Below are 54,860 nucleotides of genomic sequence, written 5' to 3' on the forward strand. Positions count from 1 at the left end.
TCCGCCTTGGTGCATGGTTTGAGACAGGTGGAACGGTAGTGGTGCCCACACTGAAACCCCGTCGGACCAACAAGGCGGACCAGTTAATGGCACAGGGTTGACTGGCCCGAAACAGATGTAGGAGCGGCCTTGCGTCGCGATGCGCCGCGCGGGCGGCGCTCGATCTGGTAGGCGCTGCAAGGGGCGCGGCGGATACCTGGTGGCCCTCACTCGGTCAATCGCTCTCGCTCCCAAACACCTTGAAAATGCAGGCATCCTGGCAAAAGCCCCTTAGTTCGCGCCACGGGGCTTTTTGCATCAAACAGCAGGGCTATTCGTTACCGCATGAGAGACATCTTGCGACAGTGCTTTGGCCATGCCTGTTCTCCTTGTTGTCAGGGCGCGATCAATGCCTTGCCTGTACACGGCTCAGGGCCATTTCGACCAAGCTGCGTGCGCTGTCGATTTCGTGCACGGCGGTCAGGGCCATGACGTGGCCCGGCGGCTTGCTGTGGATCATTGCGGCGTGCTGGGCGGCGGTGAGGGCGCAGACGAGGTACTCGGCGATTTGGACGAGCAGATCCTCGAGGGTATGAGGCGAGTCGGATGCTTGTAGCGGAGGGTCGGGGACAATTTTTATCATGGTAGTAACCTGAGCAATTTGGGGCGTCCACCACAAGCTGTCAAACCAATGGAGGCAGCTGTACGTAGGTTGACAGACCGAGGCTCAGGTTCCCGGCGCACACGAATGTGCCCCACGCACAACTGCCATGAAGCAGCCATTGCGTTCTGAGCTTCGGCCTGTCAAAGCCGGTCGTTGAGTTGGCAACGACGGGTCGAGACTAGGCCGCGAACAGAGCAGCTGCAATGGCTTGAATGGGGAAAAAGTGTGCTTGGGAAATGGACTACAGGGAATCAGGAAAGTCTGATGAAAATCTGTAGGAAGCTGAAAGAAATTGCCAGCAAGTTGGTCTGTGCACCTTTTGGAGCAATGTCTTTCAAGGTTTTTGCGATTCTTGGGTATGAGCGCTCCAGTTCAAGATCGCCGGGGTCGCTTTGCGACCCTTTCGCGGCGCAAGGCCGCTCCTACAGGGGGCGCGTTAGCCTGTAGGAAGGGGCGATCTGTGCGAACCACGCCAACCTGTAACGTTTTAGCAAGTAGATAAATACGCTTAGTTGCCGTGTCGACAACTTGTTAGTTGACCCTCGTCAACTAGTGCAACTGTACTAACGCCTTTCGCTCACACCCCCTTTTCCCGTATGATCCGCGCGCCATCAGTTTGATGGTGGATCATGGACTAAAGGATTTTTATGAAAAAGCTGATCAAAGCTACTGTCGCTGTTGCTGTCGTTTCGGGCGTTGCCCTGCTGTCCGGCTGCACCGGCCAGGTCTACAACCAGCCTAAGAACTGCTCGTACGACTACCTGTTCCACCCATCGGTTTCCATCTCCAAGATCATCGGCGGCTGCGGCCCGATCGATAAACTGCCTCAGCAGCAGTAATCTTGGAAATACCCTGATCGGGTCGTTCACGGCCTGATCCAAGACCCCCGGCCATGGATGTGGCCGGGGGTTTTTGTTTTCCGGGGCGTGGTGGCTTGTCGCGTGGCAACCTGTCGTCTTGACGCCCTGGCGCGCGTTTGTTTGTGCTGGCAATTCGGTTACAATCCGTAAATCGTTTCAGCCTTGTCGGTCAATCCGACCAAAGGCTGGCGCGTCCAATGTCTCTCTGGCTGCTGAACAATGATCACAACAAGCCTGCGCTGAAGAACATGGAATACCTGGGCCAGCCACAGGCCCACCCTCCGTTCTACTGACTGGAATCGATCAATGTTCAAGAAAGCTGGCAAGACCTTGCTGGGTCTGGCAGTCGCGGCGAGCTTCATGCAAGCGCACGCCGAAGACACCAAGAAAGTCGACGTGCTGCTGGTTGGCGGCGGCATCATGAGTTCCACCCTGGCGGTCTGGCTCAACGAGCTGGAACCGAGCTGGTCGATGGAAATGGTCGAGCGCATGGACGGCGTCGCCGAAGAAAGCTCCAACGGCTGGAACAACGCCGGTACCGGCCACTCCGCGCTGGCCGAGCTGAACTACACCCCGATGGACAAAGATGGCAAGGTCAACATCACCAAGGCCATCGAGATCAACGAGTCGTTCCAGATCTCCCGCCAGTTCTGGTCCTGGCAGGTACGCCAGGGCGTGCTGAAGAACCCGCACTCGTTCATCAACACCACCCCGCACATGAGCTTCGTCTGGGGCGATGACAACATCAAGTTCCTGAAGCAGCGCTACGACGCCCTGCAGGCCAGCCCGCTGTTCCGTTCGATGCAGTACTCGGAAGACCACGCGCAGATCGCCAAGTGGGTCCCGCTGATGATGGAAGGCCGCGATCCAAGCCAGAAGCTGGCCGTGACCTGGAGCCCGATCGGCACCGACGTCAACTTCGGTGAGATCACCCGTCAGTTCGTCGGTCACCTGAAGACCAAAGAGAACTTCGACCTGAAGCTGTCCAGCGAAGTGCAGGACATCACCCGCAACGAAGACGGCTCCTGGCACGTCGAGTACAAGAACCTGAAGGATGGCACCGAGCACGCCACCGACGCCAAGTTCCTGTTCATCGGTGCCGGCGGCGGCGCGCTGAAGCTGCTGCAGAAGTCGGGCATCCCGGAAGCCAAGGAATACGCAGGCTTCCCGGTGGGCGGCTCGTTCCTGGTGACCGAGAACCCGACCGTTGCCATGCAGCACATGGCCAAGGCCTACGGCATCGCCTCGACCGGCGCGCCACCCATGTCGGTTCCGCACCTGGACACCCGCGTGCTGGACGGCAAGCGCGTGATCCTGTTCGGGCCATTCGCCACCTTCTCGACCAAGTTCCTGAAGAACGGCTCGTACCTGGACCTGCTGAGCAGCACCACCACCCACAACGTCTGGCCGATGGCCCGTGTCGGCATCGATCAGTACCCGCTGGTCGAGTACCTCGCCGGCCAGCTGATGCAGTCCGACGACGACCGTTTCGCCGCCCTGCAGACCTACTTCCCGAACGCCAAGAAGGAAGACTGGAAACTGTGGCAGGCCGGTCAGCGCGTGCAGATCATCAAGCGTGATGCCGACAAGGGCGGCGTGCTGAAGCTGGGCACCGAGGTCGTGGCTTCTGAAGACCGCACCATCGCCGGCCTGCTGGGCGCCTCGCCAGGTGCCTCGACCGCCGCGCCGATCATGCTCAACGTGCTGGAAACCGTGTTCAAGGAGAAGGTCGCTACCCCTGAGTGGCAGGCCAAGATCAAGGAGATCGTCCCGAGCTACGGTACCAAGCTGAACGATTCGGCCGCCGCCACCCAGAAAGAGTGGGACTACACCGCCGAAGTCCTGCAGCTGGAGAAGCCGCCGGTGATCGACCAGAGCGTCAAGACCAGCGTGGCGCCAGCCGCACCGGTCGAGAGCAAGCCTGCGAACGACATGGCGCTGTAAGGCCAGACGGTTGCCGGACTTGCCCGGCAACACCCACCACGAGCGTCGCCACCGGCGGCCTCGTGGTTTTTTTATGCCTGAGAATCGGGCAAGGGATTGACGCCTACCCCTGTAGGAGCGGCCTTGTGCCGCGAAAGGGCTGCGAAGCGGCCCCAGCATTTCGGCGTTGAGCAACGATCGCCGGGGCCGCAATGCGGCCCTTTCGCGGCACAAGGCCGCTCCTACAGGGATTGCGCAAGGCTTGAGGTTGGCGTGGCCGGGTGCACCTCAACGCTGCTCGAGAATACTGCCCAGCAACCCCGGAAAGCGGCTTTCGAGTTCTTCGCTGCGCAGCGAGTTCATATGCGTGGTGCCGACATTGCGGGTGTGCACCAGCCCGGAATCGCGCAATACGCGAAAGTGATGGGACATGCTCGACTTGGGCCGGCCGCCGTCCAGCTCGCCGCAGCTGGCTTCGGCGACACCGGCCAGGCGACGGACGATTTCCATGCGCACAGGGTCGCTCAGGGCGTAGAGCAGGCGCTCCAGCGTCAGGTCTTCGGGGTTGGGGTGGGTATAGGCTCGCATGGACGACATGATAACGGGGGTTTCACAAATTGCCATAGTTCGAATATGATCGAACAATCGTATCCAACCCCCGTCCCTGGAGTTACCTCATGGCCGCCTTGTTCGAACCCTATACCCTCAAAGATGTCACCCTGCGCAACCGCATTGCCATTCCGCCGATGTGCCAGTACATGGCCGAGAATGGCCTGACCAATGACTGGCACCAGGTGCATTACGCGAGCTTGGCCCGTGGTGGCGCCGGCCTGGTGGTGGTCGAGGCCACCGCGGTGTCCCCGGAAGGGCGCATCACCCCCGGCTGCGCCGGCATCTGGAACGACGCCCAGGCCCAGGCCTTCGTGCCGGTGGTCAAGGCGATCAAGGCTGCCGGTTCCGTGCCAGGCATCCAGATTGCCCACGCCGGCCGCAAGGCCAGTGCCAATCGCCCCTGGGAAGGTGACGACCATATCGCCGCCGACGATGCCCGTGGCTGGGACACCATCGCCCCGTCCGCCATCGCCTTTGGCGGCCACCTGCCGAAAGTGCCCAAGGCCATGACCCTGGACGATATCGCCCGGGTCAAGCAGGACTTCGTCGATGCCGCGCGCCGTGCCCGCGATGCTGGCTTCGAGTGGATCGAACTGCACTTCGCCCATGGCTACCTGGGCCAGAGTTTCTTCTCCGAGCACTCCAACCAGCGTACCGACGCCTATGGGGGCAGCTTCGACAACCGTACGCGTTTCCTGCTGGAAACCCTCGCTGCGGTACGTGAAGTGTGGCCGGAGAACCTGCCGCTGACCGCTCGCTTTGGCGTGGTGGAATACGATGGCCGTGACGAGCAGACCCTGCAGGAGTCCGTTGAACTGGCCCGTCGCTTCAAGGCCGGCGGCCTCGATCTGCTGAGCGTCAGTGTCGGCTTCACCATTCCCCAGACCAACATCCCATGGGGCCCGGCATTCCTGGGGCCGATCGCCGAGCGGGTGCGCCGCGAGGCGAAGCTGCCGGTGACCTCGGCCTGGGGCTTTGGCACGCCGGAGCTGGCCGAGGGCGCGTTGCAGGCCAACCAGCTCGACCTGGTGTCGGTGGGGCGTGCGCACCTGGCCGACCCGCACTGGCCGTATGCTGCAGCCAAGGCCCTGGGCGTGGACAAGGCGGCGTGGACGCTGCCGGCGCCTTATGCGCATTGGTTGGAGCGTTATCGCTGATATCGCATGGGGCCGCTCTGCGGCCCTTTCGCGGCACAAGGCCGCTCCTACACGGAACGCATCCCCCTGTAGGAGCGGCCTTGTGCCGCGAAAGGGGCGCAAAGCGCCCCCCGGCAATCTCAGAACCGATCCAACCGGTATGCCTGTTCCACCTCGGCCCCCCCAGCCAACCGCCCCACCCATTCCGCCGTCACCGCCGCCTGGGTCAACCCCAGGTGCTGGTGCCCGAAAGCCAGCAGCACCTTGCCATCGGCCACCCGGTCGATCACCGGCAGCGAATCCGGCAACGAAGGTCGGAACCCCATCCACGGCGTCGCCCCCTCGGCATCCAGCTCACGCCGGAACAAGCCCTTGCTCAACCGATGCAGTTGCCACGCCCGCTGCATGCTCGGCGGCGCCTCGAGCCCGGCGAATTCCACCGTGCCGGCCAGGCGCAGGCCGTCGGCCATGGGCGTCATGATGAACTTGCGCTCCAGCGAGGTGACGGCGAACGGCAGGCGTTGATGCTCCGCCGGCAGCATCAGGTGGTAGCCACGCTCGGTATCCAACGGTACCTGCCGACCGGCCAGGGCGGCCGTGAGCCTGGCCGAATGTGCCCCGGCACTGATCAACACCTGGCGGGCCTCGAGGGTGCCCTGGTCGCTGGCGAGGCTGATGCCCTGGCCATGCACCTGGCCGCCATCGACCTCGGCGCGCAGGAAGCGCACGCCGCTGGCCCTGGCGGCGCTGAACAGTTCGCAGACCACCTGGTAGGGGTCGAGGAAGTGACCGGTGCGCGGGAAGTACAGGCCGCCGAGGATCGACGGACTCAACTGCGGGGCCGCTTCGCTCACCGCCTCAGCCGACCACAGGTCCACGGGCACGCCTTGTGCCTGCATGCGGGCGCGCAACGCCGCGAGCGCCTGGCGCGATTCGTGGCGCTCGAACACCAGCAGCGAACCGTCCTCCTTGAGCAAGTGGCTGCGCTCGATGGATGCGAGCAGCCGTTGCCAGGCGCCGAGGCTGCTTTCGTTCAGCGCACGAAGGCCCGCCACGCTGCGCTGGAATGGCGCCGGTCGCAGGTTGAGCAGCAGGCGGGTGAACCAGGGCAGGGCCCGTGGCAGGTACTTCCAGTCCAGGCGCAGCGGGCCCATCGGGTCCAGCAGCATGGCCGGCAGGCGCTTGAGAAGCGACAGGTCGGCGATGGGAAACACCTGCTCGGTAGCCAGGTGCCCGGCATTGCCAAACGAAGCGCCGTGGCCTGGCGCCTGGCGATCGATCAGCAGCACCCGGCGGCCCTGGCGGGCCAGCTGCAGGGCGCAGGCGACGCCGACAATGCCGGCGCCGACCACGGCGATATCCGTGTCAGTGGCGGTCATGGTTCAGCCTTCCCGCCGGCCATCGAGCAAGCGGCGCAGGTGCAGCGGGTTGCCCTGTTGCAGCGCATCGGGCAGCAGAGCATCGGGGAAGTCCTGGTAGCACACCGGGCGCAGGAAACGCAGGATCGCCGCGGTGCCCACCGAGGTGCCGCGGGTGTCGGAGGTGGCCGGGAACGGGCCGCCGTGGACCATCGCGTCGCACACCTCGACCCCGGTCGGCCAGCCGTTGACCAGAATCCGCCCGGTCTTGCGTTCGAGGGTAGGCAGCAGCTGGCGGGCGCAGTCGAGGTCGGCGGCGTCCAGGTGCAGGGTGGCGGTCAGCTGCCCTTCCAGGTGTTCGGCGACTTGGCGGACCTGTTCATCGCTGTCGCAAGCGACCAGCAGCGAGGCGGAGCCGAATACTTCGGCCTGCAGTGCCGGGTCGGCGAGAAACGCCTGGGCCGAGGTAACGAACAGGTGCGCCTGGCATTGGTTCGGGCCTTGATGGGGCTGACCGCTGGCGATCTGTCGGGCATTGCGGTTCTCAGCCAGTGCGGCGACGCCATTGGCATAGGCGCTGGCAATGCCGGGTGTGAGCATGGTCTGCGCCGCAGTTTGCCGGACATGCTCGGCGGCAGCATTGATGAAGCGTTCGAGGGCCGGCCCCTGACGGGCGATCAGCAGCCCGGGGTTGGTACAGAACTGGCCGGCGCCTTGGGTCAGTGAAGCGACGAAGGCTTGCGCCAGAGGTTCCGCTCGGGCTTGCAGGGCGGCTTCGAAGAGGAACACCGGGTTGATCGAGCTCATTTCGGCATAGACGGGGATTGGCTCCGGACGTGCCTGGGCGGCCTGGCACAAGGCGAGGCCGCCGCTGCGCGAGCCGGTGAAGCCGACGGCCTTGATGCGCGGGTCGCTGACCAGACCGATACCGGCCTCACGGCCGGCGCCGTACAGCAGTGAGAACACGCCTTCGGGCAGCTCGCACTGCGCGACCGCCCGAGCCACGGCCTGGCCTACCAGTTCGCTGGTGCCGGGGTGCGCGCCATGAGCCTTGACCACCACCGGACAACCGGCGGCCAGTGCCGAGGCGGTGTCGCCGCCGGCCACCGAGAAGGCCAGCGGGAAATTGCTGGCGCCGAACACCGCCACCGGGCCCAGGGCAACCTGTCGTTGGCGCAGGTCGGGGCGTGGCAGTGGCTGGCGCTCGGGCAGGGCGTTGTCCACCCGTACATCCAGCCATTCACCGGCCCGTACCACGCAAGCGAAAGTGCGCAGTTGCGCGCAGGTGCGGCCGCGCTCGCCCAGCAGTCGAGCCTTGGGCAGGCCGGTTTCGGCATTGGCGCGGTCGATCAGGGCATCGCCCAGGGCTTCGATCTGCTCGGCGATGGTGTCGAGAAAGTGGGCACGTTGTTCGAGGGTGGTTTCGCGGTAGGCATCGAAGGCTGCCCAGGCCAGGGTGCAGGCCTGGGTTACCTGCTCGGCGCTGGCGCCGGCGTAGGCGGGTTCTAGGGCCTGGTTGCTGGCCGGATCGATGGCGCGGATCGGTGCTTCGGTGCCGACCACGGAGCGTTGGCCGATTAGCAGGTTGCCGGTGAGGGGCATGAGGACATCCTTTGGAATTAAATTCAGACTCAAGGGCGTACCGCAGCCCTGCGGGAGCGGGTTTACCCGCGAAACAAGCAACTCGGTGCATGGCACCGGCCTTGCCGGTGTTCGCGGGTGAACCCGCTCCCACAGGGGGGGGCGGGCTGTCCTCGATATCAAGCCTGGTTCTGCTCGGCCGACCAGCTGGCGTACCAGGTGCGGAACAGCGCGTACTGCTGTTCGGCGTAGTGGCGCTGGGCGTCGGTGAGGGCGTCGGTTTCGTTGAAGTGCAGGCGGTACTCGGTGTCGCCGTTGAGCACCATCAGGTGCTTGTAGTACAGCACCAGGTCGCAGCCTTCATCGAACGACGACAGCACCGCCAGCGCCGATTCCAGCTCCCGGGCCTGGCGTCGGGCCTTGGCATCGCCCTTGGCGGCGCGCTTGCTCAGGCTGACCAGTTGCAGCACTTCACGGGGCAGCGCGTTGCCGATGCCGGTGATGGCGCCGGTGGCGTTGCAGTTGACGAAACCGTGCACCACTTGCGTGTCGACGCCGACCATCAGGGTCACGTCATCATCCTGGGAGGTGATGTGCTCGGCGGCGTAGCGCAGGTCGGCGGCGCCGCCGAATTCCTTGAAACCGATCAGGTTGGGGTATTCGCGGCGCAGGGCGAAGAACAGGTCGGCGCGGGTGGCGAAACCGTAGTAGGGGCTGTTGTAGATCACCGCCGGCAGCTTCGGCGCGGCGGCGAGGATCGCCGAAAAGTGATGCTGCTGGGCGGTCAGCGAGGCGCCGCGAGACAGCACCCGGGGGATGACCATCAGGCCGGCGGCGCCGACCTTGGCGGCGTGGGCGGCGTGGGACACCGCTTCACGGGTGTTCACCGCGCCGGTGCCGACGATGGTCGGGATGCCGGCGGCCACCAGGCGCGCCACGCCCTCCTGGCGCTCGGCCTCGGTCAGCAGCGGCCAGTCGCCCATCGAGCCGCAGTACACCACCGCGCTCATGCCGGCGTCGATCAGTTCGCGGCCCTTGCGCACCAGGGCGTCGAAGTCCGGCTTGCGCGCGGCGGTGCAGGGGGTCATCAGGGCGGGCATGGTGCCGGTGAAGATGTTGTCGGTCATTGTTGTCACTCCTGGCGGTATTCAGTGGGAAATGAAGGGGTCAGATGCCCCAGGCGAACGGATCCTGCTCGTCGATCAGCAGGGTGCTGTCGGCGGTCATGTGGGCGCGGCCGGTGATGAACGGGCGAATGCGTTCGCCGTCGCGCTCGTAGCGGCCGTGGAACTGGCTGCCGGTGATGCTGGCCTGGACCCAGGGCTGGCCTTCGGCGAGCTTGCCGTCGGCGGCCAGGCACGCCAGCTTGGCGCTGGTGCCGGTGCCGCAGGGCGAGCGGTCGTAGGCCTTGCCGGGGCACATGACGAAGTTGCGGCTGTCGGCGTTGGCGTCGTCGGCGAACAGCTCGACATGGTCGATCGGGGCACCGTGTTCGCCGGTGATGCCCTGGGCCTCGAGGGCCTTGAGCAGGGCCCAGGTGTAGTCGGTGAGGGCTTCGCGGTTGTCCAGTTCGATGCGCTGGCCGTGGTCGGAAACCAGGAAGAACCAGTTGCCGCCCCAGGCGATGTCGCCACGCACCAGGCCATGGCCCGGCACGTCCACCGCCACCTGCCGGCGGTAGCGGTAGGATGGTACGTTGCCGACGGTGACGGCGCCGTCGTCATGCAGGGTGGCGCTGACCTGGCCGACCGGCGTGTCGATCTTGTGCACCCCCGGTTCGATCAGGCCCAGGTGGTGCAGCGAGGCGACCAGGCCGATGGTGCCGTGGCCGCACATGCTCAGGTAGCCGGCGTTGTTGAAGAAAATCACCCCGCAGGTGGCATCCGCAGAGATTGGCGGGCAGTACAGCGCGCCCACCAGCACATCGTTGCCGCGAGGCTCCAGCAGGCAGGCGCGGCGCCAGTGGTCGTGCAGCTCGCGCAGTTCGTCACGCTGTTCGGCCATGCTGCGGCCGTGCAGGGTCGGAAAGCCTTTCATCACCAGGCGGGTCGGTTCGCCGCCGGTATGGGAGTCGATGACGTGGATCTCTTTCATAGGTCAGTTCGTTCCAAAGTGTGGGGCAATCGTGGGAGCGGGCTTGCGCCGCGATGAGGCCGCTTGCCCTGAATCGCGGGGCAAGCCCGCTCCCACGAGTTCCCGTCAGTTCTCAGGAGGCCAGTGCAGCCGGCTCGTGCCCGCGATTGGCTTCGGTACCCGCTTCGCTTTCATCCTCGCCATCGAGCCGCACCAGCCGGGCCGGCACGCCGGTGGCCGCGCCCCAGTAGTAGATGCCCAGGGCACTGGCGGCGACGATCACGGTGTCCAGCGGATGGCCGATCACACCCAGGCCGCCGAAGCTGCCCAGCCAGGACAGGAAAATGGTCACGGCGTAGAAGCCGATCAGCCAGGCCGACGAGCGCACCTGTTGGCCCAGCGACAGGTGTTCGGTGGGGACGAAGCGGCGGCACAGCAGGTACAGCACGAACATCACGATCTGCAGCGCCAGCAGCCAGGACACGGTGTTCCAGCCCGACCAGTAGACGATCAGCGCGGCGATGATGAACGACAGCGGGCCGAGCACGCCCATGCCCTTGACCCGGAACGGCCGGGACATGTCCGGGGCGTTGCGGCGCAAGGCGGCGACCGACACCGGGGCCACCGCGTAGCTCAGCACCAGGGCGGCGGACACCACGTTGATCAGCGCTTCCCAGGACGGGAACGGTAGGGTCCAGAACACCGCCAGGCCGAAGGTCAGCCACAGCGCCGGGCGCGGGATGCCGGACTGCTCGTCGATGCGGGTGAAGTACTTGAAGAAGGTGCCGGTCTGCGCCCAGCCATAGATTACCCGTGGGGTGGCATTCATATAGATGTTGCCGCAGCCGCTGGGCGAGATCACCGCGTCAGCCACCACCAGGTAGGCCAGCCAGCCGACGCCCAGGGCCAGGGCGATGTCACGGTAGGGCAGGGCCAGCTCCTTGGTCACTCCGGCCCAGCCGTTGGCAATCATCTCGGTCGGCACGCTGCCGAGGAACGCCAGTTGCAGCAGGGCATAGATCGCGGTGGACAGCAGCACCGAGAGAATCAACGCGATAGGGATGGTGCGCTGGGGGTTCTTCACCTCGCTGGCCACCGAGATGATCGGCGTGAGCCCCAGGTAGGCGAAGATGATGCCGCCGGCCGACACCGCCATTTCCACGCCGGACAGGCCGAACGGGGCGAAGCCCTGGACCTCGAAGTTCTCCGGCTTGAAGAAGGTGAACAGCACGCCGATCACCAGCAGCGGCACGATGAACTTGAACACGCTGACCAGGTTGTTGGCCTTGGCGAAGGTCTTCACGCTGCGGTAGTTGAGCAGGAAGAACAATCCGAGCAGGGCGAACTGCACCAGCCAGCCGAGCACCGTCGGGTCGCTGGAGCCGGCCTTGGTCAAGGACGGGAACCAGGCCGCGGCGTACTGGCGCGAGGCGACCACCTCGATGGCGATCAGGCTGGAGAAGGCGATCAGGGTAATGAAACCCATCAGGTAGCCCAGCAGCGGGCCGTGGGAATACACCGGGTAGCGCACCACGCCCCCGGCCCGTGGCAGGGCGGCGCCGAGCTCGCAGTAGACGATGCCCAGCAGCAGCACGGCGAAGCCGCCGAGGAACCAGGAGAGGATGCCGGCGGGGCCGGCGATGGCCGAGACATGGCTGGCGGCGAACAGCCAGCCGGAGCCGAAGATGGCGCCCAGGCCGATGAAGGTGAGGTCCAGCAGGGACAGCTGTTTCTTGAATTTGCCTGACATGGTTGCGCCTTTTTGTAGGTTTTGGATAGGCAGGTCTGATGTCACGATGCGGCGGCATGCGCCGCGTTCTAGTAGGTCATGGGGCGGCTTGCGTGGGGCATAGAGTGGACCGATCGGGGCGTCGGTTCTTGATGGTTTTCTGCAAGGTGGGTGACGAAATCGGCACAGTTGAAGAAAAGGCTGGCGAGATTGGGCGGTGGCTGGATAGGCTGGATCGTATAGCCGGCAAGGGCTGGAGAGATGCAGTGGCAATACCGGCCTCTTCGCGGGACAAGCCCGCTCCTACAGGTATTGCGCGTGCTTCGAGATCGGCGCGATTCCTGTAGGAGCGGGCTTGTCCCGCGAAGAGGCCGGCCCTGCCACCGGAGACCTGATTGAATGTCACACGACTCACTGGCAACCCTGTACCAGACCCTCGACCAGCACCGCCCCGAATCCCTCGAGGCCCTGCTCACCGGTGTGGTCTGGCTGCTGCCCATGCTCGACGTGATCGCCAATGCGGCGATCTTCATCAAGGACGACCAGGCCCGCTACGTCCTGGCCAACCGCACACTGGTCCAGCGCTGCGGCCTGAAGCACCTGCAACCGCTGCTGGGCAAGACCAGCGCCGAGGTGTTCCCGGCGCGCCTGGGCCCCGGCTACACCGAGCAGGACCGCCGGGTGCTGGAGCAGGGCCTGGTGCTGGAGGACCAGCTGGAGTTGCACCTGTACGGCAGTCGCGAACCGGGCTGGTGCCTGACCCACAAGCGTCCGCTGTACGATCCGGCGGGGACGATCATCGGCTTGGTGGGCATTTCCGTCGACCTGCAGTCAGCCGCCGACACCCACCCCGCCTACCAGCGCCTGGCGGCGGTGGATGCGCATATCCGCGCGCATTTCCACCAGCCGATCAGCATGGGCGAGCTGACCCGCATCGCCGGGATCTCGGTGGCGCAGCTGGAACGCTACTGCAAGCGGGTGTTCCACCTCACGCCCCGGCAGATGATCCACAAGGCCCGCCTGGAGCATGCGCACCAGTTGCTGCACAGCGACCTGCCGATCATCGAGGTGGCCCTGCGCTGTGGCTACACCGACCACAGCGCCTTCAGCCGGCAGTTCAGGCAACTAACCGGTTTCACGCCGCGGCAGTACCGGATGGCAACGAATTAAAGATCGATGCATAAATGCATTGATTTATTATGCTTTTATGCATATATTGGGTTTCAACGCTACTCAGTAGCGTGCATAAACTCAATCGATACAGGATGTTCACGATGACAACCGCTTACACCGCCAAGAATTCCCTGCCTTTTGCAGCGCTACCCACTACCGATGGTGTCGTTCAGTACTTTCGTGCGACCAGCACCAACGTAGCGGATGCGTCCTATGCTCCCGATGGTCTGGCAGCCGCGCCGATCTACGGCCTCGGTGGGCAGCTGTTGCAAGGCAACGAGATTGTCGCTGGCGGCAACGTGACGCTGGTTTCCTACCTCGGTCCACTGCTCAACCAGGGGGCCCTGTGCTGGATCCTGCTGAACTGCGAGGGTGGTGCCCAGCAGGTGGCCAATGCCACGCATAGCCAGCATGCCGTGACGCTTGGCCAGATCATCGGTTTCTCCGGAGCCGCGCCTGGTGACATCAAGTTCTCCGCAGCCAACGAGGCGCCAGTGGGCTGGCTGAAGGCCGATGGGGCATTGGTGTCTCGCGCCGAGCATGACGCATTGTTCGCCGCCATCGGCACCACCTATGGCGCTGGCGATGGTGTCACGACCTTCGGCCTGCCTGACCTGCGCGGTGAGTTCATCCGTGGCTTCGATGACGGCCGTGGGGTAGACCAAGGCCGGGCGTTCGGCTCCTGGCAGAAGGGCAGCCTCTACCCTTACGACACCACCCAGAACATAGCCAACGGTGTCTGGAGTGCATCTACCACGCAGAACACAGGTCCCGCTTCGCAAGTCGCGATGGGCGTGGATGCCTACTCCACCGACGAGTATTCGACCATTTCGCTGGGTGGGGTCGATGCGCGGGTCAACTATGCATTGCCAGGTCTGTTTGGTGACCGTGGTTACTCCGGGATCACCCGCCCACGCAACATGGCCATGCTCGCATTGATCAAGTGCTGATCACTCGCTGCTGAACAGGGCGCGGGCCTCGTCGAAGCACTGCTCGGCGATGGCCGAGCGCGGCTCGCTGCGGCGCAGCAGCAGGCCGACCGGGCTGTGGATGCTGGCTTCCTGTACCGGGATGATGCGCATGTGCTGGTTGAGGTCTTCCAGGCCGCAATCGAGCGGCATGACCGCGCAGCACACGCCGGTGTTGATCGCCTGGATCAGCTGGAAGGTCGAGTCGCTCTCGAGCACGGCATTGGGCGCCAGGCCCCGGCTGCGCAAGCTCAGGTCGAGGGACTGGCGGTAGTGCATGCCCTTGCTCAGCAGGCCCAGCGGCAGCTCGCCGAGGTCTTCCCAGCGCAGGCTATCGGCCTCGAACTGGAAGTGCCGGGTGTCGTGCAGCAGGCCCATGGTGGTGGTGCTCAGCTCGATCACTTCGAAGAAGCTGGTGTTGACCTGGTCGAGGTAGCAGATGCCCAGGTCGAGCTGGTTGCGGCTCAGGCCGTCGATCACCTGCTCGGAGCTCAGCGACGACAGCTGGAAGTGCAGCTCGGGGTACTTCTCGCGCAGCGGCATCAGCAGTTGCATGGGGTTGAAGCTGGCCAGCGGCACGGTGCCGAGGCGCAGGCTGCCGACCACCTGGCCGCGGCAGCTGGCGGCCTCGGCCTGCAGGCCGTCATGGGCGGCGAGCAGGGTGCGGGCCCAGGCCAGGATGCGCTCGCCGGCTTCGGTGAAACCTTCGAAGCGCTGGCCGCGCTTGACCAGCACCAGGTCCAGTTCGTCCTCGAGGTTGCGCAGGCGCATGGACAGGGTCGGCTGGGTAATGTGGCACAGCGCCGCGGCCTGGCCGAAGTGGCGGGTCTGATCGAGGGCGATGAGGAACTTGAGCTGTTTGATGTCCATGGTGCGGCCTGGGGTTGCGGGGTGGGTAGACCTTAACCAAGAGTGAAGCACCTGGCTAATCCTTGATGAACATTTCACCGACCCGGTCGCGGGGCCGATAGCGGCGATAGAAATCGTCGATCATCCGGTACGTCCTATCGATTGGACGCTGCCGGGGCTTGTCTCTACCGTGGCCGCGAAGCCAATCCTGGAGCAAAGGCCATGAGCGTGAAACCGGACGCGGTGTTCGTACCGCTGAACATCGCGGTGCTGACCGTCAGCGACACCCGCACCTACGACACCGACACTTCCGGCGAGCTGCTGGCCAGCCGCGCCGTCGGCGTGGGCCACCGCCTGGTGGCGCGGGAGCTGCTCAAGGACGACCTGTACAAGATCCGCGCCCAGGTCGCCACCTGGATTGCCGACGACCAGGTGCAGGTGGTGCTGATCACCGGCGGTACCGGCTTCACCGGGCGCGACAGCACGCCGGAGGCGGTGGACTGCCTGCTGGACAAGCGCATCGACGGGTTCGGCGAGCTGTTCCGTGCCCTGTCGATCCTCGATATCGGCACCTCGACCGTGCAGAGCCGGGCCCTGGCCGGCATGGCCAACGGCACCCTGGTGTGTTGCCTGCCGGGCTCGACCGGTGCCTGCCGCACGGCCTGGGAAGGTATCCTGGCCGAGCAGCTGGATGCGCGGCACCGGCCGTGCAACTTTGTCGCGCACCTGAAGCCGATCGCGGCCTGCGAAAGTCGCAGTTAATCTCCAGGACCTATCGCGGGGCAAGCCCGCTCCCACGCCAATACAGATCAGTGTCTTATTGGCGTGGGAGCGGGCTTGCCCCGCGATGGTTTTTCAGCTCAGTACATGATCCACCGGCACCAACGCCGGTGGCAGCGGCTCATGCCCCAGCGCCGCCAGGACATCGCGCTCGACGGTGCGCACCAGCGCATCGGTCGGCAGGTCGTTCTCGTCCCGGCCGAACGGGTCTTCCAGTTCGTTGCCGATCGCATCCAGGCCAAAGAACGTGTAACTGACAATGGTGGTGAACAACGGTGCCAGCCAGCCCAGCGGTTCTGCCAGGGCAAACGGCAGCAGCAGGCAGAAGATGTAGATGGTGCGGTGCAGCAGCAGGGTGTAGGGGAACGGCAGCGGCGTGCCCTTGATTCGCTCGCAGGTGGCCTGCACATCCGACAGGCCGGCCAGACGCTGCTCCAGGAGGGTGTAGCGGAACTCGCTGATCGCGCCGTCCTTCGCCAACCGTGAGCACTGGGCACCGATATCGCGCAGGATACCGTCGCACACGTTGTGCGCGGTGATCGGCGCGTCCTCGGCCAGCCAGGTGCGCGCCAAGGGCAGTTCGTCTTCGTTGCGCAGCCGGGCATTGAGGGCATGGGCGAACCCACACAGGCCGCGCAGTATCTGCGCGCGCAGCTGCTGGTCCTCGATCGCCACGCTTTCGCGCACGAACGAGCGCACCTCGATGATCATCCGCCCCCAGGCCTTGCGGCCCTCCCACCAGCGGTCGTAGCAGGCGTTGTTGCGAAAACTCATGAAGATCGACAGCGACAGCCCCAGCAGGGTGAAGGGCGTGGCGCTGACCGGGTAGAACAGCGCCGGGTAGTGCCGCTCGACCAGCACGATCAGCGCCGCCAGCAAGGTCACCGCCAGGCAGCGCAAGGCGATACGCTGGACAATCGAGCCCTTGAGGGTGAACAGCACGCGCAGCATGTCGGGGCGTGAGTGGACGATCAAGACGGTTCCAGAGGCGGCCGATCAGCCGCCGGTCATGTTCATGAAGCGCAGGATCTGCACCTCGCCGCCCACTTCGAAGTGGTGGCGGTAGGGCTTGAGCTGCATGGCGTCGCGCAGGGTCTTTTCCAGGCGGGCGCTGTCGCCGGGGTGTTGGCGCAGGACCTGCTTGAGGTCCACCGAGTGCTCGTTGCCCAGGCACAGCAGCAGGCGGCCTTCGACGGTCAGGCGCACGCGGTTGCAGGTGGCGCAGAAGTTGTGGCTGTGCGGCGAGATGAAGCCGACCCGGGTATCGGGGGCTTCGGCCAGGCGCCAGTAGCGCGCCGGGCCCTGGGAGGATTCGGCTGACTCGACCAGGGTGAAGTGCTCGGCCAGGCGGGCGCGCACGTCGTCGCTGGAGCAGAAGGACTCGCCGCGCTCGTGTTCGCTGATGACGCCCAGGGGCATTTCTTCGATAAAGGAGATGTCCAGCTCGCGGTCGATGGCGAAGCGCACAAGGTCGACGATTTCGTGGTCGTTGCGGCCCTTGAGCACTACCGCGTTGAGCTTGGTGCGGCGAAAGCCCGCGGCGCGCGCGGCGTCGATACCGGCGATCACCTGCTTGAGGTCGCCGGTACGGGTCAGGGCGCGAAAGCGCTCGGGGTCGAGGCTGTCGAGGCTGATGTTCAGGCGCGAGACGCCGGCATCGAACAGCGGCTGGGCCAGGCGGCCGAGCTGCGAGCCATTGCTGGTCAGGCACAGTTCGCGCAGGCCGGGCAGGGCGGCGATGCGCTCGCACAGCCCGACGATGCCCTGGCGCACCAGGGGCTCGCCACCGGTCAGGCGGATCTTGCGGGTGCCCAGGGCGACGAAGCGCTCGGCGACCAGGTACAGCTCCTCGAGGCTGAGAATCTGCTGGCGCGGCAGGAACTGCATGTCTTCGGCCATGCAATAGACGCAACGAAAATCGCAGCGGTCGGTGACCGACATCCGCAGGTAATCGACTTTGCGGTTGAAACCGTCGATCAGGGCCTGGGGGTTCTTTTCCACGTTCGCGCTCGACCTGTGCAGTGGCTGGGGGCGGCGAAAGGCCGCAGACAAGGTTCAAGCTATAACCTGCGCCCAGTGACGTCAAATTGCTTTCCCCGACCGTTCGATCAGTCTCGTCTATCACGGCTGCAGGCCACGGAGCTCAAGGGCTATACCGGGTGATCGAGACGGTTTATCACGCTGTCATTTATTTCGATTGGACGCACTGGGAGCGGCTTCTTAGGCTGGAAAAAACACCGTGCGGAGAAGCGCAGCATGAGCCAGGACGAACACATCAGGGACTACAAGGGGCCGGCCGCCGGCTGGGGCGCGCTCAAAAGCGTGACCAAGAGCTGGCTGGGCAGCGAGAACGCCTTCAAGAACCTGCGGGCCATGCTCAAGACCAACCAGAACGGCGGTTTCGACTGCCCGGGCTGTGCCTGGGGCGAGTCGCCGGAAAGTGACATGGTCAAGTTCTGCGAGAACGGCGCCAAGGCGGTCAACTGGGAGGCCACCGGCCGCTCGGTGGATCCGGCGTTCTTCGCCCGCTACAGCGTCAGCGCCCTGCTCGAGCAGACCGACTACTGGCTCGAATACCAGGGCCGCATCACCCACCCGATGCGTTACGACGCAGCCACCGACCATTACGTCGAAACCAGCTGGGACGAGGCGTTCGCCCTGATCGCCCGGCACCTCAACGGCCTCGAGTCGCCGGACCAGGCCGAGTTCTACACCTCGGGTCGGGCCAGCAACGAGGCGGCGTTCCTCTACCAGTTGTTCGTGCGCGCCTATGGCACCAACAACTTCCCCGACTGCTCGAACATGTGCCACGAGGCCAGTGGCGTCGGCATGGCCGAAACCCTCGGCGTGGGCAAGGGCACCGTGGTGTTCCATGACCTGGAGCTGGCCGATGCGATCTTCGTCATCGGCCAGAACCCTGGCACCAACCACCCGCGCATGCTCGAACCGCTGCGCGAGGCGGTCAAGCGCGGCGCCCAGGTGGTCTGCTTCAACCCGCTCAAGGAGCGGGGCCTGGAGCGCTTCCAGCACCCGCAGCACCCGTTCGAGATGCTCAGCAACGGCTCCGAACCGACCAACACCGCCTACTTCCGTCCTGCACTGGGCGGCGACATGGCGGCCATGCGCGGGATCGCCAAGTTCCTCCTGCTGTGGGAGCGCGAGGCGCAGTTGAACGATGAGCCACCCGTGTTCGATCACGCGTTCATTGCCGAGCACACCAGCGGTGTCGAGGATTATCTGACGCTGGTTGATACCACGCCGTGGGAACACATCATCGAGCAGTCGGGCCTGAGCAAGGCCGAGATCGAGCTGGCCGCGCGCATGTACCGCAAGGCCGAGCGGGTGATCATGTGCTGGGCCATGGGCGTGACCCAGCACCGCCATTCGGTGCCGACCGTGCAGGAGATCGTCAACCTGCAGCTGTTGCGCGGCAACGTCGGCAAGCCAGGTGCCGGCCTGTCGCCGGTGCGTGGTCACAGCAACGTGCAGGGCGACCGCACCATGGGTATCGACGAGAAGCCCAAGGCGGCGCTGCTCGATGCACTCGAGAAACGCTTCCAGTTCAAGGTACCTCGCGAGCATGGCCACAATGCGGTGCTGGCGATCCAGGCCATGGAGGAGCGACGGGCCAAGGTGTTCATTGCCCTGGGCGGCAACTTCGCCCAGGCCACCCCGGATACGCCGCGCACCCATGAGGCCTTGCGCAACTGCGAACTGACCGTGCAGATTTCCACCAAGCTCAACCGCTCGCACCTGGTGACTGGGCGTGATGCGTTGATCCTGCCGTGCCTGGGCCGCACCGAGATCGACATCCAGGCCGAAGGGCCGCAAGGCGTCACTGTGGAAGACACCTTCAGCATGGTGCACATCTCCCATGGCCAGCTGAAACCGCGCTCGCCGCTCCTGCGCTCGGAGCCGGCCATCGTCGCCGGCATGGCCAAGGCCACCCTGGGCAGCAAGCCGATCGACTGGGACTACGCGATTGCCGACTACGCTCGCATCCGCAGCATGATCGCCGACGTCATCCCGGGCTTCAGCGAATTCAACGAGCGCCTGCAGCATCCTGGTGGCTTCCACCTGGGCAACAACGCCGCCGACCGCAACTTCCGCACCGCCACCGGCAAGGCGCGCTTCACCCCCAGCCCGCTGCCGGAGCAACTGGTCAACACCCAGGTACTGGCCCGTGGCGACAGGCCCGACCTGATCCTGCAGACCCTGCGTTCCCACGACCAGTACAACACCACGCTGTACGGTCTGGACGACCGCTACCGTGGGGTGTTCGGCCTGCGCGAGGTGGTGTTCGTCAATGAGTCGGATATCCGTCGGCTGGGCTTCGAGCCGGGCGAGCAGGTGGACCTGGTGTCGCTCTGGGAGGATGGCCGTGAGCGGCGGGTTTCGGGGTTCCGCCTGGTGGCCTATGACGTGCCGCAAGGCCAGGCGGCGGCCTACTATCCGGAGACCAACCCGCTGGTGCCGCTGGAGAGTTATGGCGAGGGGACCTATACGCCGACCTCGAAGTTCGTGGCGATCAAGCTGGAGAAGGCCAGGGCCGGGAACCGGATCGAGGCGATCACCACGGAGGTGTAGGAGCGGCCTTGTGCCGCGAAAGGGCTGCGTAGCAGCCCCGACAATCTCACATGATGCCGAAAACCCGGGGGCGCTGCGCGCCCCTTTCGCGGCACAAGGCCGCTCCTACAGAAGAGGGGCGCGCTGTTGCACTTTCAGCGACGTACCGGATACGCCGTGGTGTACTTCATCTGCTCCATGGCAAAGCTGGAGGTGATGTTCGACAGCCCGTCGGTGCTGGTAATCAGCTTCTTGTAGAAGCGGTCGTAAGCGGCGATGTCGCCCACCACCACCCGCAGCATGTAGTCCCAGTCACCGGACATGCGGTACACCTCCATCACCTCCTCGAATGCCGTCACCGTGGCGGCGAACTGCGCCAGCCAGGCGCTGTCGTGGCGCTGGGTCTTGAGCTGGACGAACACCGTCAGGCCCAGGCCCAGGCGCTCGGGGTCGAGCAGGGCGACGCGGCCGCGGATGTAGCCTTCCTCTTCCAGGCGCTTGACCCGCTTCCAGCACGGCGTGGTAGACAGGTTGACCGCCTCGGCCAGGTCCTTGAGGGACAGCGACGCATCACGTTGGAGCAGGGTGAGGATGTGCTGGTCGAAACTGTCCATGGCGTCATCTGGCAGGTTTGAGGGAAAGTTTTCCAAGGTTAGCCGTACGAGGCGAACGTTGAAACCCTTTTGGCTGGTTCTTCGACAGCAACGTTCTGTTGGCGCCCGGGCCTTGCGGATATGAGATAGTGGCGGTTTTCCATCCTCAGTCAATGGACCCGACCATGTCCGACAAACCGCGCAATTTCGCCACCCGCACCATCCACGCCGGTGAGCAGTCCAGCGTCGCCGACAACGCCATCTTCCCGGCCATCGTCACTTCCAGCTCGTTCATCAAGCGCGGCCTGGACGACAACCCCGAATACGCCTACAGCCGTGTCAGCAACCCGACCCGGCACGCCTACGAGACCTGCGTGGCCGCACTGGAGGAGGGCGTCGGCGCGGTCGCCTGCGCCTCGGGCGTCAGCGCCACCGCCACGGTGCTCGAGCTGCTGTCCAAGGACGCCCATGTGGTGGTGATGAACGGTGTCTACGGCGGCACCTTCCGCCTGCTGGAAGACTACCGCGGACGCACCTCGGGCCTGACCACCACCTATGTCGACCTCAACGACGTCGAGGCCGTGGCCGCGGCGATCCGTCCGGACACCCAACTGATCTGGATCGAGTCGCCGACCAACCCGCTGCTGCACCTGGTGGACATCAAGGCGGTCTGCGACCTGGCCCGCGCCCGTGGGGTGATGACCTGCATCGACAACACCTTCTGCTCGCCCTGGAACCAGCAGCCGATCACCCTGGGCGTGGACCTGGTGATGCATTCGGCGAGCAAGTACATCGGCGGCCACTCCGACCTGACCGGTGGCGTGGTGGTGGCGGCCAATCACGAACTGCTGGGCCGTTTGCGCAAGATCAGCATGGCGGTCGGCGCGATCCAGGGGCCGTTCGACTGCTACCTGGCGCTGCGCGGGCTGAAGACCCTCGACGTGCGCATGGAGCGCCAGAGCGCCAACGCCCTGCGCGTGGCGCAGTTCCTCGAACAGCATCCGCAGGTCGAGCAGGTCTACTACCCGGGGCTGGAAAGCCACCCGCAGCATGAGTTGAGCAAGCGCCAGATGCGCACCGGCGGTGCGGTGGTGGCGCTGCGCATCAAGGGGGATCGGGCCGCGGTCAACCGCATGGTCGAGGCGCTGTCGATCTTTGTCCTGGCCGATTCGCTGGGTGGGGTGGAGAGCATGATCAACCACTCCTGGAGCATGTCGCACAACTCCCTGAGCCCGGAGCAGAAGGGCGTGATGGGGATCAGCGAGAACCTGGTGCGGTTGTCGATCGGGATCGAGGATTACCGGGACCTGATCGAGGACCTGGACGCGGCGCTGAAGGCTTCAGCTTCCGTGTGATGGCTGCCGGCCCATTCGCGGGTAAACCCGCTCCCACAGGTACAGTACTGATTTCAATGTGGGTGGTGGCCCGTGGGAGCGGGTTTATCCGCGAAGAGGCCGGCAAATGTTCTGGTTCAGTCAGGATTTGGGCGGATGGACGATCCGTTCGATCTCTTCCTTGATCAGAGCGCGTTCTTTTCGAAGTCGATTGAGGTTGTCATCCGTAGTGAGGCCGGTTTTCTCAACGTTCTCAATGTCATGATCCTTCTCGGTGTAGCGTTTCTTCAGCTCTGCGAGTTTGTGGTTTTCCTTCGCAAGCGCATTGAAGTCATCTTCCTTTACGCCAAGGTCTTCAAATAGATTGTGCGGAACTGGCATTTCTCCACCTCTCTCAGGGTTGGTAAGCGAACCTGAACCAAGAGGATAGTCGCCTTTGCCGCATTGCGGGACTGGGTTAGGCTGTCGCCCATCCCTGCGTAACCGGAACCTGCGCCATGCCTCACCTGAACCTGGAATACAGCGACAACCTGCGCGAGCTCAATGTCGACGTGCTGCTGCTGCGCCTGAACCACGCCCTGGTCGGCAGCGGCCAGTTTGCCGAAGAGCTGGACATCAAGAGCCGTGCCCAGGCCTTCGCCCAATACCGGGTCGGTACCGCGCCGGGCGAGCGGGCCTTCGCCCATGTACGCCTGGCGATCCTCAACGGGCGCACGCCGCAAGTGAAGCAGCAATTGTCCAACAGCCTGCTCGAGGTGCTGCGCGAGGCGATCCCCGGCCAGGCCGGCCTGGACATCCAGCTGTGCGTGGAGGTCCTGGATATCGATCGCGAGCCGTACGCCAAGCTTCGCCTGCCTGGCTGAATGGCAGCTGAATGAAAGTTGTTTAATGGATGAAAGACGTCGGCATACTAATTGTTGGCGTCTTTTTCACAAAAAATTGATGCTAGGCTTTCTAGAGTTCGGCCAACTTCCCAACCTGCCCGTCCGGGCGTGTTGGCCGCTGATGAACTCTTGTTGCGAACGCCATGCTGAAACTCAAATCCCTGCGGACCGAATGGGTCACGTTGCTGGCCAGCCTGTACCTGTTGATCGGCTTCAATAGCTTGCTTTGGCAACACCTGGAATCCATCGTGCCGCCGGGCATGGTGGGGCTGTGGCTGAGCCTGGCGTTCGCCGTGCTGATGCTGTTCGCCTTCAATCTCATACTGACCTTGCTGGCGTTTCGTTATGTCCTGAAACCGGTATTGATCGTGTTGTTCCTCAGCGGTGCAAGTGTCGCTTACTTCATGAATCAATATGGTGTGCTTATTGATGCCGGCATGTTCCGCAATGTTGCCGAAACCAATGTGGCAGAAGTACGCGATCTGCTCTCGCTGAAGTTTGCCCTGTATATCCTGCTGCTCGGTGTGCTGCCGTCGCTGCTGGTGTGGAAGGCCAGGATCGCCTATCGCCCCTGGCACCGCGAACTGCTGGGCAAGCTGGTGGTGAGTGGGGCCTGCGTCGCGGCCCTGGGCTCGGTGGCGCTGGTCAACTACCAGGGGTTGGCGTCGTTGTTTCGCAATCACCATGAACTGCGCCTGATGCTCACGCCAAGCAACATTGTCGGGGCCTCCATCGGTTATGTCAGCGAACAGGTGGGCAGCGCCACCCGGCCATTTCAGCGCTATGGCGAAGATGCCCGTCGCGATAGCGCCTGGCAGCAGCATGCGCGCAAGTCGCTGACCGTGCTGGTGGTCGGCGAGAGTGCCCGGGCGGACAACTTCGGCCTGCTCGGCTATGCCCGCGACACCACGCCACGACTGGCCAAGGAGCAGGGCCTACTGAGCTTCACCGATGTCCACTCCTGCGGCACCGAGACCGCCGTGTCGGTGCCCTGCATGTTTTCCGGCATGCCGCGCAAGGACTACGACGCCCGCGTGGCCAAGAACCGCGAGGGCCTGCTCGACATCCTCCAGCGCGCGGGCCTGGCGGTGCAGTGGCGTGACAACCAGTCCGGCTGCAAAGGCACCTGCGACCGGGTGCAGTTCATCGATGTGAGCAACCTCAAGGAGCCGGCGCTGTGCGCCAGTGGCGAATGCCATGACGAGATCCTGCTGCAGGGCCTGGCCGAGTTGCTAGACAACCTCGACCAGGACACCGTGCTGGTGCTGCACCAGATGGGCAGCCATGGCCCTGAATACTTCAAGCGCTACCCCGCGGGCAACGAACCCTTCACCCCGGTGTGCCGCAGCAACGCCCTGAACCAGTGCAGCCAGCAGGAGATCGTCAACGGCTACGACAACACCCTGGCCTACACCGACAAGGTGCTGGCCACCCTGATCGATACCTTGCGCAGCCGACAGGACAAGGTCGACACCGCGATGATCTATCTTTCAGACCATGGCGAGTCGCTGGGCGAGTACAACCTGTTCCTGCACGGCACGCCCTACATGATCGCGCCGGACCAGCAGAAGCATGTGCCGCTGCTGGCCTGGTTCTCCGACAGCTACCGCCAGGACTTCGGCCTGGACACCGAATGCCTGGGCAAGCTGCGCGATGCGCCGTTGTCCCAGGACAACCTGTTCCACTCGATGCTCGGCCTGCTGCAGGTGCGCACCGAGGTCTACCAGCGATCGCTGGACATGTTCGCCAGCTGCCGGCCGTGGCTGGCGGCCAAACGCTGAGCGGTCGACCGCCCGGCACCATGGATGGCGCGAGGTTTCACCCCCAGGGGCCGCGCCGTATATACTGCGCGCCAATGTTAGTGGGAGAGCCTCGTGGCCATCGAAATACACTGGATCCGTGACGACCAGACCCTGGCCGAACACTGCCGAAGCTGGCGCGAACAGCCCTTCGTGGCCCTCGACACCGAATTCATGCGGGTCGACACCTTCTACCCCAAGGCCGGCCTGATCCAGATCGGCGTCGGCCAGTGCGCCTATCTCATCGACCCCCTGCTGATCCGCGACTGGCAGCCGCTGGCCGGGCTGCTCGAGGACAGCGGCGTGGTCAAGGTGCTGCATGCCTGCAGCGAAGACCTGGAAGTATTGCTGCGACTGACCGGCAAGCTGCCCCAGCCGCTGTTCGACACCCAGCTGGCCGCCGGCTACCTGAACATCGGTTTCTCCATGGGCTACTCGCGCCTGGTGCAAGAGGTGCTGGGGCTCGAACTGCCCAAGGGCGAGACCCGCTCGGACTGGCTGCAACGCCCGCTGTCGGACACCCAGGTGAGCTACGCCGCCGAAGACGCCGTGCACCTGGCCGAACTGTTCGACGCCCTGCGCCCGCGCCTGTCGGATGACAAGTACGCCTGGGTGCTGGAAGACGGCGCCGAACTGGTCGCCGCGCTGCGCCGCGAAGTCGAGCCCGAAACCCTGTACCGCGACGTCAAGCTGGCCTGGAAGCTCGGTCGCCAGCAACTGGCCGTGCTGCGCGAACTGTGCGCCTGGCGCGAGCGCGAGGCCCGCAGCCGCGATGTGCCGCGCAACCGCATCCTCAAGGAACACTCGCTGTGGCCCATGGCCAGGAGCCAGCCAGACAGCCCGTCGGCGCTGGCGAAAATCGACGAGATGCACCCGCGCACCATCCGCCAGGACGGTGAGCAGCTGATCCAGCTGATCAAGCGCGCCGCCAGCCAGCCCCAGGAGCAGTGGCCCGAGCCGCTGCCCGAGCCGCTGCCGATCGAAGCCGCCGGCATTCTCAAGCGCCTGCGCGCCATCGGCCAGGCCGAAGGCGAACGGCTGGGCATCGCCCCGGAACTGATGCTGCGCAAGAAAGCCCTCGAAGCCCTGCTCAAGAGCGGCTACCCCGACGGCCCCTATCAACTGCCCGATGCGCTGCGCGGCTGGCGTCGCGAGCGCATGGGCCAGGCCCTGCTGGACGACCTGGCGGGCGCCGGAGATTCCCGATGAAACGTATCTGCTCGATCTACAAGAGCCCACGCAAGAACGAAATGTACCTCTACGTGCTCAAGGCCGAGGGGCTGGAGCGTGTGCCTGAGGCGCTGCTGCCATTCTTCGGCAAGCCGGTGCATGCCTTCGACCTGGTGCTGACGCCTGAGCGCACACTGGCCCGCGAGGACATCGCCAAGGTGCTGGAGAACCTCGACAAGCAGGGCTACCACCTGCAGATGCCGCCGCCGGATGACGACTACATCGAGCACCTGCCCGAAGAACTGCTGCGCCGCAACGACCCGGCCTGACCCAGGCGCGGTCCCCCTCTCTGACTGCGGCCCGCCTGGCGGGCCGCTTCCGTTGTTTGCCAAGGTTGTGTTTCACATGCGCGTTCTGATCGCTGAACAGGATCATGCCAACTATGCTCGCCTGCTGGGCGAGGCGGCGCCGGACCTGGAGGCCCTGACCAGCGGCGACTCCGCCGAACTGGCGCGCCTGGCCCCCGACTGTCCGGTGTGGCTGGGCCAGCCGGACCTGCTGGCCAGCCTGTTGCGCCAGGGCCACAAGCCCCGCTGGATGCAGTCGACCTGGGCTGGTATCACCCCGTTGCTGGCCGACGGCCTGCCACGCGACTACCGCCTGACCCGGGCGGTGGGCATCTTCGGCCAGGTGATGGCCGAGTACATGCTGACCTACATGCTCGGCCATGAGCGCGATGTGCTGTCGCGCCTGGTCAGCCAGGTCGAAAGGCGCTGGGATGACCGTCCTGGGCGGACCCTGGAGGGACGGCGGGTGCTGATCGTTGGTACCGGCGACATCGGCCAGCGCGTGGCGCAGTTCCTCGTGCCATTCGGTGTCATCCTGCAAGGCGTGGCCAGCAGCGCCCGCGAGCAGGCGCCCTTCGTCGAAGTGGCGGGCCTCGACCAGTTGCCGCGCCTGGTCGGCCAGGCCGACTACGTAATCAACCTGCTGCCCGATACCCCGGCCACCCACGACCTGTACGATGCGGCGCTGTTCAAGTGCTTCCGCCCCAGCGCCTTGTTCATCAATGCCGGGCGTGGCGTGGCGGTGGTCGATGCCGACCTGGTCGAGGCGCTCAAGCAGGGCCACCTGGCTGGCGCGGTGATCGATGTCTGTCGCCAGGAACCCTTGCCCCAGCGCCATCCGTTCTGGACCGCCTGGGGGCTGCTGCTGACCGGACACAGCTCGGCGCCGACCTCGCCGACGGCGATGGTGCGGTTGTTCGTCGCGAATGCGCGGGCGTATGTGGCGGAGCAGGCACTGCGGGGCGAGGTGGATTTCCAGCGAGGCTATTGACCTGAACCGGCCTCTTCGCGGGTAAACCCGCTCCCACAGGGATATCACCGCTCACAAGAGCAGTGACACACCTGTGGGAGCGGGCTTGCCCGCGAAGAGGCCGGCCCAGGCGACAGAGAATTACAGGCTGAACTCACCCTCGGCCGCCAGCTCGCTCAGCGGCCGGCGCGGGCTCGGCACTTCGCGGGCCTGCAGGCCTTCGGCCAGGGTCGCCTTGTCACCCAGCTTGCCGATCGCCACCATTGCATGCAGCGCGTAGCCCTCGGGAATTTTCAGCTCGCGGCGGGCCAGGTCCTGGTCGAAACCGGCCATGCCGTGGCTGTGCCAGCCGCTGATGCTCGCCTGCAGCGCCAGATGGCCCCAGGCCGAACCGGTATCGAAGGTGTGCCACAGTGCAGGCTTTTCCTCATCGGAGCCGGGCGCAGCGAAGGTGGTCTTGGAGATGATCAGCACCAGCGCCGAAGCGTGCTGCGCCCAGCTGCGGTTGAACTCGTTGAGGATACCCAGGTAGCGCTCCCAGCTTGGCGTATCGCGGCGGGCGTAGAGGAACCGCCACGGCTGCGAGTTGTAGGCCGAAGGCGCCCAGCGCGCGGCCTCGAGGAAGCTCAGCAGGGTTTCCTGGCTGATCGGCTCGGCGGTGAAGGCGCGGGGCGACCAGCGATTGATGAACTGCTCGTTGATGGCATAGTCGGCGATGCGTGGGGTGGCGCTCATGGGTGCTCCTGCAAGGGCGGGGGAAAATACCGCACGCTACTGCGTCCGGTGAGCACTGACAAGCGGTCTGGCGTTGCCGCCGGACTGCCTCTAGACTGGCGCCGCCGCGCGCCGCGGCTTGACGTTGACTGCAGGAAACCGTGTGATGATCGCCGATACCGCGCCCTTCTGGCGGCGCAAGACCCTCGACCAGCTCGATGACCAGGAGTGGGAGTCGCTCTGCGACGGCTGCGGCCTGTGCTGCCTGCAGAAACTCGAGGACGAGGAAGACAACAGCGTCTATTACACGAGCATCGCCTGCAAGCTGCTGGACCTGCAGACCTGCCAGTGCAGCGACTACCCCAATCGCTTCGAACACGTTCCCGACTGCATCCAACTCACCCCCGGCAAGGCCGACCAGTTCAAGTGGCTGCCGCCCACCTGCGGCTATCGCCTGGTCAGCGAAGGACAGGACCTGCCGGCCTGGCACCACCTGATCAGCGGTGATCGCCAGCAGGTGCACGAGCAGCGTATTTCCCGGTCGGGGCGCATGCTCAGCGAAAACGACGTGGATGAAGACGACTGGGAAGACCATCTGATCTTCCGCGCGGGTTGAGTGTCCGGGAAACAAGGAGTTTTTTATGCGTCGCCCGTTGTTGCTGATTGTCGGCCTGCTGGCCAGTTCGCAGGTCCTGGCGAAGAAAGTCGACCTCGATTATCAGGTGCGCCTGCTGCCGCAGAGCGGCCAGGCCGAGGTGCGCCTGACCCTGGCCGACGGCAGCGCGGTGCGCAGCCTGGACTTCGACCTGGGCAAGCCCGGTGCCTACAGCGATTTTCTCGCCGATGGCCAGTGGCAGGTGCAGAACGGGCGTGGCGTCTGGCACCCGGCGGCGGGCAAGACCAGCCTCAGTTACCGTGTGCTGCTCGACCAGCAACCCCGAGGCGCCGCCCATGAGGCACGCATCACGCCGCACTGGGCGCTGTTTCGCGGCGACCAGCTGGTGCCGCCGGCGCGCCTCGACCAGCAGGACGGCACCGAACTGGTCTCGCGGCTGACCTTCGACCTGCCGGCGGGCTGGAAAAGCGTCGAAACCGCCTGGCCACGCATCGGCCGGCAGAAATTCCGTATCGACGATGTGTCGCGGCTGTTCGACCGCCCCACCGGCTGGATGCTCGCCGGCAACCTGGGCAGCCGTCGGGCGCGCCTGGGCGACACCGAGGTGACCGTGGCCGCGCCGCAGGGCCAGGGTATGCGGCGCATGGACACGCTGACCTTGCTGACCTTCGTCTGGCCGCAGTTGCAGGCGGTGTTCCCGCGCAACCCGCCGAAGCTGCTGCTGGTCGGTGCCCGGGACGAGATGTGGCGGGGCGTGCTGGCTGGCAACAACTCGCTGTACCTGCACAGCACGCGCCCGCTGGTCAGCGAAAATGGCTCCAGCCCGGTGCTGCGCGAACTGGTGCAGTTGTTCGCCCAGATCAACGACCGCGACGGCAGCGACTGGCTGGGCGAGAGCCTGGCCGACTACTACGCCACCGAGCTGCTGCGCCGCGCTGGCGGCATGAGCGATGATCGCTACGAGGCGCTGCAGGCCCGTCAGCACAAGCTGGCGGCCAAGGTGACCCACCTGAAGGGTGCCAAGGCCGATGCCGCGCAGGTGGCCCGTGGCGTGCTGCTGCTCCAGGCGCTGGATCGCGAGATTCGCTTGCACCACCACGACAAGCGCTCGCTGGACGACGTCGCCCGCGCGCTGATGCGCCTGTCGAGCGTCAGCACCGAGGAGTTCGTGCAGATCAGCGAGAACGTGCTCGGGCGACAGTCCGAGGTGCTGCAGAGCAAGGTGCTGCGCTAGTACGCTCCGCTGTAGGAGCGGCCTTGTGCCGCGAAAGGGCTGCAAAGCAGCCCCAGGTTTTCAGCGTCAAGGCAGAAATTGCCGGGTCCGCTGCGCGGCCCTTTCGCGGCACAAGGCCGCTCCTACAGGGGGGGCGCAAGGCGCGATGGTTACTTGAACTTCGGCCCCGAACGGGTATTCAAGCCTTTGGCCATGCGATCGTACAGCACCACATTCACCGTCGCCGCCAGGTTCATGCAGCCTTCTGTCGGGATGTAGATCGTCTCTTCGCACCAGCCCCGCACGTCTTCACTCAACGAGCCATCCTCGGGCCCGAAGATGTAGATCGCCCGGTCCGGGTGGGTGTACTCAGGCAATGGCCGTGCGCCTTCCACCAGCTCCACGGCCACCGGGGTGCAGCCCAGGGGAATGATGCGCTGCAGGTCGTCGATGCCGATCAGCGGGATGTCGTAGTGCACACGCTTGGTGTCGGTGACGAAGTCGCGGGCGCGCTCATAACGCTTGCCGGTGTAGAACACCGAGTTGACGCCATAGCAGCCCGCGGCGCGCATCACCGAGCCCACGTTTTCCGCAGATTTGGGGTTGAACAGGCCGATGCAGCTGTACCGTTTGTTCGCCACGTGTCGGGGCCCTTCGCAAAAAAAGAGCGCGATTATACGGGCTTGCCGGCACGCCGGGGGCGCGAATCGACGTTCAGTCCTTCTTCATCAGCGCGGCCAGGTTGGCGAACGGGTTGTGGGTCGCCACGGCGACTTTCGGCGTGCTCAGCGAGCCTTCGCTGAAATACTGCTGGTCGGTGTAGCGGGCGTGTTCGTTGTCGTGGCAGTACAGGCACAGCAACTCCCAGTTGGAGCCGTCCTGGGGGTTGTTGTCGTGGTTGTGGTCGCGGTGGTGCACGGTCAGTTCCGACAGGCGCTTGCCGGAGAACTCGCGGGTGCAACGACCGCAGACGTGGGGATACATCTTCAGCGCCTTGTCGCGGTAGCCCATTTCCTTGTCGCGCTTGGCGTCGGCGAGGATGCGGTCGAGGCGGGCGGTGGCGTCGGAGGTGGAGCTCATGGTGTTACCTTTTTTCTGATCAGGGCAATGACGGTTATGCCTTTGAGTCTAGCGCGCCTGTGGGGCGGGCGGACAGGCAAAATCACGCCATTGGGCGTAGCCTGTAGGAAGGTTTCTGACAGGAGGCTGCACATGTTGCATGCGATCCTCGCCGCGCTGTTGCTTGGTGCTGTATCCACGGCCGACGCCGCGGGCCAGCAGCGGCCGCTCACGACGGTCCCCGGGGCACCCGGCACCGCGACGCCGACACCTTACCCGCAGATCACCCCGAGCACGCCGCCCAAGGCCGGCGCCAACCGGCCGGGCGCGCCGCTGTTGCCGCCGATGCCGCTGCCGGGCCCACCCAAGGACCAGCCGTTGCCCGGGTTGAGCCAGGACCCGCCGAAGCCGCCTGACAAGGGGCGCTAGACCTGCTGCGCCAGGCGCTGGCCATCCTGCATGCGCAGGCGTTTTGACAAGGCCACGGCGAGGGCGCGGATGATCCGTGCGGCGATGCGCGGCGCTTCGTTGAGCATCTTTTCCAGCGCGTCCTTGCCCAGGGTCAGCAGTTGGCAGTCGCTGGCCGCCACGCAGGTGGCCGAGCGGCGTTCGCTATCGAGCACGGCCATCTCGCCGAAGGCCCGGCCCTTGCGCAGGGTGGCGATCTCCACCTGGACGCCGTTGCCGTCGGTCTTGCGCACCGAGACCACGCCGCGATGGAGGATGCACATGAAAGTGCCGGCGTCGCCTTCGCTGAACAGGGTCTGGCCCTGGGCGACGGCGGTGAGGCTGAAGTAGCCGGCGGCGGCGAGGAAGTCACCGGGCTGCAGGGTGTCGAACAGGCCGCAGTCCATGAGCATGTCGCGGATCTCGGCGTTCAGGTGCTGGGTGTCGGGCATGTGTTGTTCTTCTTCGAATGTCTGGAAAGCGCCACAAACTGCTGGGTAGGTAGTGAGGCATCGTGGGAGCGGGGCAAGCCCGCTCCCACGTCAGCTTGACGCTATGACAACGAAAATCGCGTTTTACGCCACGCCCAGCTCATTGAAGACGAACGCATACTCCAGCGCCACGTCGCGCAGCCCCTGGTAGCGCCCGCTCATGCCGCCGTGGCCCGCGCCCATCTCGGTCTTGAGCAGCAGCAGGTTGTCGTCGGTCTTGCGCGTGCGCAGGCGCGCCACCCACTTGGCAGCCTCCCAGTACTGCACGCGGCTGTCGTTGTAGCCGGCGACCACCAGCAGCGCCGGGTAGGCCTGCGCCTTGGCGTTCTCGTAAGGGGCGTAGGCCTTGATCCGTTCGTACACCTCAGGCTCCTCGGGGTTGCCCCATTCGTCGTACTCGGTGACGGTCAGCGGCAGCTCGGGGTCGAGCATGGTGTTGAGCACATCGACGAACGGCACTTCGGCGATGGCACAGCGGAACAGCTCGGGGCGCAGGTTGAGCACTGCGCCCATGAGCAGGCCACCGGCACTGCCGCCGCTGATCGCCAAGCGCTCGCGGCTGGTCACGCCTTCGGCGACCAGGTGTTCGGCGCAGGCGATGAAGTCGTCGAAGCTGTTGTGCTTGTGCTCCTGCTTGCCGGCCCGGTACCAGGCCTCGCCCAGCTCGCCGCCGCCGCGCACATGGGCGATGGCGAAGGCCACGCCACGCTCCAGCAGGCTCAGGCGAGCGTGGGAGAACCACGGGTCAAGGCTCTCGCCGTAGGCGCCGTAGCCGTAGAGGTAGAGCGGCACGCACTTGCCCTCGTCGACACGGCGGCGCACCAGGCTGATCGGCACCCGCGTGCCATCCTTGGCCACCGCCCACAGGCGCTGGCTGACGTAGTCGTCGGCGTCGAAGGCGCCGAGCACCGGGGTCTGCTTGAGCACCTGCTGGTCACCCGTGGTCAGCTCCAGCTGGCGCACCTGGGCCGGGCGGTTGAGCGCTTCGTAGCGCAGGCGGATGCGCGTGCTGGCGAATTCCAGGCTGTCCTGCACGTAAAGGCTGTAGGCGGCGTCTGGCAGTTCCACGCGGTAGGCCGGCAGGCCTTGCGGGTGCACTTCGATGATCGGCAGGCCGCCTTCGCGCAGGCTCAGGGACAGCGCCGTGGCATTGAGGCTGAGCCCTTCGAGCATGACGTCGTCGCGGTGCGGTACCAGTACCTGCCACTGCGCGCGTGTCGGCACGCTGTCGGCCGGCGCGTGGTACAGGGCGAAGTTGATGCCGTCCTGGTTGCTGCGCACGAACCAGCGCCACTGGCCGTCGAGCTGGCCGTGGTCGGGGAAGTATTCATGGCCTTCGACCCGCGGCGCCAGGCAGGTGAAATCAGCCTGTGGCGTGGCGGCATCGAGCACCCAGGCCTCGCTGGTGGTCTTGCTGTTGAGCAGCAGCACCAGCTGGCGCTCGGAGCTGGCGCGGTAGCAGTGCAGGAAGAAGCGTCCGTCGGACTCCTCGAACACCGTGATGGCGCCAGCCTCGCCCAAGGTGTGGCGGCGCAGGCGCCAGGGGCGGTGGGTGTCGTCCAGTTCGGCGAAGAACAGCGTCTGGCTGTCGTTGGCCCAGGTCATGCTGCCGTCGCAGTCGTCGAAGGGCAGGGCGCTCAGCGCGCCGCTGGCCAGGTCCTTGACGTACAGGGTGTAGATCTCGTCGCCGCTGGTGTCCAGGCTGTAGGCCAGCAGGCGGTGGTCGGGGCTGACGCTGAAGGCGCCGAGGGAAAGAAAGCCGCCATTGGCCAGGGCGTTGGGGTCGAGCAGCAGCTCCTCGCAGCTTTCATCGACGGTGTTGCTGTCGTCGGCCGGGCGCGGGCAGCGGTAATGACGCGGGTATTCGTCGCCCGCGGTGGTACGGGTGTAGTAGAGGTACGGGCCCCAGGGCGAGGGCAGCGACAGGTCGGTCTCGAGGATGCGGCCCTTGATTTCTTCGAACAGCTGTTCACGCAGCGGCGCCTGGTCGGCGAGGACGGCTTGCTGGTAGGCGTTTTCCGCTTCCAGGTAGGCCAGGACCTCGGGGGTGTCGCGCTGCTGCAGCCACGCATAGGGGTCGGTGCCTTCGGCCTGGCGGGCGATGGGGGGGCGGGGGGCATTCGGCATGGGAGATCTCTTGGTTGGGGCCTCTGGCCTCTTCGCGGGTAAACCCGCTCCCACAGGTAAAGTGTTAGCCTGTGGGAGCGGGTTTACCCGCGAAGAGGCCCTGACAGGCTAGGGGCAGCCTGCGCCGGGAAAAGTGTTTATCATAGGCATCTCTTTGCCTGGCTTGCACCCACACCATGACCGAACACGACTATACCCTCGCCTGGGGCCTGTACGCCGTTGCCGCCCTGGGCTGCCTGCTGGTGGGCTTCAAGCTGACCGGCTGGATGTGGCGCTGGCTGCGCGAGCCGCTGCGGGTGATCATCGCCGTATTGCTGTTCTCGCCGACCATCGTCGACCCGGTCAAGGAAAGCTTCGCCCCGGCCATCGCCATCACCGCGCTGGACGTCGCCTTCAAGGTCGGCAACAACGCCTGGCGCGCCGCCTCCGACCTGGCCATGTACGGCATGCTCGCCTTTGCCCTGTACATCGTCTTCGTGCTGATCCGCTGGCCGCTGGAAAAGCGTGCCCGCGAGCGCCGAGCCCAGCGTGAGGCCGCCGCCCAGCGCCAGGCCAAGGAAGAAGACGAGGTCGTGGCCGAAGCGTCCCTGGCCGCCAACCGTCAAGACCGCTACCGCGACGATCCTCCGCCCGCCCCAGTACGCCGCTCCGGCCCCGGGCAGGGCCGCGTCGAACCCCGTCTGTAAACCAGGAGCCGCAACATGTGCGAACTGCTGGGCATGAGCGCCAACGTCCCCACCGACATCGTCTTCAGCTTCACCGGCCTGATGCAGCGCGGCGGGCGCACCGGCCCGCACCGCGATGGCTGGGGCATCGGTTTCTACGAAGGGCGCGGCCTGCGTCTGTTCCAGGATCCGGCGGCGAGCAGCGAGTCGGAAGTGGCCAACCTGGTGCAGCGTTACCCGATCAAGAGCGAAGTGGTCATCGGCCATATCCGCCAGGCCAACGTCGGCAAGGTCTGCCTGTCCAACACTCACCCGTTCGTGCGTGAGCTGTGGGGCCGCAACTGGTGCTTCGCGCACAACGGCCAGCTGGGCGATTTCAGCGGCCAGCGCACGTTCTACCGGCCGATCGGCGACACCGACAGCGAAGCGGCCTTCTGCGACCTGCTCAACCGTGTGCGTGAAGCCTTCCCCGAGCCGGTCGAGGTCGAGCAGTTGCTGCCGGTGCTGGTCGAAGCCTGTGCCGGTTACCGTGGCCAGGGCGTGTTCAACTGCCTGCTCAGCGATGGCGACTGGCTGTTCTGCTTCTGCTCGACCAAACTGGTGCATATCACCCGCCGCGCACCGTTCGGCGCGGCGCGGCTGAAGGATGTCGACCTGATCGTCGACTTCCACACGCAAACCACCCCCAACGACGTGGTCACGGTGATCGCCACCGAGCCGCTGACCGAGAACGAGACCTGGAACCGCTACGAGCCGGGTCAGTGGGGGCTGTGGCGGCATGGCGAGTGCATTGCCCACGGCCATAGTTAAGGAAGCTGCATGTTCAGAAGTTACCTGCGTTTGCTGTTGTTCACCTTCGGCCTGCTGGCCGGTCTCCAGGTGCCGGGGCTGGTCAAGGACTACAGCCAGCGCGTCGAGGCGCACTTGCTCGAATCGCGCCAGGCGCTAGACGGCTTCCGCCAGACCGCGCAGCGTTTCTTCAACGGCGACCTGCAGGCGCTGGTGCGGCATTACCGGGGCAGCGACGATCCTGTGTTCAACAGCGATGCCAACAGCATCGAGAGCCTGTTGATTCGCAACCAGTTGCTTGAGCATGAATGGCAGGCCCTGCAAGGCTCGTGGGTGAGCCGCACCTGGCATGTGCTGGTGCAGCCGGAGCCGGCACTGCGCGAGGAAACGCTCAAGGGCTACAGCTATCAGATTCTGCTGGTACCGGAGGCGATCGGCTGGGGGATCGGCAGCGGGTTCGTGCTGGCGTTTGTGGTCGAGAGCCTGTTGCTGGTGATTGGTTGGGTGATTCTTGGCGGGCGGCGCAAGGTGGTGAAGGAAAGCTGGCGCTAGTTTTTCCGGCCCTGCGGCAGCGTTTCTCAGATCAGCACAATCCGCTGCCCGCCCACATCCCGCGCATAGCGCTCCAGCACCTGCCGGCACACGCCCACCACCTCGTCCACCAGCGCCACACCGGTCTGCCAGGCCACCACCAGCTCCAGGCTCGGCGGTGGCTGCAAGCCTTCCAGCAACACCAGCTCGCCACGGCTTAGTTCGCCATCCACCAATGCCGGCGGCAATGCGCCAATACCGAAGCCGTCGCGCAGCAGGCGGGTGATGGCCGCCACCGAGTTCACGCAGTTCAGGCGCGGCGCCTCGGCTCCGGCGGCCTGCAGCAGGCCGAGCACTTCCTGGTGCGGCCGCGAGTTCTTCGAGAAGGTGACGATGCGCTCGCGGGCCAGCTCCGCCAGCGAGGCGTAGGTGCGGTGGTGCGGCGAGCCGGCGGCGACGATCCAGCCCATCGGGTAGCGCGCCAGGTCGTGGCTACGGATCGACTGCTCGCGCAGCAGGTCGGTCTGCAGGATCACGTCGAGAAAACCCTTCTGCAACTGCTCGCGCAGGTTCAGCGCGGTATCGGCCACCAGCTCGATCTCCACCTGCGGGTAGCGCTCGCCCAGCTCCGCCACCAGGGCGCTCATCCAGGTGTGGATGACCGTGTCCATCACCCCCAGGCGGATGCGCCCGGTCTTGGCCCGGTCGCTGTCCAGCGACTGCTTCATGGCCTTGGCGGTGTCGAGCATGCGCTCGGCGTATTCCAGCACCTTGGCGCCTTCCGGCGTCAGGCTGACCCCGCGGGAGTCGCGCAGCAGCAGTTTCACGCCCAGGTCGGCCTCCAGCGCGGCGATGCGGCTGGACACCGAGGCCTGGGTGGTGAACAGCTTCTCGGCGGTGAGGCGGAAGCTCCTGAGCCGGGCGACCCAGACGAAGGTTTCGAGGAAACGAAGGTTCATGATCAGTTTTTCTTGTTCCAGACCGGCGGTTTTTCTCGTTGGACGCAGGCGACGCGGCCTCTGAACATGAAGCCCAGGCCGCGACGCCCGACGTCGCCCATAGAACAATACCAACAAGCCGAGGCAACCATGAACCCGACCGGCGTGCAGCAGCAGGCCCCCGCCCGAACCTCGAGCGGCCCCTTCGCCTGGTACCGCGACATCGACTCCCAGCAACGACGCACCTTCTGGAGCTGCAAGATCGGCTACGGCCTGGACGGCATGGATACCCAGATGCTGAGCTTCGTCATCCCCACCCTGATCATGCTGTGGGGCATCAGCACCGCCGAGGCCGGGTTGATCCACACCAGCACGTTGATCGCCTCGGCCCTGGGCGGCTGGATCGCCGGCATCCTCTCCGACCGCATCGGGCGAGTGCGCACCCTGCAGCTGACGGTGCTGTGGTTCGCCTTCTTCACCTTCCTCTGCGGCTTCGCCCAGAGTTACGAGCAGTTGCTGATCGCCCGCACCCTGATGGGCTTTGGTTTTGGCGGCGAATGGACCGCTGGCGCGGTGCTGATCGGCGAGGTGATCCGTGCCCAGGACCGCGGCAAGGCGGTGGGCATGGTGCAATCGGGCTGGGCCATCGGCTGGGGCCTCACGGCGATCCTCTATGCCCTGCTGTTCTCCTGGCTGCCGGCCGAGCAGGCCTGGCGCGCGTTGTTCCTGCTGGGCCTGCTGCCGGCGATCTTCGTGATCTTCGTCCGGCGCCTGGTCAAGGACCCGGAGATCTACCGTCAGGCCAAGGCCGTGGAACAGGCCGAGGCGCCTGCGCAGTTCTACGAGATCTTCGCCCCCGGCATGCTCTGGACCACGATCCGCGCTTCCTTGCTGACCACCGGTGCCCTGGGCGGCTACTACGCCATCACCTCGTGGCTGCCGACCTTCCTCAAGAACGAGCGCGGTCTGAGCGTGCTGGGCACCGGCGGCTACCTGGCGATGGTCATCGTCGGCTCCTACATCGGCTACGTGGTCAGCGCCTACCTGTGCGACCTGCTGGGGCGCAGGAAGAACTTCATCCTGTTCGCCGTGGGCTCGTTCGTCATCGTCCTGCTCTACACGCAGATGCCGGTCAGCGACGGGGTGATGCTGTGGCTGGGCTTCCCCCTGGGCTTCTTTGCCTCGGGCATCTTCAGCGGCATGGGCTCGTTCCTCACCGAATTGTTCCCGACCCGGATCCGCGGATCGGGGCAAGGCTTCTGCTACAACATCGGCAAGTTGGTCGCGGCCATGTTCCCGCTGCTGATCGGCCTGCTCGGCGAGAAAGTGCCGTTGGGCCTGGGAATTGGCGCCTTTGCCGCGGTGTCCTACGGTGTGGTGATCGTGGCGGCCCTGAGCTTGCCGGAAACCCGCGGCAAAGCACTCCAGGCGCGCTAAGGTAGGCACCATGAACATTGATACGGAGGTCCGCCAGGTGAAACGCCTGCTACTCAATTGCGACATGGGCGAGAGCTTCGGCAACTGGCGCATGGGCCAGGACGCCAAGGTCATGCCATTCATCGACTGCGCCAACATCGCCTGCGGTTACCACGCCGGCGACCCGGGCACCATGCGTCGCACCGTGGCCCTGGCCCTGGAGCACCGGGTGGCCATCGGCGCGCACCCGGCCTACCCGGACCTGATGGGCTTCGGCCGCCGCTCCATGGCCTGCAGCAGCGACGAGATACGCGACCTGCTGCACTACCAGATCGGTGCCCTGGATGGTATCTGCAAGGTGCTCGGCGGGCGGGTGGCCTACGTCAAGCCCCACGGCGCGCTGTACAACGACATGATGGCCAACCCGGACATCCTGCGCACCGTGCTCGAAGCGGTGGCGGCGTTCGACAGCGGCCTGCCGCTGATGCTCATGGCTACCGCCGACGACAGCGCCGCCCAGGCCCTGGGCGACGAGGTCGGCGTGCCGCTGTGGTTCGAGGCCTTCGCCGACCGTGGCTACACCGCCAGCGGGCACCTGATGTCGCGGCGCCTGCCGAACGCGGTGCACCACGATCCGGCGCTGGTGGTCGAGCAGGCCTTGCGCCTTGCCAAGGGCGAGGCCCTGGTGGCAGACGACGGCAGCGACGTGCGCTTGAACGCCAGCACCCTGTGCGTGCATGGCGACAACGACGGCTCGGTGGCCGCCGTGCGCCAGATCCGCCAAGCCCTGGATGCACTGGAGCAAGCATGACGCCACGTATCGAAGCGGTGGCCATCGACAGCCTGATGGTGCGGCTGTTCGATGCCATCGATGAAGGCAACATGCCGTGGATCCTCGCCGCCAGCCAGCGCTTGCGGGATGCTTTCGGCCAACAGTTGATCGACCTGGTGCCGTCCTACACCACGCTGATGGTGCAGTTCGACCTGGCGCCGGGCGAGGCGCGCCAGCGTATCCAGCACGCGCTGGAGGGCCTGCGGCCGGATGCCGGCCAGGCCGGGTGCCGGCACGAGATCCCGGTGTGGTACCACGCCAGCGTCGGCCCCGAGCTGCCGGTGCTGGCCGCGCGCGGCGGGATGAGCGAGGCCGAGGTGATCCGCCTGCATTGTGGTCGCGACTACCCGGTGTTCGCCCTGGGTTTCGCGCCGGGCTTCGGCTTCATGGGCCTGGTCGACGAACGCCTGGCCACGCCGCGCCTGAGCACCCCGCGCAAGCGCGTGGCAGCGGGCAGCGTCGGCATCGCCGAACGCCAGACTGCCGCCTATCCCGCCGTGTCGCCGGGCGGCTGGAACCTGATCGGTCGCACGCCGGTGCGCCTGTTCGACCGCGAGCGCGAGGGCTACAGCTTGCTGCAACCTGGTGATCGGGTACGTTTCGTGGCCGTTGAACGGGCCGAATTCATCAACCTGGGCGGTGATGACAGCCCGCTGGAGGCCCAGGCATGAGCCAATTGAGAGTCGAGGCCAGCACCGCGCTGTGCCTGTTGCAGGATGCCGGGCGTTTTGGTGTGCGGCACCTGGGCGTGACCCAGGGCGGCGCGCTGGACTGGGTGGCGATGCGTTGGGCCAACTGGCTGCTGGACAATGCCCTGGACAGCACCGTGGTGGAAATCGCCCTCGGCGGCTTCAGCGTGGTCGCCGAGCAGGACTGCGTGATGGCGCTGGCCGGGGCCGACCTGGATGCGCAGGTCGACGGGCAGGCCGTGGCGCCCTGGACCCGCTTCAACCTGGGCAAGGGCCAGCGCCTGACGCTGCGTCAGCCTCGTCAGGGGGTACGTGCTTACCTGGCGGTGCCGGGCGGGTTTGTGGGCGAGCCGGTGCTGGGGAGTTGTTCTACCGTGGTACGGGAAGAACTGGGTGGTTTAGACGGCCAGGGCCGGGCGTTGGTGAAGGGCGAGGTGCTGCACGCTGCCGGGGCAGTCGTGGGGCAAGTCCGCTCCCACGTGCCTGAAGCGCTGCGACCGGTGTATGCCGAGAAGCCGGTATTGGACCTGGTGATGGGCGCGCAGATCGGTGATTTTGGCGGCACCAGTCTGTTCGAGGCGTTCAACCGTGACTGGACGCTGGACAGCCGGGCTGATCGCATGGGTATTCGCCTGCTTGGGCCACAGCTGGTCTACCAGGGCGCGCCGATGATCTCCGAGGGGATCCCGCTCGGCGCCGTGCAGGTGCCGCCGGACGGGCAGCCGATCGTGCTGCTCAATGATCGGCAGACGATCGGTGGGTATCCACGACTGGGGGCGTTGACGCCGTTGGCGCTGGCGCAGTTGGCACAGTGCATGCCGGGGTCTGCGGTGCGGTTTCGGGCGGTGGTGCAGGACGAGGCTTGGCGGGAGCAGCAGCTATACCTGCTCCGTTGGCGGTGAAGCTGCTGGCCCTTTCGCGGGTAAACCCGCTCCCACAGGTCCGATACAGCCCCCGAGAGTGGCGCTGTACCTGTGGGAGCGGGTTTACCCGCGAATAGGCCAGAACAGGCAACATCACTTGGACAGGTACCGCATCCCGTCCTCCAACCCTTGCAAGGTCAGCGGAAACATCCTGTCCTCGATCAGGTCCCGCACCAGGTGGGTCGAGGCGGTGTACTCCCAGGCCTGCTTCGGATACGGGTTGATCCAGATGATCTTCCTGAACTTCTCCATGAAGCGCTGCATCCACACATACCCGGCTTCTTCGTTCCAGTGTTCGACGCTGCCGCCCGGCTGGGTGATCTCGTAGGGCGCCATGGCCGCGTCGCCGACGAACACCACCTTGTAGTCGTCACCGTACTTGTGCAGCAGGTCGAAGGTGGAGAAGCGCTCGGAAGTCCGGCGCAGGTTGTTCTTCCACACCGACTCGTAGATGAAGTTGTGGAAATAGTAGTACTCCAGGTGCTTGAACTCGGTCTTGCAGGCCGAGAACAGTTCCTCGCAGACCTTCACGTGGGCGTCCATCGAACCGCCGATGTCGAACAGCAACAGCAGCTTGACCGTGTTGCGTCGCTCGGGGCGCATCTGGATGTTCAGCAGGCCTGCGTCACGGGCGGTGTGGTCGATGGTGCCGTCGATATCCAGCTCCTCGGCGGCGCCTTCGCGGGCGAACTTGCGCAGGCGGCGCAGGGCCAGCTTGATGTTGCGCGTGCCCAGCTCGACCTGGTCGTCGAGGTTCTTGTACTCGCGCTGGTCCCACACCTTCACCGCCTTGCCCTGGCGCTTGCCGGCCTCGCCGACGCGGATGCCCTCGGGGTTGAAGCCGCCGGAGCCGAACGGGCTGGTGCCGCCGGTGCCGATCCACTTGTTGCCCCCGGCGTGGCGCTCCTTCTGCTCCTCAAGGCGTTTCTTGAACTCCTCGATCAGCTTGTCCAGGCCGCCCAGGGACTGGATCTGCGCCCGTTCCTCGTCAGTCAGCGAGCGCTCGAACTCCTTGCGCAGCCAGTCGTCGGGAATCAGGGCCTCGATATGCCGGTCGAGGTTTTCCAAGCCCTTGAAGTAGGCGGCGAACGCGCGGTCGAACTTGTCGAAATGGCGCTCGTCCTTCACCAGGATGGCCCGGGCCAAGTAGTAGAAGGCGTCCATGTCGGCGAACACCACGCCCTTCTGCAGGGCATGGTGCAGGTCGAGCAGCTCGCGCACCGACACCGGTACCTTGGCCGCGCGCATTTCATTGAACAGGTTGAGCAGCATGGCCCGGCTCCTGTCAGCGGTTGCCGCGCCGGCTCATGAAGGCCAGGCGCTCGAGCAGTTGCACGTCCTGCTCGTTCTTGACCAGGGCACCGGCCAGCGGCGGGATGGCCTTGGTCGGGTCGCGTTCGCGCAGCACTGCCTCACCGATGTTGTCGGCCATCAGCAGCTTGAGCCAGTCGACCAGCTCGGAGGTGGACGGTTTTTTCTTCAGGCCCGGGACCTTGCGCACGTCGAAGAACACGTCCAGTGCCTCGCTGACCAGCGACTGGCTGATATTCGGGTAGTGCACGTCGACGATCTGCTGCAGGGTGGCGCGGTCGGGGAAGGCGATGTAGTGGAAGAAGCAACGGCGCAGGAAGGCGTCGGGCAGTTCCTTCTCGTTGTTGGAAGTGATGATGATGATCGGGCGTTGCTTGGCCTTGATGGTCTCGTCGATCTCGTAGACGTAGAACTCCATCTTGTCGAGTTCCTGCAACAGGTCGTTGGGGAACTCGATGTCGGCCTTGTCGATCTCGTCGATCAGCAGGATCACCCGCTCGTCGGCCTCGAAGGCCTCCCACAGCTTGCCCTTCTTCAGGTAGTTGCGCACGTCGTGGACCTTGTCCACGCCCAGTTGCGAGTCGCGCAGGCGGCTGACCGCGTCGTACTCGTACAGGCCCTGGTGGGCCTTGGTGGTGGACTTGATGTGCCAGGTGATCAGGCGGGCGCCGAAGGAGGCGGCGAGCTGCTCGGCGAGCATGGTCTTGCCGGTGCCCGGCTCGCCCTTGACCAGCAGCGGGCGCTCCAGGGTGATGGCCGCGTTGACCGCCAGCTTCAGGTCGTCTGTGGCGACGTAGTCGCGGGTGCCTTCGAACTTCATGAACCGATCCTCTGGGGTGGCTGGGCTCGCCTTATCGCGGGGCAAGCCCGCCCCGACAGGATTTGAGAGCAACCTGTGGGAGCGGGCTTGTCCCGCGATGAGGGCAGTGCAGCCAACGCATGGTTATTGATGTGTCAGCGACTATAACCCCGCACCCGTCGCCTGCAAACGCAGACCGGGTATTCAGTCCCTGAATGGTCCGTCACCCCCGGTAACAGAGCGGGCTTTACGCCCCACCTCGGCAGGCTTACCCTTTTAGGTCCACCCGCCAGCCCCTGCATTCAAGGACCCCCGCCATGAGCCGTATCTACGCCGACAACGCACATTCCATCGGCAACACGCCGTTGGTGCAGATCAATCGCATCGCCCCGCGCGGAGTGACCATCCTGGCCAAGATCGAGGGGCGCAACCCGGGTTATTCGGTGAAGTGCCGGATCGGCGCGAGCATGATCTGGGACGCCGAGAGCAGCGGCAAGCTGAAGCCGGGCATGACCATCGTCGAACCCACCTCGGGCAACACCGGCATCGGCCTGGCGTTCGTCGCCGCCGCCCGTGGCTACCGATTGGTGCTGACCATGCCGGACTCGATGAGCCTGGAGCGCCGCAAGGTATTGAAGGCACTGGGCGCCGAGCTGGTCCTGACGGACAAGGCCAAGGGCATGAAGGGCGCCATCGAGAAGGCCAACGAGATCGTCGCCTCGGACCCTGCCCAGCACTTCCTGCCGGGCCAGTTCGACAACCCGGCCAACCCGGCCATTCATGAGAAAACCACCGGCCCGGAAATCTGGAACGACACTGATGGCGCGGTGGATGTTCTGGTGGCCGGTGTCGGCACCGGCGGTACCATCACCGGTGTGTCGCGCTACATCAAGCACACCCAGGGCAAGTCGATCCTGTCGGTGGCGGTGGAGCCGGTGAACTCGCCGCTGATCAGCCAGACCCTGGCCGGTGAGGAACTCAAGCCCAGCCCGCACAAGATCCAGGGCATCGGTGCCGGTTTCGTGCCGAAGAACCTCGACCTGTCGATCGTCGACCAGGTCGAGACCGTCACCGAGGACGAGTCCAAGGCCATGGCCATCCGCCTGATGCAGGAGGAGGGCATCCTCTGCGGCATTTCCTGTGGCGCGGCGATGGCGGCGGCGGTGCGCCTGGCCGAGAAACCGGAGATGCAGGGCAAGACCATCGTGGTGATCCTGCCGGACTCGGGCGAGCGCTACCTGTCGAGCATGCTGTTCAGCGACATGTTCACCGAGCAGGAGAACCAGCAGTAAGTCTGGGGCTGCTGCGCAGCCCATCGCGGCACAAGGCCGCTCCTACAAGGACGCGATTGCCTGTAGGAGCGGCCTTGTGCCGCGAACGGGGCCCGGGATATACGGGCCACCGCTGATCCGGCGCAATGTCGGCCTCTCTCGTTTATTGCACAATCCTTGACACTGCGATCCGGCACCGGTTGTTTTTACCCGGCCCGGATGGGTTTATGATGTCCGGCTATCTGGGGATGGCCAGATTTCCCCTCCAAGGAGTGTTGCATGACCTTTTCCTTCGTCGCCAAGGCAGGTGTCCTGCTGGTGTTCTTCGCCAGCGTGCTGTTCGTGCACCTGCGCGGCAAGGCACGCCTGCCGGTGTTGCGCCAGTTCGTCAACCATTCGGCGCTGTTCGCCCCCTACAACAGCCTGATGTACCTGTTCTCCGGCGTGCCTTCCAAGCCCTACCTGGACCGCCAGCGCTTCCCCGAACTGGACGTGCTCAAGGACAACTGGGAAGTGATCCGCGAAGAGGCCATGCGCCTGTTCGACGAGGGTTACATCCGTGCTGCCGAGAAAGACAACGACGCCGGCTTCGGTTCGTTCTTCAAGAAAGGCTGGAAGCGTTTCTACCTGAAGTGGTACGACAAGCCGCTGCCTTCGGCCGAGGCGCTGTGCCCGAAGACCGTCGAACTGGTCAGCAGCATCCCCAACGTCAAGGGCGCGATGTTTGCCTTGCTGCCCGGTGGCAGCCACCTGAACCCGCACCGTGACCCGTTCGCCGGCTCCCTGCGTTACCACCTGGGCCTGTCCACGCCGAACTCGGACAACTGCCGCATCTACGTCGATGGCCAACCCTACGCCTGGCGTGACGGCGAGGACGTGATGTTCGACGAGACCTTCGTGCACTGGGTCAAGAATGAGACCGAGGTCACCCGCGTGATCCTGTTCTGCGACGTCGAGCGCCCGCTCAACAGCCCGCTGATGACCCGCATCAACCGCAAGGTCAGCGCCTTCCTCGGCCGCGCCACCGCGCCGCAGAACACCGATGACGAGCGCGTCGGCGGGATCAACCAGGCCTACGCCTGGAGCAAGCGCTTCAGCAATGTCATCAGCACCCGGGTCAAGCAGTTCAAGCGCGCCAACCCCAAGGCCTACCGCGTGCTGCGGCCGGTGCTGGCGGTTGTCGTCGCCTATGCGCTGTACCGCTGGCTGTTCTGATCGGGGCAGGCATCTTCCCGGGCAGATCCGGCCTTTTCGCGGGTAAACCCGCTCCCACAGGTACTCCATGGCAGCTAATCCAGCGAGATACTTGTGGGAGCGGGTTTACCCGCGAAGAATCCACCGCTATAGTCCAGTCCATTCACTTTCCAGAAGACCTGTTCATGCCCGCCATCCCTTCCACCACCGCTTACGTTCTCGCGCCTGTCGCGGGCGTGGTCGTGCGTGGCAGCCAGCAGCCGGCCATGATCAGTCACTACCCACCACCTGTCAGTGGCGTCGTAGGCGGCGTAGCTCCGCCTCCTTGCGCAGTCGTGGTGCTGGGCTGATCGGCCGCAGGCCGCTCCCCACCGCACTCGCAACCTACTGAACACGGTCGGCTATCCCCGCAAGACGCGATAGGCCCTCCGTACGGCTCATTTGCCCGTATACAGGTGGCAATACATGTCTGTTTTCAACAAAGCATCCGTGGCCTCGGCGGCCACCACCAGCCTGTTCGTCCTGCTGTGGAGCAGCGGGGCGATCGTTTCCAAGCTCGGCCTGGCCCAGGCCAGCCCTTTCGCCTTCCTGCTGCTGCGCTCGGCCCTGGCGCTTTTCGGTCTGTTGTTGATCGGACCGCTGCTCGGCTTGCGCTGGCCACGTACCCGGGGCGGCATTGTTCGCGCTTTGGGGACCGGCTGCGTGTTGCTGGGCGCCTACCAGATCTTCTACCTGCTGGCACTCAATACCCATGTCACCCCCGGCGTCATGGCCACGGTCATGGGCGTGCAACCGATCCTTACCGTGGTGCTGATGGAGCGCCAACGCTCCTGGAGCCGACTGTTCGGCCTGGGCCTGGGGCTTGGCGGCCTGGTGATGGTGGTCTACCAGGGCATCAACCTTGGCGGGGTATCCCTGACGGGCATGCTGTTCGCCCTGCTGGCGTTGGCCAGCATGACCTTCGGCTCGATCCTGCAGAAGCGCATCACCGACAACCCGATGGGCACCTTGCCGCTGCAGTACCTGGCCGGTTTTGCCCTGTGCGCGCTGTTCGCGCCGTTCCAGCCGCTGCAGGTCGAGTGGAACGCCAGCTTCGTCGGCGCGCTGCTGTGGATGGGGCTAGTGGTTTCGCTGCTGGCCACGCTGCTGCTGTACCGGCTGATCGCCCGTGGCAACCTGGTCAATGTCACCAGCCTGTTCTACCTGGTGCCGGCGGTGACGGCGGTGATGGACTTCGCCATCTTCGGTAACCGCCTGGCGCCGCTCAGCCTGCTGGGAATGGGGTTGATCGTGGTCGGGTTGCTGTTCGTGTTCCGCAAGCCGGCGTTGCGCGCGGCCGAGGCCTGAGTAAAGAAATGCTGGGAGCGGGGCAAGCCCGCTCCCACATCACGACCGTGCAGGGCGCAGCACCAGCCAGAGCGCCGCGGCGATCAGCAGGCCGCCGTACAGGTGCGCCATCGACAGCGGCTCATCCAGCAGCCACGCCCCCCACAGTACGCCGAACACCGGGATCAGGAAGGTCACGGTGCTGGCCTTGACCGGCCCGATTTCGTTCAGCAGGCGGAAGTACAAGATGTAGGCGAACGCCGTGCACAGTAGCCCCAGGCCCAAGAGCGACAGCCATACCTGCCAGCCGCCCCAGCTGGCAGGCGGCTGGGTCAGCGCGCTCCAGGCGAACAGCGGGCTCAACAGCAGGGTGGCGCCGAGCATGCTGCCCAGGGCAGACAGACGGCTGTCCAGCGTTCCCACCCAGCGCCGCGCGAGGAAACCCGCGAAACCGTAGCAGGTGGTCGCCGCCAGGCACGCCAGGGCGCCTTGCACCAGGGCCATGTCCAGCGCCACCGGGCCGGCGCCGCTGAGGATGCCTACGCCGAACAGGCCGAGGAAGATCCCGCAGAGCTTGGGCAGGGTCATCGCCTCGCGGAAGAACAAGGTGCCGATCAGCACGCCCATCAGTGGCGTGGTGGCGTTGAAGATCGCCGAGTAGCCCGCCGGCAGCACCTGCGCCGCCACGGAATAGAACGTGGCCGGAATGCCGGAGTTGATCATGCCCAGCACCAGGCAGGCACCCAGCTTGCCCTCGAAATTCCAGCGCACCCGGGCGGCGGCGAGGATGGCGATCAGCCCCAGGCAGGCGATCGACACGCGGAAAAAGGCGGTCGGCACGGTGCCGAGCTCGGGAGCGATGATGCGCATGAACAGGAAGCTAGCACCCCAGACGGCGGCAAGGGTCAACAGACGGGCAAGGGCGATGGGGCTCACGGGTGGTCTCCGGCGGTGGGGCAGGGGCGCGAGTGTACGTCAGTGGGCAAGCGGGATTCTTGTGCTTTCTTGCTGTGTAAGCCTTATCGCGGGGCAAGCCCGCTTCCACGTGTGGAACACTGGCGGCGTGGGAGCGGGCTTGCCCCGCGATAAGGTCCACACTGCCTGCGAGCCGCTTACGGACGACTAAGCTATCTAACTCAACTTGCCATGAGATCCCGCGCATGACCCAACCCTGGCCCGCCGCCGACATCGCCCGGATGATCCTCGATGGCTTCGACGACTACCGCGAGCATTTTCGCCGCATCACCCTCGGTGCCCGCGAGCGTTTCGAGCAGGCGCGCTGGCAGGAAATCCAGCATGCCGCGGCGGCGCGGATCAATCTCTACGAAGACAAGGTCGCCGAGGTCAGCGGTTGGCTGCGCCAAGGCTTCGAGACCTCCCAACTGCTGGACGTCGAGCAGTGGCCATTGGTGAAGAACGCCTACATCCGCCTGATCGACCCGCGGCTGGACGATGAGCTGTCCGAGACCTGGTATAACTCGTTGTTCTGCAGCCTGTTCAGTCATGACCAGATCAGCGACGGCTGCATGTTCATCCACACCACTCGCCCGTCCATGCGCGGCCACGAGCGCGCGGCGCAGACCCGCACCTATGCGCTGGACGGTGGACTGAAGGGGCTGTTGCGGGCAATCTTCGCCGATTACCGCTTCAACGTGCCCTACGGGGGCCTGGAGGGCGACCTGTCGCGGTTGCAGGACCAGCTGCGTGAATGCCTGCCCGACTGGGTGTGCAAGGACCCGGCGCTGGCAGTGGAGCTGTTCACCCCGGTGCTCTACCGCAACAAGGGCGCCTACCTGGTCGGGCGCCTGTACACCCCCGACGAGCAGTGGCCGCTGGTGATCCCGCTGCTGCACCGCGAAGGCCATGGCATCGAGGCCGATACGCTGATCACCGATGAGGCGGAGGTGTCGATCATCTTCTCCTTCACCCGTTCGTACTTCATGGTCGATGTGCCGGTGCCGGCGGAGTTCGTCAACTTCCTCAAGCGCATCCTGCCGGGCAAGCACATCGCCGAGCTGTACACCTCGATCGGTTTCTACAAACACGGCAAGTCGGAGTTCTACCGCGCACTGATCAACCACCTGGCCAACAGCGACGACCGCTTCATCATGGCGCCGGGGGTGCGCGGGATGGTGATGAGCGTGTTCACCCTGCCGGGCTTCAACACGGTGTTCAAGATCATCAAGGATCGTTTCTCGCCGTCCAAGACTGTTGATCGCGCCACGGTGATTGAGAAATATCGCCTGGTGAAGAGCGTGGATCGCGTCGGACGCATGGCCGACACCCAGGAGTTCGCCGATTTTCGCTTCCCCCGCGCCAAGTTCGACCCCGACTGCCTTGCCGAGCTGCTGGAAGTGGCGCCCTCCACCGTGGCGCTGGAGGGGGACACGGTACTCATTCGTCACTGCTGGACCGAGCGACGCATGACCCCGCTCAATCTCTACCTTGAACAGGCCAGCGAAGCCCAGGTGCTGGAAGCGCTGGAGGACTACGGGCTGGCGATCAAGCAGCTGGCGGCGGCCAACATCTTCCCCGGTGACATGCTGCTGAAGAACTTCGGCGTTACTCGCCATGGCCGGGTGGTGTTCTACGATTACGACGAGATCAGCTACCTCACCGAGGTCAACTTCCGCCATATCCCGCCGCCGCGCTACCCCGAGGACGAGATGTCGGGCGAACCGTGGTACTCGATCGGGCCGCACGACGTGTTCCCCGAGGAGTTTCCGCCGTTCCTGTTCGCCGATATCGGCCAGCGCCGCTTGTTCAGCCGACTGCATGGCGAGTTGTATGACGCCGATTACTGGAAAGGGCTGCAGGAGGCGATCCGCGCGGGGAAGGTGATCGATGTTTTTCCGTATCGGCGCAAGGGGCGCTGAATGGCGCCCAAACATGTAACCCTGTAGGAGCGGCCTTGTGCCGCGAAAGGGCCGCAACGCGGCCCCGGCATTTTCGCTGCGAAGCTGAAATCCTGGGGCTGCTTTGCAGCCCTTTCGCGGCACAAGGCCGCTCCTACATGGGGGGTATGGCTTGAGCAGCCCAGCTAACTTCAACCTCTCAGGCACTTGAGCTCACTGAAATCCGCCCGCACCTTGCCCAGGCGCTGCTGCAGGAACTGCTTCTGCGCAAGGCTGCTCTGCTTCATCAGATCGACCAGCAGGCTGCGCGCCTGCTGTTCACTGTTCTCATAGGCCTGGCGGTACTCCGCCGTCCACAGGCTTTCCTTGCGCTGCAGCAGTTGCGCCAGGCGCGGTTCGAAGCCGGGCGTGGCGCGCTGGTCCATTGCCAGCACCAGCTGCTGCTGCCAGTGCGCGCGATTGGCGATCGACTGGCGGTTCTGGTCGCCCAGGGCCTGGGACCAGCTCATCACCCGCAAGCGTTGCTGGGCGCTGAGCTCACCCAGCCAGGGTTCCAGGCGCTTCTGCATGCGTGCGGCGCGTTGTTCGATCTGTTTGGGCAGCGGGGTTTCGTCGTAGGTTTTGCGGCACTTGTCGATGTCGGCGCGAAACGCCTGGCGCATCTCGGCGACCTGGGTGTCGCTCATCCCGCGCAGCAGTTCGGTGGCCGAGGGGGTGATCGCCGTGGCCACCCGGCCGATGGCCTGGCGGGCTTCGAGGGTGCGTTGCTCCAGGGCCTGGTCGGTGACTGCGTCTTCGGCAACCATCAGCCGCACCCGGTCGAGCCAGTCGAGGTAGCCGGGCAGCTGCGTCTTGCAGTGCCAGGCCAGTTGTTCTCTGAGCCGTTCGTCGAGCAGCTGTTTCTGCTCGCGGTTCATGTCCAGGTAGTCGTCCAGCGACCAGGGCACCAGGCGGTCAAGGTTGCGGTAGGCCAGGTCGATGCGGCTGCAGGCCACAAGGGCCAGGGCGAAGCCGATGACGAGCAGCAGGGTTTGGGGCAGGCGTCGGGGCATGAGCGAATCCTTGCACAGGCTGGCCAGGCGGTGGACGCAAGGTGGGCCCGAGGGTTCCGGCGCATGCGCGCTCGGGCGGACGGGCGGGTCAAGTGTTAGAATAGCCGCCTTGTCTTGAGGATCTTCGGAAATGGCTCTGCTTGGGCGTTACAACAGTTTGCAAATCGTGAAACACGTGGAATTCGGCCTGTACCTGGACGGCGGTGCCGACGGCGAGATCCTCCTGCCACGGCGCTACTTCCCCAAGGATGCCGAACTCGAGCTGGACGACTGGCTCAACGTGTTCATCTACCTCGACAGCGAGGACCAGCTGATCGCCACCACCGAGAAGCCGAAGATGCAGGTAGGCGAGTTCGCCAGCCTCAAGGTCAAGGACATCAACGGCGCGGGCATCTTCCTCGACTGGGGCCTGTCCAAGGACCTGCTGATGCCCTACTCGGAAGAGTCCCGGCCACTGAAGATCGGTGACTACTGCGTGGTCCACGCCTACCTGGACAAACGCACCCGGCGCATCACCGCCACCGCCAAGCTGGACCGTTACCTGGACCGCACCCCGGTGGACTACCAGGTCGGCCAGCCGGTCGAGCTGCTGGTGGCCGGCGAGACGCCGATGGGCTTCAAGGCGATCATCAACAACCGCCACTGGGGCCTGATCCACAAGAACGAAGTGTTCAAGTTCCTGCGTTCGGGCATGCACGAGAAGGGCTTCATCAAGGAAGTGCGCGCCGATGGCAAGATCGCCCTGAGCCTGCAGCCGGTGGGCCAGGCCCTGGCCGACGGCTTGTCCGAGCAGATCATGCAGCGCCTTGAAGCCAATGGCGGCGTGCTGGCGGTGTGCGACAAGAGCGATCCGGCGCTGATCAGCCAGATGTTCAATGTCAGCAAGGGCAACTTCAAGAAAGCTATCGGCGCACTGTTCAAGCAGGGCCGGATCGTCATCCATGACGATCGCATCGAGCGGGCCTGATCAGGCCTGCACGAAGGTGCTGAAGTCCAGCTGCTCGCCACCCGGGCGGCTGTCGCGCAGCAGCGAGTCGCGGTCGGCGCTCAGGGCCAGGCTGATGGTCGAGCGGCGTTTACCGGCGTTGCGCACTTCCATCTGCTCCTGGTGAGCGCGCAGGAAGTTGGTCGGTACCTTCAGGTGCTGCAGTTCATCGGTTTCCGGGGTGTGCAGCAGCAGGTTGACCCAGTCTGGCTGGCCTTTGCGCAGCAGCGCCACCGGCACCTCGAACCACCACAGGTTGCGCTTCTTGTCGAGGATGGCGAACAGGGTGTTGTCGCGGTTGAGCACCGGTCGGGTCAGCGCTTCGTTGCGCCGGGCGATGGCGGTGGGTTTGTCGAGTTTCATGCAGGTTCCTGCGGGTTGACGCTAGATTGGCCTGGTATTGTGCGGGTGGGCTCATCGCGGGGCAAGTCGCATCGGCGCACCGCCGCTCCCACGGGGAAGGCGTGAAGCCGTTGGGCTGAGCGCAGGCAAACTAATTGAAACTCCTGCCGATGGCCATGGGTCGATCAGGTGTCGACACGATTTCCCGTGTCTTTCCGGCAAGGAGACATCCCATGAGCGGCACCAAGGATAAAGCGAAAGGCCTGGCCAACGAGGCCGTGGGCAACATCAAGCAGGGCGTCGGCAAGGTGACCGACAACGACAGGCTGCGCGCCGAGGGCAAGGCCCAGGAGTTGAAGGGCGAGGCGCAGCAGGCCGTGGGCAAGGTCAAGGATGCCGTGAAGAAACCTTGATCGCAGTGGCATAGTCGCGGGGCAGTGCGCTCTCACGCGGTGGGAGCGGGTTTGCCCCGCGATTGCTTTGTGCGTTCGGCAACGCGCCAGCGAACAGCACGCCCGCCGCCTGGTCTATTAGACTTGTTGCATTGCCACCCCGATCAAGCGGCGAAAGGAGACGCTATGATTTTCCCCGACCTGCGCGGCCTGCCCCTGCACCGCGTGCTGGTGCGCACCGTCAAGGAGTTCCTCGACGACGAGATGTCCACCTATGCCTCCGCGCTGGCCTACCAGATGCTGTTCTCGTTGTTCCCGTTCCTGCTGTTCCTGATTGCCCTGATCGGTTTCCTGCACCTGCCGGACTTCTTCTCCTGGCTGCGCCTGCAGTCCGAGCTGGTGCTGCCGCCCCAGGCCCTGGAGCAGGTCAACCCGGTGATCGACCAGTTGCAACAGTCCAAGGGCGGACTGCTGTCGGTGGGTATCGTGATCGCCCTGTGGACCGCCTCGGCCGGCGTGCGCCTGATGATGAGCGCGATGAACGCCGCCTACGACGTGCCTGAAGGGCGGCCGGTGTGGAAGCGCATCCCGCTGTCGATCATCTACACCGTCGGCGTCGCCGGCATGCTCCTGGCGGCCGCCGCGCTGATGGTGCTGGGGCCGCAGGTCATGGGGTGGATCGCCTCCCAGGTGGGCCTGGAAGAGGCGGTAGTGGTCGTCTGGACCATCCTGCGCTGGCCGGCGATCATCATCCTGATGATGGTGGCGGTGGCGCTGATCTACTACGTGATGCCCGATGTGAAGCAGAAATTCCGCTTCATCACCCCGGGCTCGGTGCTGGCGGTAGTGGTGTGGATCGTCGCGTCGCTGGGTTTTGCCTACTACGTGAAGACCTTCGCCGACTACAACGCCATGTATGGCAGTATCGGGGCGATTATCGTGCTGCTGCTGTATTTCTACATCTCCGCCGCCGTGCTGCTGCTGGGGGCCGAGATGAACGCGGTGATCGAGCACATGTCCGCTGAGGGCAAGAACCCCGGCGAAAAGGAGTTCGCCCAGGACAATCCGCAACAGAGCATCACCGTGCTCGGGCATGAGCACCCGGTGACACCCGAACCCCAGACCCGCGAGCCGAATACCAGATGATCCGCGACATTCTCAAGATGGGCGACGAACGCCTGCTGCGCATCGCCCCGCCGGTGCCGGAGCATATGCTCGGCAGCCCCGAGCTCAAGCAACTGATCGACGACATGTTCGAGACCATGGCCCATGTCGGTGGGGTAGGCCTGGCCGCGCCGCAGATCGGCATCGACCTGCAACTGGTGATCTTCGGCTTCGAGCGCAGCGAGCGCTACCCGGACGCCGAGCCGGTGCCGCGGACCATCCTGCTCAACCCGGTGATCACGCCGCTGGCCACGGAAGTCGAGGACGGCTGGGAAGGCTGCCTGTCGGTGCCGGGCCTGCGCGGCGTGGTGCCGCGCTACAAGCACATCAGCTATTCGGGCATCGACCCCCAGGGCAACCCGATCAACCGCTTTGCCGATGGCTTTCATGCGCGGGTGGTGCAGCATGAGTGCGATCACCTGATCGGCCGGTTGTACCCCTCACGCATCCAGGACTTCAGCAAGTTCGGCTACACCGACGTGCTGTTCCCCGGGCTCGATGTGGCCGACGACTGATCCCGCACCAGCGCCACCAAGGGCTTGCTGCGCTGGTAACGGGCCAGGCGCGAGGCCAGGGCTTCGGGCAGTGTGGTGGCGGGCGTGAAGGCCAGGCGCTGGTAGAAGGGCGTCAGGTCCGGATGGCAGAACAGCCAGGTCGCGCAGGTGCTGTCGGCCAGCGCGGCCTCTACCAGTTGCGAGGCGATCTGCCGGCCACGCCATTGCGGGGCGACGAACAGGCCGGTCAGCCAGTAGCCGCCCTCTACGGGTGTCAGGTTCATTCCGCCGACGATTCCACCGCTGCGCGCGACCCACTGCTCGCCATCACTGGCGGCGCGCATGCGCGAGCCGTGCTGGCGATAGAACTGCTCCAGCAGGCGGCGCTGGATAGGGGGCAGAAGGGTGCAGGTCAGGGGCGGCATGCGTGGCTCACGCTGTGTGGCTCATCGCGGGGCAAGCCCGCTCCCACAAGGTCGCATGCAGCCTGTAGGAGCGGGCTTGTCCCGCGACAGGGCCTGTGCAGGAAAAATGATGGTGCTTTGTCGCAGATTGTTGCAAATCCGGCAAGGGTGAATAACCGACCCAGGGGTTCAACTATTCTGACTGCGGAGTAGACTTTCACTCATCCCCCCGGCAGTACGATAAAGCGGGATCGGTACTTCGTGTCATCTTCGCAGTCGATGACAACTTCTCCGCGCCATTGACGGCATCAGAAGTCACGCGATCAGCTTGATAGCCATCAAGGTCGTTATCCATGAAAGCCTTACTGATTCTTGCATTGGTCGGTATGTCCTCGCTCGCCTTCGCGGACCAGGTCAAGACCGCAGACACCCAACCCGTGGTCGAGCAGTACGACTATTCCACCAACCTCGAC

56 protein-coding genes (1 of these 56 running past the window's edge) are annotated in these 54,860 nt (G+C 65.1%); 32 read left to right on the forward strand and 24 right to left on the reverse strand.

Annotation, left to right across the window (positions count from 1 at the left end):
* Positions 1-385: 385 nt before the first annotated feature.
* A complete protein-coding gene (locus tag NMG10_RS15125) occupies positions 386-622 on the reverse strand; it encodes a hypothetical protein (protein ID WP_254464617.1) in 237 nt (78 codons plus the stop codon).
* 668 nt (positions 623-1,290) lie between these two features.
* Between NMG10_RS15125 and NMG10_RS15130 the strand changes: the two genes are divergently transcribed.
* Positions 1,291-1,482: a DUF4223 family protein gene (locus tag NMG10_RS15130; protein WP_023630554.1), complete on the forward strand. Its 192-nt coding sequence runs from the start codon at positions 1,291-1,293 to the stop codon at positions 1,480-1,482.
* A gap of 327 nt (positions 1,483-1,809) precedes the next feature.
* The gene (gene mqo, locus NMG10_RS15135; protein WP_198744485.1) at positions 1,810-3,447 is read left to right on the forward strand and encodes a malate dehydrogenase (quinone); all 1,638 of its coding nucleotides are present in this window, start codon (positions 1,810-1,812) and stop codon (positions 3,445-3,447) included.
* Positions 3,448-3,714: 267 nt separating this feature from the next.
* On the opposite strand, the gene NMG10_RS15140 is transcribed toward mqo, so the two are convergent.
* A complete protein-coding gene (locus tag NMG10_RS15140; protein WP_052896291.1) occupies positions 3,715-4,050 on the reverse strand; it encodes a helix-turn-helix transcriptional regulator in 336 nt (111 codons plus the stop codon).
* A 53-nt stretch (positions 4,051-4,103) separates the two neighbouring features.
* Between NMG10_RS15140 and NMG10_RS15145 the strand changes: the two genes are divergently transcribed.
* On the forward strand, positions 4,104-5,195 hold the full coding sequence (locus NMG10_RS15145; RefSeq protein WP_254464618.1) for an NADH:flavin oxidoreductase/NADH oxidase: 1,092 nt from the start codon (positions 4,104-4,106) through the stop codon (positions 5,193-5,195).
* A gap of 119 nt (positions 5,196-5,314) precedes the next feature.
* Here NMG10_RS15145 and NMG10_RS15150 read toward each other — a convergent pair whose 3' ends face one another.
* The 5 genes from NMG10_RS15150 to NMG10_RS15170 form a co-directional block, all read right to left on the reverse strand.
* Positions 5,315-6,553: an FAD-binding oxidoreductase gene (locus NMG10_RS15150; RefSeq protein WP_254464619.1), complete on the reverse strand. Its 1,239-nt coding sequence runs from the start codon at positions 6,551-6,553 to the stop codon at positions 5,315-5,317.
* A 3-nt stretch (positions 6,554-6,556) separates the two neighbouring features.
* On the reverse strand, positions 6,557-8,134 hold the full coding sequence (locus tag NMG10_RS15155) for an aldehyde dehydrogenase (NADP(+)) (RefSeq protein WP_254464620.1): 1,578 nt from the start codon (positions 8,132-8,134) through the stop codon (positions 6,557-6,559).
* 158 nt (positions 8,135-8,292) lie between these two features.
* Positions 8,293-9,240 (reverse strand): dihydrodipicolinate synthase family protein, encoded by a 948-nt coding sequence (locus NMG10_RS15160; RefSeq protein WP_254464621.1) that lies wholly within the window; start codon positions 9,238-9,240, stop codon positions 8,293-8,295.
* Positions 9,241-9,280: 40 nt separating this feature from the next.
* On the reverse strand, positions 9,281-10,207 hold the full coding sequence (locus NMG10_RS15165) for a 4-hydroxyproline epimerase (protein ID WP_254464622.1): 927 nt from the start codon (positions 10,205-10,207) through the stop codon (positions 9,281-9,283).
* A 112-nt stretch (positions 10,208-10,319) separates the two neighbouring features.
* Entirely contained in the window at positions 10,320-11,936 is a 1,617-nt protein-coding gene (locus tag NMG10_RS15170; protein ID WP_254464623.1) for an APC family permease, read from the reverse strand.
* Between the two features lie 378 nt (positions 11,937-12,314).
* On the opposite strand from NMG10_RS15170, the gene NMG10_RS15175 reads away from it, so the two are divergent.
* Both NMG10_RS15175 and NMG10_RS26025 read left to right on the forward strand, forming a co-directional pair.
* Positions 12,315-13,085 (forward strand): AraC family transcriptional regulator, encoded by a 771-nt coding sequence (locus NMG10_RS15175; protein ID WP_232857185.1) that lies wholly within the window; start codon positions 12,315-12,317, stop codon positions 13,083-13,085.
* Positions 13,086-13,189: 104 nt separating this feature from the next.
* The gene (locus tag NMG10_RS26025; RefSeq protein WP_332880095.1) at positions 13,190-14,038 is read left to right on the forward strand and encodes a phage tail protein; all 849 of its coding nucleotides are present in this window, start codon (positions 13,190-13,192) and stop codon (positions 14,036-14,038) included.
* Here the strand turns inward: NMG10_RS26025 and NMG10_RS15185 are convergent, their stop codons facing one another.
* Positions 14,039-14,926 (reverse strand): LysR family transcriptional regulator, encoded by an 888-nt coding sequence (locus NMG10_RS15185; RefSeq protein WP_050704304.1) that lies wholly within the window; start codon positions 14,924-14,926, stop codon positions 14,039-14,041.
* Positions 14,927-15,127: 201 nt separating this feature from the next.
* Between NMG10_RS15185 and moaB the strand changes: the two genes are divergently transcribed.
* A complete protein-coding gene (moaB, locus tag NMG10_RS15190; RefSeq protein ID WP_203651311.1) occupies positions 15,128-15,667 on the forward strand; it encodes a molybdenum cofactor biosynthesis protein B in 540 nt (179 codons plus the stop codon).
* A 93-nt stretch (positions 15,668-15,760) separates the two neighbouring features.
* Here moaB and NMG10_RS15195 read toward each other — a convergent pair whose 3' ends face one another.
* Positions 15,761-16,660: a bestrophin family protein gene (locus tag NMG10_RS15195; protein ID WP_274235418.1), complete on the reverse strand. Its 900-nt coding sequence runs from the start codon at positions 16,658-16,660 to the stop codon at positions 15,761-15,763.
* 21 nt (positions 16,661-16,681) lie between these two features.
* The gene (moaA, locus tag NMG10_RS15200; RefSeq protein ID WP_050704307.1) at positions 16,682-17,686 is read right to left on the reverse strand and encodes a GTP 3',8-cyclase MoaA; all 1,005 of its coding nucleotides are present in this window, start codon (positions 17,684-17,686) and stop codon (positions 16,682-16,684) included.
* Positions 17,687-17,941: 255 nt separating this feature from the next.
* Here moaA and NMG10_RS15205 point away from each other — a divergent pair, with 255 nt between their 5' ends.
* Complete coding sequence (locus NMG10_RS15205; protein ID WP_254464624.1) at positions 17,942-20,272, forward strand: FdhF/YdeP family oxidoreductase; 2,331 nt, start codon at positions 17,942-17,944, stop codon at positions 20,270-20,272.
* Positions 20,273-20,406: 134 nt separating this feature from the next.
* Here NMG10_RS15205 and NMG10_RS15210 read toward each other — a convergent pair whose 3' ends face one another.
* Positions 20,407-20,865 (reverse strand): Lrp/AsnC family transcriptional regulator, encoded by a 459-nt coding sequence (locus NMG10_RS15210; RefSeq protein ID WP_050704309.1) that lies wholly within the window; start codon positions 20,863-20,865, stop codon positions 20,407-20,409.
* 152 nt (positions 20,866-21,017) lie between these two features.
* Between NMG10_RS15210 and NMG10_RS15215 the strand changes: the two genes are divergently transcribed.
* Positions 21,018-22,199 (forward strand): PLP-dependent aspartate aminotransferase family protein, encoded by a 1,182-nt coding sequence (locus NMG10_RS15215; protein WP_254464655.1) that lies wholly within the window; start codon positions 21,018-21,020, stop codon positions 22,197-22,199.
* Between the two features lie 120 nt (positions 22,200-22,319).
* On the opposite strand, the gene NMG10_RS15220 is transcribed toward NMG10_RS15215, so the two are convergent.
* Entirely contained in the window at positions 22,320-22,559 is a 240-nt protein-coding gene (locus tag NMG10_RS15220) for a YdcH family protein (protein ID WP_081100331.1), read from the reverse strand.
* 116 nt (positions 22,560-22,675) lie between these two features.
* On the opposite strand from NMG10_RS15220, the gene NMG10_RS15225 reads away from it, so the two are divergent.
* From NMG10_RS15225 to NMG10_RS15245, 5 genes are all read left to right on the forward strand, one after another.
* Positions 22,676-23,041, forward strand: coding sequence for a 5-carboxymethyl-2-hydroxymuconate Delta-isomerase (locus NMG10_RS15225; protein ID WP_232857189.1), 366 nt, complete (start codon positions 22,676-22,678; stop codon positions 23,039-23,041).
* Positions 23,042-23,205: 164 nt separating this feature from the next.
* Positions 23,206-24,843, forward strand: coding sequence for a phosphoethanolamine transferase (locus tag NMG10_RS15230; protein ID WP_254464625.1), 1,638 nt, complete (start codon positions 23,206-23,208; stop codon positions 24,841-24,843).
* Between the two features lie 93 nt (positions 24,844-24,936).
* Entirely contained in the window at positions 24,937-26,070 is a 1,134-nt protein-coding gene (rnd, locus tag NMG10_RS15235; protein WP_234560250.1) for a ribonuclease D, read from the forward strand.
* On the forward strand, positions 26,067-26,360 hold the full coding sequence (locus NMG10_RS15240; RefSeq protein WP_110739238.1) for a YcgL domain-containing protein: 294 nt from the start codon (positions 26,067-26,069) through the stop codon (positions 26,358-26,360). Before rnd ends, NMG10_RS15240 begins: the two co-directional genes overlap by 4 nt.
* Before the next feature lie 76 nt (positions 26,361-26,436).
* Positions 26,437-27,369: a D-2-hydroxyacid dehydrogenase gene (locus NMG10_RS15245; RefSeq protein ID WP_203651330.1), complete on the forward strand. Its 933-nt coding sequence runs from the start codon at positions 26,437-26,439 to the stop codon at positions 27,367-27,369.
* A gap of 120 nt (positions 27,370-27,489) precedes the next feature.
* Here NMG10_RS15245 and NMG10_RS15250 read toward each other — a convergent pair whose 3' ends face one another.
* Positions 27,490-28,083, reverse strand: a complete 594-nt coding sequence (locus NMG10_RS15250; RefSeq protein ID WP_203651331.1) for a nitroreductase family protein — start codon at positions 28,081-28,083, stop codon at positions 27,490-27,492.
* 145 nt (positions 28,084-28,228) lie between these two features.
* On the opposite strand from NMG10_RS15250, the gene NMG10_RS15255 reads away from it, so the two are divergent.
* On the forward strand, positions 28,229-28,678 hold the full coding sequence (locus NMG10_RS15255; RefSeq protein ID WP_203651332.1) for a YcgN family cysteine cluster protein: 450 nt from the start codon (positions 28,229-28,231) through the stop codon (positions 28,676-28,678).
* 25 nt (positions 28,679-28,703) lie between these two features.
* Positions 28,704-29,912 (forward strand): hypothetical protein, encoded by a 1,209-nt coding sequence (locus NMG10_RS15260; RefSeq protein ID WP_232857192.1) that lies wholly within the window; start codon positions 28,704-28,706, stop codon positions 29,910-29,912.
* A 149-nt stretch (positions 29,913-30,061) separates the two neighbouring features.
* Here the strand turns inward: NMG10_RS15260 and NMG10_RS15265 are convergent, their stop codons facing one another.
* Both NMG10_RS15265 and NMG10_RS15270 read right to left on the reverse strand, forming a co-directional pair.
* A complete protein-coding gene (locus NMG10_RS15265; RefSeq protein ID WP_028693028.1) occupies positions 30,062-30,532 on the reverse strand; it encodes an RNA methyltransferase in 471 nt (156 codons plus the stop codon).
* A gap of 73 nt (positions 30,533-30,605) precedes the next feature.
* Complete coding sequence (locus tag NMG10_RS15270; RefSeq protein WP_050704320.1) at positions 30,606-30,971, reverse strand: YajD family HNH nuclease; 366 nt, start codon at positions 30,969-30,971, stop codon at positions 30,606-30,608.
* A gap of 132 nt (positions 30,972-31,103) precedes the next feature.
* On the opposite strand from NMG10_RS15270, the gene NMG10_RS15275 reads away from it, so the two are divergent.
* A complete protein-coding gene (locus NMG10_RS15275; RefSeq protein WP_028693029.1) occupies positions 31,104-31,379 on the forward strand; it encodes a hypothetical protein in 276 nt (91 codons plus the stop codon).
* On the opposite strand, the gene NMG10_RS15280 is transcribed toward NMG10_RS15275, so the two are convergent.
* Complete coding sequence (locus NMG10_RS15280) at positions 31,376-31,849, reverse strand: cyclic nucleotide-binding domain-containing protein (protein ID WP_254464626.1); 474 nt, start codon at positions 31,847-31,849, stop codon at positions 31,376-31,378. The genes NMG10_RS15275 and NMG10_RS15280 overlap by 4 nt on opposite strands.
* A 123-nt stretch (positions 31,850-31,972) precedes the next feature.
* Positions 31,973-34,015, reverse strand: coding sequence for a S9 family peptidase (locus NMG10_RS15285; protein ID WP_254464627.1), 2,043 nt, complete (start codon positions 34,013-34,015; stop codon positions 31,973-31,975).
* Between the two features lie 176 nt (positions 34,016-34,191).
* Between NMG10_RS15285 and NMG10_RS15290 the strand changes: the two genes are divergently transcribed.
* From NMG10_RS15290 to NMG10_RS15300, 3 genes are read left to right on the forward strand one after another with little or no spacing between them, the layout of a single operon-like run.
* Complete coding sequence (locus NMG10_RS15290; protein WP_062360569.1) at positions 34,192-34,701, forward strand: hypothetical protein; 510 nt, start codon at positions 34,192-34,194, stop codon at positions 34,699-34,701.
* A 15-nt stretch (positions 34,702-34,716) separates the two neighbouring features.
* Positions 34,717-35,490: a class II glutamine amidotransferase gene (locus NMG10_RS15295; protein ID WP_203651335.1), complete on the forward strand. Its 774-nt coding sequence runs from the start codon at positions 34,717-34,719 to the stop codon at positions 35,488-35,490.
* Positions 35,491-35,499: 9 nt separating this feature from the next.
* On the forward strand, positions 35,500-36,021 hold the full coding sequence (locus tag NMG10_RS15300; protein WP_062574848.1) for a DUF2937 family protein: 522 nt from the start codon (positions 35,500-35,502) through the stop codon (positions 36,019-36,021).
* Between the two features lie 26 nt (positions 36,022-36,047).
* Here the strand turns inward: NMG10_RS15300 and NMG10_RS15305 are convergent, their stop codons facing one another.
* Positions 36,048-36,959 carry a LysR family transcriptional regulator gene (locus NMG10_RS15305; protein ID WP_254464628.1) on the reverse strand — a complete coding sequence of 304 codons (912 nt, stop codon included), beginning with the start codon at positions 36,957-36,959 and terminating at the stop codon, positions 36,048-36,050.
* A 129-nt stretch (positions 36,960-37,088) separates the two neighbouring features.
* Between NMG10_RS15305 and NMG10_RS15310 the strand changes: the two genes are divergently transcribed.
* The 4 genes from NMG10_RS15310 to NMG10_RS15325 are packed head-to-tail and all read left to right on the forward strand — an operon-like array spanning position 37,089 to position 40,777.
* Entirely contained in the window at positions 37,089-38,375 is a 1,287-nt protein-coding gene (locus NMG10_RS15310) for an MFS transporter (RefSeq protein ID WP_254464629.1), read from the forward strand.
* A gap of 10 nt (positions 38,376-38,385) precedes the next feature.
* Positions 38,386-39,165 (forward strand): 5-oxoprolinase subunit PxpA, encoded by a 780-nt coding sequence (locus NMG10_RS15315; protein ID WP_028693037.1) that lies wholly within the window; start codon positions 38,386-38,388, stop codon positions 39,163-39,165.
* Positions 39,162-39,857 carry a 5-oxoprolinase subunit PxpB gene (gene pxpB, locus NMG10_RS15320; RefSeq protein ID WP_254464630.1) on the forward strand — a complete coding sequence of 232 codons (696 nt, stop codon included), beginning with the start codon at positions 39,162-39,164 and terminating at the stop codon, positions 39,855-39,857. The genes NMG10_RS15315 and pxpB overlap by 4 nt, the downstream gene beginning before the upstream one ends.
* The gene (locus NMG10_RS15325; RefSeq protein WP_254464631.1) at positions 39,854-40,777 is read left to right on the forward strand and encodes a biotin-dependent carboxyltransferase family protein; all 924 of its coding nucleotides are present in this window, start codon (positions 39,854-39,856) and stop codon (positions 40,775-40,777) included. The genes pxpB and NMG10_RS15325 overlap by 4 nt, the downstream gene beginning before the upstream one ends.
* 114 nt (positions 40,778-40,891) lie before the next feature.
* Here the strand turns inward: NMG10_RS15325 and NMG10_RS15330 are convergent, their stop codons facing one another.
* The gene (locus NMG10_RS15330) at positions 40,892-42,070 is read right to left on the reverse strand and encodes a VWA domain-containing protein (RefSeq protein ID WP_050706827.1); all 1,179 of its coding nucleotides are present in this window, start codon (positions 42,068-42,070) and stop codon (positions 40,892-40,894) included.
* Between the two features lie 13 nt (positions 42,071-42,083).
* Positions 42,084-42,929: a MoxR family ATPase gene (locus NMG10_RS15335; protein ID WP_011535085.1), complete on the reverse strand. Its 846-nt coding sequence runs from the start codon at positions 42,927-42,929 to the stop codon at positions 42,084-42,086.
* 296 nt (positions 42,930-43,225) lie between these two features.
* Here NMG10_RS15335 and cysK point away from each other — a divergent pair, with 296 nt between their 5' ends.
* The 3 genes from cysK (at position 43,226) to NMG10_RS15350 (ending at position 46,720) form a co-directional block, all read left to right on the forward strand.
* Positions 43,226-44,200 carry a cysteine synthase A gene (gene cysK / locus NMG10_RS15340; RefSeq protein ID WP_254464632.1) on the forward strand — a complete coding sequence of 325 codons (975 nt, stop codon included), beginning with the start codon at positions 43,226-43,228 and terminating at the stop codon, positions 44,198-44,200.
* A 258-nt stretch (positions 44,201-44,458) separates the two neighbouring features.
* Positions 44,459-45,394: an aspartyl/asparaginyl beta-hydroxylase domain-containing protein gene (locus NMG10_RS15345; RefSeq protein ID WP_203651369.1), complete on the forward strand. Its 936-nt coding sequence runs from the start codon at positions 44,459-44,461 to the stop codon at positions 45,392-45,394.
* 444 nt (positions 45,395-45,838) lie between these two features.
* Positions 45,839-46,720: a DMT family transporter gene (locus NMG10_RS15350; protein ID WP_203651370.1), complete on the forward strand. Its 882-nt coding sequence runs from the start codon at positions 45,839-45,841 to the stop codon at positions 46,718-46,720.
* Between the two features lie 39 nt (positions 46,721-46,759).
* Here the strand turns inward: NMG10_RS15350 and NMG10_RS15355 are convergent, their stop codons facing one another.
* Positions 46,760-47,635: a DMT family transporter gene (locus tag NMG10_RS15355; RefSeq protein WP_110739181.1), complete on the reverse strand. Its 876-nt coding sequence runs from the start codon at positions 47,633-47,635 to the stop codon at positions 46,760-46,762.
* 224 nt (positions 47,636-47,859) lie between these two features.
* Here NMG10_RS15355 and aceK point away from each other — a divergent pair, with 224 nt between their 5' ends.
* Positions 47,860-49,575: a bifunctional isocitrate dehydrogenase kinase/phosphatase gene (aceK, locus tag NMG10_RS15360; protein WP_254464633.1), complete on the forward strand. Its 1,716-nt coding sequence runs from the start codon at positions 47,860-47,862 to the stop codon at positions 49,573-49,575.
* Positions 49,576-49,745: 170 nt separating this feature from the next.
* On the opposite strand, the gene NMG10_RS15365 is transcribed toward aceK, so the two are convergent.
* Complete coding sequence (locus NMG10_RS15365; protein ID WP_254464634.1) at positions 49,746-50,606, reverse strand: DUF6279 family lipoprotein; 861 nt, start codon at positions 50,604-50,606, stop codon at positions 49,746-49,748.
* A gap of 130 nt (positions 50,607-50,736) precedes the next feature.
* Here NMG10_RS15365 and NMG10_RS15370 point away from each other — a divergent pair, with 130 nt between their 5' ends.
* Positions 50,737-51,573, forward strand: coding sequence for a S1 RNA-binding domain-containing protein (locus tag NMG10_RS15370; protein WP_110739178.1), 837 nt, complete (start codon positions 50,737-50,739; stop codon positions 51,571-51,573).
* Here the strand turns inward: NMG10_RS15370 and NMG10_RS15375 are convergent, their stop codons facing one another.
* Positions 51,574-51,954: a hypothetical protein gene (locus tag NMG10_RS15375; RefSeq protein WP_050706820.1), complete on the reverse strand. Its 381-nt coding sequence runs from the start codon at positions 51,952-51,954 to the stop codon at positions 51,574-51,576.
* A gap of 212 nt (positions 51,955-52,166) precedes the next feature.
* Between NMG10_RS15375 and NMG10_RS15380 the strand changes: the two genes are divergently transcribed.
* From NMG10_RS15380 to def, 3 genes are all read left to right on the forward strand, one after another.
* Positions 52,167-52,346, forward strand: coding sequence for a CsbD family protein (locus NMG10_RS15380; protein ID WP_050706819.1), 180 nt, complete (start codon positions 52,167-52,169; stop codon positions 52,344-52,346).
* 165 nt (positions 52,347-52,511) lie between these two features.
* On the forward strand, positions 52,512-53,471 hold the full coding sequence (locus NMG10_RS15385) for a YihY/virulence factor BrkB family protein (RefSeq protein ID WP_254464635.1): 960 nt from the start codon (positions 52,512-52,514) through the stop codon (positions 53,469-53,471).
* On the forward strand, positions 53,468-54,004 hold the full coding sequence (def, locus tag NMG10_RS15390; RefSeq protein WP_186733041.1) for a peptide deformylase: 537 nt from the start codon (positions 53,468-53,470) through the stop codon (positions 54,002-54,004). The genes NMG10_RS15385 and def overlap by 4 nt, the downstream gene beginning before the upstream one ends.
* Here the strand turns inward: def and NMG10_RS15395 are convergent.
* Complete coding sequence (locus tag NMG10_RS15395) at positions 53,959-54,408, reverse strand: GNAT family N-acetyltransferase (protein ID WP_254464636.1); 450 nt, start codon at positions 54,406-54,408, stop codon at positions 53,959-53,961. The genes def and NMG10_RS15395 overlap by 46 nt on opposite strands.
* Positions 54,409-54,740: 332 nt before the next feature.
* Between NMG10_RS15395 and NMG10_RS15400 the strand changes: the two genes are divergently transcribed.
* A protein-coding gene (locus tag NMG10_RS15400; protein WP_028693053.1) for a DUF2790 domain-containing protein crosses the window boundary here: on the forward strand, positions 54,741-54,860 show its 5' portion. It continues 138 nt past the right edge of the window; the window shows 120 of its 258 coding nt (coding positions 1-120); the start codon lies at positions 54,741-54,743; its stop codon lies off the right edge, out of view.

Source organism: Pseudomonas sp. DVZ6 (assembly GCF_024259445.1).
GTDB classification, from domain to species: Bacteria; Pseudomonadota; Gammaproteobacteria; order Pseudomonadales; family Pseudomonadaceae; genus Aquipseudomonas; species Aquipseudomonas peradeniyensis.

Coding starts and splice junctions, on each gene's coding strand:
- NMG10_RS15125 (WP_254464617.1), bottom strand. CDS start 622: ATGATAAAAATTGTCCCCGACCCTCCGCTACAAGCATCCGACTCGCCT.
- NMG10_RS15130 (WP_023630554.1), top strand. CDS start 1,291: ATGAAAAAGCTGATCAAAGCTACTGTCGCTGTTGCTGTCGTTTCGGGC.
- mqo (WP_198744485.1), top strand. CDS start 1,810: ATGTTCAAGAAAGCTGGCAAGACCTTGCTGGGTCTGGCAGTCGCGGCG.
- NMG10_RS15140 (WP_052896291.1), bottom strand. CDS start 4,050: ATGGCAATTTGTGAAACCCCCGTTATCATGTCGTCCATGCGAGCCTAT.
- NMG10_RS15145 (WP_254464618.1), top strand. CDS start 4,104: ATGGCCGCCTTGTTCGAACCCTATACCCTCAAAGATGTCACCCTGCGC.
- NMG10_RS15150 (WP_254464619.1), bottom strand. CDS start 6,553: ATGACCGCCACTGACACGGATATCGCCGTGGTCGGCGCCGGCATTGTC.
- NMG10_RS15155 (WP_254464620.1), bottom strand. CDS start 8,134: ATGCCCCTCACCGGCAACCTGCTAATCGGCCAACGCTCCGTGGTCGGC.
- NMG10_RS15160 (WP_254464621.1), bottom strand. CDS start 9,240: ATGACCGACAACATCTTCACCGGCACCATGCCCGCCCTGATGACCCCC.
- NMG10_RS15165 (WP_254464622.1), bottom strand. CDS start 10,207: ATGAAAGAGATCCACGTCATCGACTCCCATACCGGCGGCGAACCGACC.
- NMG10_RS15170 (WP_254464623.1), bottom strand. CDS start 11,936: ATGTCAGGCAAATTCAAGAAACAGCTGTCCCTGCTGGACCTCACCTTC.
- NMG10_RS15175 (WP_232857185.1), top strand. CDS start 12,315: ATGTCACACGACTCACTGGCAACCCTGTACCAGACCCTCGACCAGCAC.
- NMG10_RS26025 (WP_332880095.1), top strand. CDS start 13,190: ATGACAACCGCTTACACCGCCAAGAATTCCCTGCCTTTTGCAGCGCTA.
- NMG10_RS15185 (WP_050704304.1), bottom strand. CDS start 14,926: ATGGACATCAAACAGCTCAAGTTCCTCATCGCCCTCGATCAGACCCGC.
- moaB (WP_203651311.1), top strand. CDS start 15,128: ATGAGCGTGAAACCGGACGCGGTGTTCGTACCGCTGAACATCGCGGTG.
- NMG10_RS15205 (WP_254464624.1), top strand. CDS start 17,942: ATGAGCCAGGACGAACACATCAGGGACTACAAGGGGCCGGCCGCCGGC.
- NMG10_RS15210 (WP_050704309.1), bottom strand. CDS start 20,865: ATGGACAGTTTCGACCAGCACATCCTCACCCTGCTCCAACGTGATGCG.
- NMG10_RS15215 (WP_254464655.1), top strand. CDS start 21,018: ATGGACCCGACCATGTCCGACAAACCGCGCAATTTCGCCACCCGCACC.
- NMG10_RS15220 (WP_081100331.1), bottom strand. CDS start 22,559: ATGCCAGTTCCGCACAATCTATTTGAAGACCTTGGCGTAAAGGAAGAT.
- NMG10_RS15225 (WP_232857189.1), top strand. CDS start 22,676: ATGCCTCACCTGAACCTGGAATACAGCGACAACCTGCGCGAGCTCAAT.
- NMG10_RS15230 (WP_254464625.1), top strand. CDS start 23,206: ATGCTGAAACTCAAATCCCTGCGGACCGAATGGGTCACGTTGCTGGCC.
- NMG10_RS15240 (WP_110739238.1), top strand. CDS start 26,067: ATGAAACGTATCTGCTCGATCTACAAGAGCCCACGCAAGAACGAAATG.
- NMG10_RS15245 (WP_203651330.1), top strand. CDS start 26,437: ATGCGCGTTCTGATCGCTGAACAGGATCATGCCAACTATGCTCGCCTG.
- NMG10_RS15250 (WP_203651331.1), bottom strand. CDS start 28,083: ATGAGCGCCACCCCACGCATCGCCGACTATGCCATCAACGAGCAGTTC.
- NMG10_RS15255 (WP_203651332.1), top strand. CDS start 28,229: ATGATCGCCGATACCGCGCCCTTCTGGCGGCGCAAGACCCTCGACCAG.
- NMG10_RS15260 (WP_232857192.1), top strand. CDS start 28,704: ATGCGTCGCCCGTTGTTGCTGATTGTCGGCCTGCTGGCCAGTTCGCAG.
- NMG10_RS15270 (WP_050704320.1), bottom strand. CDS start 30,971: ATGAGCTCCACCTCCGACGCCACCGCCCGCCTCGACCGCATCCTCGCC.
- NMG10_RS15275 (WP_028693029.1), top strand. CDS start 31,104: ATGTTGCATGCGATCCTCGCCGCGCTGTTGCTTGGTGCTGTATCCACG.
- NMG10_RS15280 (WP_254464626.1), bottom strand. CDS start 31,849: ATGCCCGACACCCAGCACCTGAACGCCGAGATCCGCGACATGCTCATG.
- NMG10_RS15285 (WP_254464627.1), bottom strand. CDS start 34,015: ATGCCGAATGCCCCCCGCCCCCCCATCGCCCGCCAGGCCGAAGGCACC.
- NMG10_RS15290 (WP_062360569.1), top strand. CDS start 34,192: ATGACCGAACACGACTATACCCTCGCCTGGGGCCTGTACGCCGTTGCC.
- NMG10_RS15295 (WP_203651335.1), top strand. CDS start 34,717: ATGTGCGAACTGCTGGGCATGAGCGCCAACGTCCCCACCGACATCGTC.
- NMG10_RS15300 (WP_062574848.1), top strand. CDS start 35,500: ATGTTCAGAAGTTACCTGCGTTTGCTGTTGTTCACCTTCGGCCTGCTG.
- NMG10_RS15305 (WP_254464628.1), bottom strand. CDS start 36,959: ATGAACCTTCGTTTCCTCGAAACCTTCGTCTGGGTCGCCCGGCTCAGG.
- NMG10_RS15310 (WP_254464629.1), top strand. CDS start 37,089: ATGAACCCGACCGGCGTGCAGCAGCAGGCCCCCGCCCGAACCTCGAGC.
- NMG10_RS15315 (WP_028693037.1), top strand. CDS start 38,386: ATGAACATTGATACGGAGGTCCGCCAGGTGAAACGCCTGCTACTCAAT.
- pxpB (WP_254464630.1), top strand. CDS start 39,162: ATGACGCCACGTATCGAAGCGGTGGCCATCGACAGCCTGATGGTGCGG.
- NMG10_RS15325 (WP_254464631.1), top strand. CDS start 39,854: ATGAGCCAATTGAGAGTCGAGGCCAGCACCGCGCTGTGCCTGTTGCAG.
- NMG10_RS15330 (WP_050706827.1), bottom strand. CDS start 42,070: ATGCTGCTCAACCTGTTCAATGAAATGCGCGCGGCCAAGGTACCGGTG.
- NMG10_RS15335 (WP_011535085.1), bottom strand. CDS start 42,929: ATGAAGTTCGAAGGCACCCGCGACTACGTCGCCACAGACGACCTGAAG.
- cysK (WP_254464632.1), top strand. CDS start 43,226: ATGAGCCGTATCTACGCCGACAACGCACATTCCATCGGCAACACGCCG.
- NMG10_RS15345 (WP_203651369.1), top strand. CDS start 44,459: ATGACCTTTTCCTTCGTCGCCAAGGCAGGTGTCCTGCTGGTGTTCTTC.
- NMG10_RS15350 (WP_203651370.1), top strand. CDS start 45,839: ATGTCTGTTTTCAACAAAGCATCCGTGGCCTCGGCGGCCACCACCAGC.
- aceK (WP_254464633.1), top strand. CDS start 47,860: ATGACCCAACCCTGGCCCGCCGCCGACATCGCCCGGATGATCCTCGAT.
- NMG10_RS15365 (WP_254464634.1), bottom strand. CDS start 50,606: ATGCCCCGACGCCTGCCCCAAACCCTGCTGCTCGTCATCGGCTTCGCC.
- NMG10_RS15370 (WP_110739178.1), top strand. CDS start 50,737: ATGGCTCTGCTTGGGCGTTACAACAGTTTGCAAATCGTGAAACACGTG.
- NMG10_RS15375 (WP_050706820.1), bottom strand. CDS start 51,954: ATGAAACTCGACAAACCCACCGCCATCGCCCGGCGCAACGAAGCGCTG.
- NMG10_RS15380 (WP_050706819.1), top strand. CDS start 52,167: ATGAGCGGCACCAAGGATAAAGCGAAAGGCCTGGCCAACGAGGCCGTG.
- NMG10_RS15385 (WP_254464635.1), top strand. CDS start 52,512: ATGATTTTCCCCGACCTGCGCGGCCTGCCCCTGCACCGCGTGCTGGTG.
- def (WP_186733041.1), top strand. CDS start 53,468: ATGATCCGCGACATTCTCAAGATGGGCGACGAACGCCTGCTGCGCATC.
- NMG10_RS15395 (WP_254464636.1), bottom strand. CDS start 54,408: ATGCCGCCCCTGACCTGCACCCTTCTGCCCCCTATCCAGCGCCGCCTG.